Source organism: Photobacterium salinisoli, assembly GCF_003614885.1.
GTDB lineage: Bacteria > Pseudomonadota > Gammaproteobacteria > Enterobacterales > Vibrionaceae > Photobacterium > Photobacterium salinisoli.
In genome coordinates, this window is the sequence record NZ_QZMS01000013.1 from 173015 (window position 1) to 230685 (window position 57671).

58 protein-coding genes and 1 other RNA gene (2 of these 59 running past the window's edge) are annotated in these 57671 nt (G+C 52.8%); 21 read left to right on the top strand and 38 right to left on the bottom strand.

The features are described from left to right. Positions 1-368 carry the 3' portion of a DUF721 domain-containing protein gene (locus tag D6M16_RS18610; RefSeq protein ID WP_120513373.1) on the top strand. Its footprint begins 91 nt before the window's first position, so 368 of the gene's 459 nt are visible here — the last part of the coding sequence; its start codon lies off the left edge, out of view; its stop codon occupies positions 366-368. 64 nt (positions 369-432) lie between these two features. Here D6M16_RS18610 and lpxC read toward each other — a convergent pair whose 3' ends face one another. The 16 genes from lpxC to rsmI form a co-directional block, all read right to left on the bottom strand. Beyond that, complete coding sequence (gene lpxC / locus D6M16_RS18615) at positions 433-1350, bottom strand: UDP-3-O-acyl-N-acetylglucosamine deacetylase (protein ID WP_046220559.1); 918 nt, start codon at positions 1348-1350, stop codon at positions 433-435. A gap of 115 nt (positions 1351-1465) precedes the next feature. Beyond that, a complete protein-coding gene (gene ftsZ / locus D6M16_RS18620) occupies positions 1466-2650 on the bottom strand; it encodes a cell division protein FtsZ (protein WP_046220560.1) in 1185 nt (394 codons plus the stop codon). 33 nt (positions 2651-2683) lie between these two features. Beyond that, entirely contained in the window at positions 2684-3940 is a 1257-nt protein-coding gene (gene ftsA / locus D6M16_RS18625) for a cell division protein FtsA (protein WP_027253673.1), read from the bottom strand. A 26-nt stretch (positions 3941-3966) separates the two neighbouring features. After that, on the bottom strand, positions 3967-4719 hold the full coding sequence (locus tag D6M16_RS18630; protein ID WP_120513374.1) for a cell division protein FtsQ/DivIB: 753 nt from the start codon (positions 4717-4719) through the stop codon (positions 3967-3969). 299 nt (positions 4720-5018) lie between these two features. After that, positions 5019-6476: a UDP-N-acetylmuramate--L-alanine ligase gene (gene murC / locus D6M16_RS18635; protein WP_120513375.1), complete on the bottom strand. Its 1458-nt coding sequence runs from the start codon at positions 6474-6476 to the stop codon at positions 5019-5021. Between the two features lie 16 nt (positions 6477-6492). Continuing rightward, positions 6493-7554 carry an undecaprenyldiphospho-muramoylpentapeptide beta-N-acetylglucosaminyltransferase gene (gene murG / locus D6M16_RS18640; RefSeq protein ID WP_120513376.1) on the bottom strand — a complete coding sequence of 354 codons (1062 nt, stop codon included), beginning with the start codon at positions 7552-7554 and terminating at the stop codon, positions 6493-6495. Next, the gene (ftsW, locus tag D6M16_RS18645) at positions 7541-8749 is read right to left on the bottom strand and encodes a cell division protein FtsW (protein WP_120513377.1); all 1209 of its coding nucleotides are present in this window, start codon (positions 8747-8749) and stop codon (positions 7541-7543) included. Before ftsW ends, murG begins: the two co-directional genes overlap by 14 nt. Then, positions 8743-10089: a UDP-N-acetylmuramoyl-L-alanine--D-glutamate ligase gene (gene murD / locus D6M16_RS18650; protein WP_120513378.1), complete on the bottom strand. Its 1347-nt coding sequence runs from the start codon at positions 10087-10089 to the stop codon at positions 8743-8745. The genes ftsW and murD overlap by 7 nt, the downstream gene beginning before the upstream one ends. Further along, positions 10090-11172 carry a phospho-N-acetylmuramoyl-pentapeptide-transferase gene (gene mraY / locus D6M16_RS18655; protein ID WP_120513379.1) on the bottom strand — a complete coding sequence of 361 codons (1083 nt, stop codon included), beginning with the start codon at positions 11170-11172 and terminating at the stop codon, positions 10090-10092. Between the two features lie 2 nt (positions 11173-11174). Then, entirely contained in the window at positions 11175-12605 is a 1431-nt protein-coding gene (gene murF, locus D6M16_RS18660) for a UDP-N-acetylmuramoyl-tripeptide--D-alanyl-D-alanine ligase (RefSeq protein ID WP_120513380.1), read from the bottom strand. Continuing rightward, the gene (gene murE, locus D6M16_RS18665) at positions 12606-14120 is read right to left on the bottom strand and encodes a UDP-N-acetylmuramoyl-L-alanyl-D-glutamate--2,6-diaminopimelate ligase (RefSeq protein WP_120513381.1); all 1515 of its coding nucleotides are present in this window, start codon (positions 14118-14120) and stop codon (positions 12606-12608) included. After that, the gene (locus tag D6M16_RS18670; protein ID WP_120513383.1) at positions 14107-15879 is read right to left on the bottom strand and encodes a penicillin-binding transpeptidase domain-containing protein; all 1773 of its coding nucleotides are present in this window, start codon (positions 15877-15879) and stop codon (positions 14107-14109) included. The genes murE and D6M16_RS18670 overlap by 14 nt, the downstream gene beginning before the upstream one ends. Beyond that, positions 15879-16199 carry a cell division protein FtsL gene (gene ftsL, locus D6M16_RS18675; protein WP_120513384.1) on the bottom strand — a complete coding sequence of 107 codons (321 nt, stop codon included), beginning with the start codon at positions 16197-16199 and terminating at the stop codon, positions 15879-15881. The genes D6M16_RS18670 and ftsL overlap by 1 nt, the downstream gene beginning before the upstream one ends. Continuing rightward, positions 16196-17143, bottom strand: a complete 948-nt coding sequence (rsmH, locus tag D6M16_RS18680) for a 16S rRNA (cytosine(1402)-N(4))-methyltransferase RsmH (RefSeq protein WP_046220639.1) — start codon at positions 17141-17143, stop codon at positions 16196-16198. Before rsmH ends, ftsL begins: the two co-directional genes overlap by 4 nt. 396 nt (positions 17144-17539) lie before the next feature. Continuing rightward, positions 17540-17921, bottom strand: an RNA gene (gene rnpB / locus D6M16_RS18685) — RNase P RNA component class A. 99 nt (positions 17922-18020) lie between these two features. After that, on the bottom strand, positions 18021-18881 hold the full coding sequence (gene rsmI, locus D6M16_RS18690; RefSeq protein ID WP_120513386.1) for a 16S rRNA (cytidine(1402)-2'-O)-methyltransferase: 861 nt from the start codon (positions 18879-18881) through the stop codon (positions 18021-18023). Between the two features lie 61 nt (positions 18882-18942). Here rsmI and D6M16_RS18695 point away from each other — a divergent pair, with 61 nt between their 5' ends. Genes D6M16_RS18695 through D6M16_RS18710 form a run of 4 tightly spaced genes read left to right on the top strand, consistent with a single transcriptional unit; the run spans position 18943 to position 22257 of the window. Then, positions 18943-20775: a penicillin-binding protein activator gene (locus tag D6M16_RS18695; RefSeq protein WP_120513388.1), complete on the top strand. Its 1833-nt coding sequence runs from the start codon at positions 18943-18945 to the stop codon at positions 20773-20775. Further along, on the top strand, positions 20753-21127 hold the full coding sequence (locus D6M16_RS18700; RefSeq protein ID WP_120513390.1) for a YraN family protein: 375 nt from the start codon (positions 20753-20755) through the stop codon (positions 21125-21127). The genes D6M16_RS18695 and D6M16_RS18700 overlap by 23 nt, the downstream gene beginning before the upstream one ends. Positions 21128-21130: 3 nt before the next feature. Further along, a complete protein-coding gene (locus tag D6M16_RS18705) occupies positions 21131-21721 on the top strand; it encodes a phosphoheptose isomerase (RefSeq protein ID WP_027253687.1) in 591 nt (196 codons plus the stop codon). 2 nt (positions 21722-21723) lie between these two features. Then, on the top strand, positions 21724-22257 hold the full coding sequence (locus D6M16_RS18710) for a BON domain-containing protein (protein ID WP_240435656.1): 534 nt from the start codon (positions 21724-21726) through the stop codon (positions 22255-22257). 94 nt (positions 22258-22351) lie between these two features. Here the strand turns inward: D6M16_RS18710 and sspB are convergent, their stop codons facing one another. The 8 genes from sspB to zapE form a co-directional block, all read right to left on the bottom strand. Next, positions 22352-22846, bottom strand: coding sequence for a ClpXP protease specificity-enhancing factor (gene sspB / locus D6M16_RS18715; protein ID WP_120513392.1), 495 nt, complete (start codon positions 22844-22846; stop codon positions 22352-22354). After that, positions 22846-23484 carry a stringent starvation protein SspA gene (sspA, locus tag D6M16_RS18720; RefSeq protein WP_027253690.1) on the bottom strand — a complete coding sequence of 213 codons (639 nt, stop codon included), beginning with the start codon at positions 23482-23484 and terminating at the stop codon, positions 22846-22848. The genes sspB and sspA overlap by 1 nt, the downstream gene beginning before the upstream one ends. Before the next feature lie 86 nt (positions 23485-23570). Further along, positions 23571-24311: a cytochrome c1 gene (locus D6M16_RS18725; protein ID WP_120513393.1), complete on the bottom strand. Its 741-nt coding sequence runs from the start codon at positions 24309-24311 to the stop codon at positions 23571-23573. After that, positions 24308-25573 carry a cytochrome b gene (locus tag D6M16_RS18730; RefSeq protein WP_120513395.1) on the bottom strand — a complete coding sequence of 422 codons (1266 nt, stop codon included), beginning with the start codon at positions 25571-25573 and terminating at the stop codon, positions 24308-24310. Before D6M16_RS18730 ends, D6M16_RS18725 begins: the two co-directional genes overlap by 4 nt. Beyond that, positions 25573-26163, bottom strand: coding sequence for a ubiquinol-cytochrome c reductase iron-sulfur subunit (gene petA, locus D6M16_RS18735; RefSeq protein WP_120513397.1), 591 nt, complete (start codon positions 26161-26163; stop codon positions 25573-25575). The genes D6M16_RS18730 and petA overlap by 1 nt, the downstream gene beginning before the upstream one ends. A 489-nt stretch (positions 26164-26652) precedes the next feature. Continuing rightward, positions 26653-27045, bottom strand: coding sequence for a 30S ribosomal protein S9 (gene rpsI / locus D6M16_RS18740; protein ID WP_027253694.1), 393 nt, complete (start codon positions 27043-27045; stop codon positions 26653-26655). Between the two features lie 15 nt (positions 27046-27060). Beyond that, on the bottom strand, positions 27061-27489 hold the full coding sequence (rplM, locus tag D6M16_RS18745; protein ID WP_027253695.1) for a 50S ribosomal protein L13: 429 nt from the start codon (positions 27487-27489) through the stop codon (positions 27061-27063). A 219-nt stretch (positions 27490-27708) separates the two neighbouring features. Beyond that, the gene (gene zapE / locus D6M16_RS18750; protein WP_120513398.1) at positions 27709-28812 is read right to left on the bottom strand and encodes a cell division protein ZapE; all 1104 of its coding nucleotides are present in this window, start codon (positions 28810-28812) and stop codon (positions 27709-27711) included. Between the two features lie 209 nt (positions 28813-29021). On the opposite strand from zapE, the gene zapG reads away from it, so the two are divergent. The 3 genes from zapG (at position 29022) to degS (ending at position 32139) form a co-directional block, all read left to right on the top strand. Beyond that, on the top strand, positions 29022-29459 hold the full coding sequence (zapG, locus tag D6M16_RS18755) for a Z-ring associated protein ZapG (RefSeq protein ID WP_120513400.1): 438 nt from the start codon (positions 29022-29024) through the stop codon (positions 29457-29459). An 83-nt stretch (positions 29460-29542) separates the two neighbouring features. Continuing rightward, positions 29543-30913: a Do family serine endopeptidase gene (locus D6M16_RS18760; RefSeq protein WP_120513401.1), complete on the top strand. Its 1371-nt coding sequence runs from the start codon at positions 29543-29545 to the stop codon at positions 30911-30913. Positions 30914-31074: 161 nt separating this feature from the next. Beyond that, on the top strand, positions 31075-32139 hold the full coding sequence (gene degS, locus D6M16_RS18765; RefSeq protein ID WP_046220582.1) for an outer membrane-stress sensor serine endopeptidase DegS: 1065 nt from the start codon (positions 31075-31077) through the stop codon (positions 32137-32139). A 90-nt stretch (positions 32140-32229) separates the two neighbouring features. Here the strand turns inward: degS and murA are convergent, their stop codons facing one another. The 7 genes from murA to mlaF are packed head-to-tail and all read right to left on the bottom strand — an operon-like array spanning position 32230 to position 36874. After that, positions 32230-33486 (bottom strand): UDP-N-acetylglucosamine 1-carboxyvinyltransferase, encoded by a 1257-nt coding sequence (murA, locus tag D6M16_RS18770; protein ID WP_046220583.1) that lies wholly within the window; start codon positions 33484-33486, stop codon positions 32230-32232. A gap of 10 nt (positions 33487-33496) precedes the next feature. Beyond that, entirely contained in the window at positions 33497-33751 is a 255-nt protein-coding gene (gene ibaG, locus D6M16_RS18775; RefSeq protein WP_027253701.1) for a BolA family iron metabolism protein IbaG, read from the bottom strand. Positions 33752-33777: 26 nt separating this feature from the next. Then, entirely contained in the window at positions 33778-34089 is a 312-nt protein-coding gene (locus D6M16_RS18780; RefSeq protein WP_120513403.1) for an STAS domain-containing protein, read from the bottom strand. Between the two features lie 2 nt (positions 34090-34091). After that, positions 34092-34727, bottom strand: a complete 636-nt coding sequence (mlaC, locus tag D6M16_RS18785; protein ID WP_120513405.1) for a phospholipid-binding protein MlaC — start codon at positions 34725-34727, stop codon at positions 34092-34094. Between the two features lie 11 nt (positions 34728-34738). Beyond that, positions 34739-35218, bottom strand: coding sequence for an outer membrane lipid asymmetry maintenance protein MlaD (mlaD, locus tag D6M16_RS18790; protein WP_120513407.1), 480 nt, complete (start codon positions 35216-35218; stop codon positions 34739-34741). 2 nt (positions 35219-35220) lie between these two features. Continuing rightward, on the bottom strand, positions 35221-36003 hold the full coding sequence (mlaE, locus tag D6M16_RS18795; protein WP_120513409.1) for a lipid asymmetry maintenance ABC transporter permease subunit MlaE: 783 nt from the start codon (positions 36001-36003) through the stop codon (positions 35221-35223). A 58-nt stretch (positions 36004-36061) separates the two neighbouring features. Then, positions 36062-36874: a phospholipid ABC transporter ATP-binding protein MlaF gene (gene mlaF, locus D6M16_RS18800; protein ID WP_120513411.1), complete on the bottom strand. Its 813-nt coding sequence runs from the start codon at positions 36872-36874 to the stop codon at positions 36062-36064. Positions 36875-37293: 419 nt separating this feature from the next. On the opposite strand from mlaF, the gene D6M16_RS18805 reads away from it, so the two are divergent. The 12 genes from D6M16_RS18805 to mgtE all read left to right on the top strand — a co-directional run bounded on the left by D6M16_RS18805 (position 37294) and on the right by mgtE (position 46769). Then, the gene (locus D6M16_RS18805) at positions 37294-38262 is read left to right on the top strand and encodes a calcium/sodium antiporter (protein ID WP_120513412.1); all 969 of its coding nucleotides are present in this window, start codon (positions 37294-37296) and stop codon (positions 38260-38262) included. 14 nt (positions 38263-38276) lie between these two features. Further along, entirely contained in the window at positions 38277-39248 is a 972-nt protein-coding gene (kdsD, locus tag D6M16_RS18810; protein WP_120513414.1) for an arabinose-5-phosphate isomerase KdsD, read from the top strand. Then, positions 39248-39808: a 3-deoxy-manno-octulosonate-8-phosphatase KdsC gene (gene kdsC / locus D6M16_RS18815; RefSeq protein ID WP_120513416.1), complete on the top strand. Its 561-nt coding sequence runs from the start codon at positions 39248-39250 to the stop codon at positions 39806-39808. Before kdsD ends, kdsC begins: the two co-directional genes overlap by 1 nt. Continuing rightward, a complete protein-coding gene (gene lptC, locus D6M16_RS18820) occupies positions 39805-40368 on the top strand; it encodes an LPS export ABC transporter periplasmic protein LptC (RefSeq protein WP_120513418.1) in 564 nt (187 codons plus the stop codon). Before kdsC ends, lptC begins: the two co-directional genes overlap by 4 nt. Continuing rightward, positions 40349-40849 carry a lipopolysaccharide transport periplasmic protein LptA gene (gene lptA, locus D6M16_RS18825; protein ID WP_120513420.1) on the top strand — a complete coding sequence of 167 codons (501 nt, stop codon included), beginning with the start codon at positions 40349-40351 and terminating at the stop codon, positions 40847-40849. Before lptC ends, lptA begins: the two co-directional genes overlap by 20 nt. A gap of 12 nt (positions 40850-40861) precedes the next feature. Further along, positions 40862-41587, top strand: coding sequence for an LPS export ABC transporter ATP-binding protein (gene lptB, locus D6M16_RS18830; RefSeq protein ID WP_120513422.1), 726 nt, complete (start codon positions 40862-40864; stop codon positions 41585-41587). 163 nt (positions 41588-41750) lie between these two features. Then, positions 41751-43193: an RNA polymerase factor sigma-54 gene (locus D6M16_RS18835; RefSeq protein ID WP_420812266.1), complete on the top strand. Its 1443-nt coding sequence runs from the start codon at positions 41751-41753 to the stop codon at positions 43191-43193. Positions 43194-43221: 28 nt separating this feature from the next. Further along, positions 43222-43509, top strand: coding sequence for a ribosome hibernation promoting factor (gene hpf, locus D6M16_RS18840; protein WP_046220596.1), 288 nt, complete (start codon positions 43222-43224; stop codon positions 43507-43509). A gap of 1 nt (position 43510) precedes the next feature. After that, entirely contained in the window at positions 43511-43963 is a 453-nt protein-coding gene (ptsN, locus tag D6M16_RS18845) for a PTS IIA-like nitrogen regulatory protein PtsN (RefSeq protein WP_120513426.1), read from the top strand. Between the two features lie 22 nt (positions 43964-43985). After that, the gene (rapZ, locus tag D6M16_RS18850) at positions 43986-44849 is read left to right on the top strand and encodes an RNase adapter RapZ (RefSeq protein WP_120513427.1); all 864 of its coding nucleotides are present in this window, start codon (positions 43986-43988) and stop codon (positions 44847-44849) included. A gap of 2 nt (positions 44850-44851) precedes the next feature. Next, the gene (locus D6M16_RS18855; protein WP_120513428.1) at positions 44852-45127 is read left to right on the top strand and encodes an HPr family phosphocarrier protein; all 276 of its coding nucleotides are present in this window, start codon (positions 44852-44854) and stop codon (positions 45125-45127) included. 283 nt (positions 45128-45410) lie between these two features. Beyond that, positions 45411-46769: a magnesium transporter gene (gene mgtE, locus D6M16_RS18860; RefSeq protein WP_120513430.1), complete on the top strand. Its 1359-nt coding sequence runs from the start codon at positions 45411-45413 to the stop codon at positions 46767-46769. 62 nt (positions 46770-46831) lie between these two features. Here mgtE and pmbA read toward each other — a convergent pair whose 3' ends face one another. Beyond that, positions 46832-48175 carry a metalloprotease PmbA gene (gene pmbA / locus D6M16_RS18865; RefSeq protein ID WP_120513432.1) on the bottom strand — a complete coding sequence of 448 codons (1344 nt, stop codon included), beginning with the start codon at positions 48173-48175 and terminating at the stop codon, positions 46832-46834. A 117-nt stretch (positions 48176-48292) separates the two neighbouring features. Here pmbA and yjgA point away from each other — a divergent pair, with 117 nt between their 5' ends. After that, positions 48293-48817 (top strand): ribosome biogenesis factor YjgA, encoded by a 525-nt coding sequence (gene yjgA / locus D6M16_RS18870; protein WP_027253720.1) that lies wholly within the window; start codon positions 48293-48295, stop codon positions 48815-48817. A gap of 71 nt (positions 48818-48888) precedes the next feature. Here yjgA and tldD read toward each other — a convergent pair whose 3' ends face one another. The 6 genes from tldD to mreD form a co-directional block, all read right to left on the bottom strand. Then, positions 48889-50334: a metalloprotease TldD gene (gene tldD, locus D6M16_RS18875; protein ID WP_120513434.1), complete on the bottom strand. Its 1446-nt coding sequence runs from the start codon at positions 50332-50334 to the stop codon at positions 48889-48891. A 4-nt stretch (positions 50335-50338) separates the two neighbouring features. Next, positions 50339-51169: a carbon-nitrogen hydrolase family protein gene (locus D6M16_RS18880; RefSeq protein WP_120513436.1), complete on the bottom strand. Its 831-nt coding sequence runs from the start codon at positions 51167-51169 to the stop codon at positions 50339-50341. An 81-nt stretch (positions 51170-51250) separates the two neighbouring features. Next, positions 51251-55159 (bottom strand): YhdP family protein, encoded by a 3909-nt coding sequence (locus tag D6M16_RS18885; protein WP_240435657.1) that lies wholly within the window; start codon positions 55157-55159, stop codon positions 51251-51253. 25 nt (positions 55160-55184) lie between these two features. Beyond that, a complete protein-coding gene (gene rng / locus D6M16_RS18890; protein ID WP_120513439.1) occupies positions 55185-56654 on the bottom strand; it encodes a ribonuclease G in 1470 nt (489 codons plus the stop codon). A 16-nt stretch (positions 56655-56670) separates the two neighbouring features. Beyond that, on the bottom strand, positions 56671-57237 hold the full coding sequence (locus D6M16_RS18895; protein ID WP_120513440.1) for a Maf family protein: 567 nt from the start codon (positions 57235-57237) through the stop codon (positions 56671-56673). An 87-nt stretch (positions 57238-57324) separates the two neighbouring features. Continuing rightward, positions 57325-57671, bottom strand: partial view of a rod shape-determining protein MreD gene (gene mreD, locus D6M16_RS18900; RefSeq protein WP_120513441.1) — the 3' portion only. Its footprint extends 142 nt past the window's final position; only the last 347 of its 489 coding nucleotides appear in the window; the start codon falls outside the window, past its right edge; it ends in the stop codon at positions 57325-57327.

A 57671-nucleotide genomic window follows, 5' to 3' on the forward strand; every position in this document is an offset into this window, starting at 1 on the left:
AGCTCAATATGCAGGTGCAGCAACATCTCAATTGCGCGCAACTCTGCCGTGTCAGCAACTACCGGCAAGGCATTTTAGTCATTGAAGTCGCATCAGCTGCTTGGTCAATGCGGCTGAATTATGAGCGGAACCAGCTGATGCAAAGGCTCCGTGAACATATGCTGCCTCAGCTTCAGGATATCAGGGTCAGTGTCAATCCGGCTCTGGCGGCAACGACAGTGAAAACCAACAGCACCTCTGTGCTCAAACGTAAGCCTATCTCACAAAAAGCAGCGCAGTCTTTGCTGGAAACGGCTGAGGATGCACCAGCCAAAATCAAAGCCCGTCTGGAGCGACTGGCCGCTCTTGCACAACAAAACAATAAGTAACCTGCACGACAGGCGAAAAAAAACGCCAGACAGGGTCTGACGTTTTTTCTTTAACTGCTTAGCTTCACGCCAGTACCATGCCTGGTTGGGCAAAGGTTACCGGCACTTCTGCTTCGTCCTGGAATGTCGACCATTCAAAGGCTTCCTGATCAGCCAGTACTGCACGTAGCAGCTTGTTGTTCAGGGCATGACCGGACTTATAAGCCACCATTTCACCAATAATGTTGTGGCCACACATATACAGATCGCCGATAGCGTCGAGTACTTTGTGCGTCACCAACTCATTGTCAAAACGCAGACCTTCATCGTTCAGAATGCGATAATCATCAAGCACGATAGCATTATCAAAGCTACCACCCAGACACAGGTTCTGAGATTGCAGGTATTCAATATCACGCATGAAGCCGAAAGTACGGGCACGGCTGATATCTTTTACAAACGACTGACTGGAGAAATCCAGTACCAGACGCTGCTGCTCAGAATCAATCGCCGGGTGATTAAATTCAATCGCGAAATCCAGACGGAAACCGTTATACGGTCGCAGTTCCGCCCATTTATCGCCATCTTCAACGCGAACAGTTTTTTTCAAACGCAGAAAGCGCTTAGGCGCATTCAGCGTTTCGATGCCGGCAGATTGCAACAGATAAATAAAGGGGCTGGCGCTACCGTCCATAATAGGAATTTCCGGTGCATCCACTTCCACAATAACGTTATCAATACCCATACCCGCAAGGGCAGCATTCAGGTGCTCGACAGTTGAGATGCGTACGCCCTGATCATTCACCAGTGCGGTGCACAACATAGTATCTCGCACAGAATCTGCATTAGCCGGGAAATCCACCGGCGGATTTAGATCCGTACGACGATAGATTACACCAGTATTTGCGGCTGCAGGCCGCAGAATAAGCGTCACTTTACGTCCGGAATGCAAACCCACTCCAATCGTTTTAACGATGCTTTTTAGTGTACGTTGTCTGATCATCTGCTTACTCGTCTCAACTGACTGATGACAATTTATCGGCCACCAATCTGCAAACTTGAGGGCGGCCAGACGCTCATATTACCATCAAACGTGACCTAACCCAAATTTTTTAAACTTAGTCTGCCTGCTTGCGCAAAAATGCTGGGATATCCAGATAGTCATGATCGGCTTGCTGCTTAGGCTTGGCAGCCGTAGCGGCAGATCCTGACTGAACACCTTTCTCAGCAACAGCAGGTTGTGCTGGTGTTTTAGCTGCGATCGGCTCTTCCTTTTCCTGAATCACAGGCTTTTCCTGTGCTGCAGGCTTGGCTGAGCTCGTCACCAGAGTGATATCCGGACGAGATTCTTTACCAATACCGGTTGCCACAACAGTCACACGCAGCTCGTCAGTCATATCCGGATCCAGAGACGTACCGATAACAACGGTTGCGTTATCAGAAGCAAAGGCCTTCACTGTATTACCGACAGTTTCAAACTCGTCCAGACGCATATCCAGGCCGGCAGTAATGTTCACCAGAACACCACGAGCACCCGCCAGGTCAATGTCTTCCAGCAACGGGCTGGAAATCGCCATTTCTGCTGCTTCCTCTGCACGGTCTTCGCCCGTCGCCACGCCGCTACCCATCATGGCATGACCCATTTCGGACATCACAGTACGTACGTCTGCAAAGTCGACATTGATCATACCCGGGCGGGTAATCAGTTCAGCAATACCCTGAACAGCGTTTTTCAGTACGTCGTTCGCTTTTGCAAAAGCGTCTAACAACGTAATGCCACGCCCCAGCACTTTCAGCAGCTTCTCGTTTGGAATCGTAATTAACGAATCTACGTGTTTGGACAGTTCTTCAATGCCCTGTTCCGCAAACGCCAAACGTTTTTTGCCCTCAAAGCTGAATGGCTTAGTGACAACAGCAACCGTTAGAATACCCAGTTCTTTCGCTACTTCAGCAATGATAGGCGCCGCACCTGTACCTGTGCCGCCCCCCATGCCCGCAGCGATGAAGACCATATCAGAACCTTCTAATGCTTCCCTGATCGCTTCACGATCTTCCAGGGCTGAATCACGACCAACCTGAGGGTTAGCGCCTGCGCCCAAACCTTTGGTGATATCACCACCAATCTGGATCACTGTGCCGACGTTACTCTTCCGCAAAGCCTGCGCATCAGTGTTAACACTGATAAAGTGTACGCCTTCGATCGATTCACGAACCATGTGATCGACAGCGTTACCACCACCACCGCCAACGCCAATGACCTTAATTACCGCTTCATCAGACAATTCCATCATCGGTTCAAACATGTGTTCTCTCCGTTCTTCCTGTTCGCATCAGGTTTAAAATTCTTTTCTTAGCCAACCACTAATTTTAGTGAACAGACCGGCAACGGACCGTTTCGGTTCAAGTTCACCATCTTCAAATGTCTGACTGTCCTTTCCGTAATGCAGTAAGCCTACTGCTGTCGCGTAATGCGGGGCCTGGACATAGTCCGTTAGACCACTCAATGCCAGCGGTCGGCCCAAACGTACCTGATTACGGAATACCCGCTCGGCACATTCGACCAGCCCTTCCATCTGTGAGGCTCCACCGGTTAACACTATCCCAGCGGCCAGCTGGTGTTTAACACCCGTATTACGCAGTTGTTCTTGTATTTCCACCAACTTTTGATTTACCAGACCCAGCAACTCGCTGTATCTAGGTTCAATGACTTCAGCTAATGTCTGGCTTTGCAGGCTGCGCGATGGCCGACCTCCCACACTCGGTACGTCGACTTTGGCATCTTTACTGACCAGCTCGCTCAGTGCACAGCCATACTTCACTTTGATCTCCTCAGCATCACCTGGCGGTGTGCCAAAGGCATAAGCGATATCGCTGGTGACCACATTGCCTGCGTAAGGAATCACTTCCGCATGCCGCAATGCACCACCAGTCCAGACAGCCATGTCCATGGTGCCGCCACCAATGTCTATCACGCACACACCCAGTTCACGCTCATCTGCCGTCAGTACAGCATAACTGGCAGCCAGCCCGGAGAAGATCAGTTGATCTACTTTCAGGCCGCAACGCTCTACGGCTTTCACTATGTTACGTGCCATATCATTATGGCAGGTGATCATATGAACGCTGGCCTCCATCCGGACGCCTGACAACCCCACAGGGTTCTTGATACCTTCCTGGTAGTCAATGGCGAACTCTTGCGGAATCACATGCAAAGTGCGATGTTCATCGCTGATTTTCACCGATTTGGCAGTATGAATGACGTTATCTACGTCATCCTGAGTCACTTCTTTATCAGAAATTGGCACCATGCCTTTTTCAGTCTGACAACGAATATGTTTACCAGACAGCGACAGATAAACAGAGGCAATTTGGCAGTCGGCCATTAATTCTGCCTGGTCAACCGCCCTTTGCACAGATTTGACGACAGATTCCAGATCATTGACGCCGCCTTTGTCCATGCCTTTAGACGGGCTGCTGCCCACACCAATGACATTCACCTGGCCGTCCGGTAATGCTTCGCCGACCAAAGCGCATACTTTGGAAGTACCGATATCAAGGCCAACGATGAGTTTTTTATCTGTAGCCTTCGTCATTAGCGCACGCTCTTTTCCTGAACCACTTATTCATTATTCTGTTGCCATCCAACAGCAACACCTGTGTCGTAGCGGAGGTCAACATAATCAATCGCTTTACCCTGCTGCTCCAGCTCCGGGTATAACCACAAAAACCGCTTGATACGCTCAATTCTGGCTTCCCGACCCAACTCCAGCCGAATTCCATTGCTGAGCCAGATTCGCCATGACCGCCGCTCATTCAACGACAGCCTAACAATTTCTAAACCGCCGCGCTGCAACTCGGGTTGCATTTGACGCCACGTTTTGAGCATTTCCTCACTGCTGCCATCCGGCCCTTCCAGCGTTACCATAGACTCGCCTGATACATCGGAAGACGGGGCCTGAAACACCTGCCCCTGCATGTTAACCAGATACTTGTCATTCCAGACGGCAGCGGGTTGATGCTCAACCAAATACACTTTTACGGTATCAGGCCATTGCTTTCGTACCGATGCCTGGGCAACCCAGGGTAAAGACTCCAGGGCATGCTGGAGCTCATCCACATCCTGAAGCATAAAACTGCCCAGTGAGCCCATTTCAAGAATGCCCTCTCTGACCTGATCTGTGGTCAGATGATGCAGCTCACCCTGAATAATCAATTGGGACAACGGCAATCGGTTTGCATCTGTCATCCAGTGCACTACCGCAACAAACAACCAAGCCATGGCGGTTATGACCAGCACCAGAAAGCTGAATCCCCGCCACTGGGACAAAGCACCGCCAATCAAATTACTCTGTTTTAAGGCTGTTTCTGTCATGGTTTAACACTTTATTTCCTGAATCATGTCAGTCTGCCGTTATTTTATGAGCCAGACAAGCCAAGCTATGACTTACCGACCACAAAATTTCACCAGAATCAGGATATAACAACAAAGCTGGCCGATTATACCGACCAACTCGATGCTCTCCAACCATTGTTCGCAATTTCCTGTGCTTAGACATCAAAGTGCATGCAAAAGCAGGATTATTCTGACTTTCTCTTCAAGCTTAGCGAAGAAGTGCAAGAAAGTGACACAAAATAATCCAGATTTTAGCCTTTACATGCCATAACGGCACATTATTTCTTCATTTCATTCACGTTGAGCGCCATCGCGGCCAACTGACGGGCAATTTTACCAACGTCACCAGCACCTTGCGTCAGAACAAGGTCATTCTCTTGAATAACATTGGCTAACGCTCCCGGTAATGCCGCTGTGTTGGGCACAAAGATCGGATCGAGCTTACCTCGTCCGCGAATGGTACGACAAAGAGAGCGGCCGTCAGCCCCGGGGATCGCGACCTCACCTGCGCTGTACACATCCAGCATCAGCAACACATCCACCTGTTCCAGCACATTGGCAAAATCATCGTACAGGTCGCGGGTGCGGGTATAACGGTGGGGCTGGAATACCATCACCAGACGTTTACCCGGCCAGCCCGCACGAGCGGCTTTAATGGTGACATCCACTTCGCTCGGGTGATGGCCATAGTCATCCACCAGCATCACATTGCCGTTTCCGCTGTCAAATTCACCCAGGTGATCAAACCGGCGGCCGGTGCCTTCAAATTCAACCAGCGCGCGCAGGATAGCGTCATCCTCTACGCCTTCTTCCGTCGCCACAGCAACAGCTGCAGCGGCGTTAAGGGCATTGTGCTGACCCGGAATATTGAGTGTGACCGTCAGTTCAGGCTTGCCTTTGCGCAGAATCGAAAAGTGTCCTTGCTGACCCTGCTGACGATAATTCACCAACCGAACATCGGCATCTTCAGCAAAACCGTAGGTAATAACCTGGCGGCCCACACGTGGCAGCAATTCCCGTACCACAGGATCATCAATACACATCACGGCCAGCCCGTAAAACGGCAGGTTATGCAGGAAATCAATAAAGGTTTGCTTCAGGTTTTCAAAGTTACCACCATAGGTTTCCATATGGTCTGCTTCGATGTTAGTGACCACACACACCATGGGCTGCAGGTGGATAAAAGAAGCATCACTCTCATCGGCTTCGGCAATCAGATAGCGGCTGGAGCCCAGACGTGCATTGGTACCGGCGCTCTTCACCAGGCCGCCATTGACAAACGTCGGATCCAGTCCGGCTTCGGAGTAAATCTGAGTAGTCAGTGCAGTTGTGGTTGTCTTGCCGTGCGTGCCGGCGATCGCAATACCATGGCGATAGCGCATCAGCTCAGCCAGCATTTCCGCACGGCGGACCACGGGAATACGCAATTCACGGGCTGCTTTCAGCTCAGGGTTTTCCGCCGATATCGCGGTTGAGGCCACCACCACGCTGGCCCCTTCCACATTGGTGCTCGCGTGCCCAAAAAACAGCTCAGCACCACGTTCAGCAAGACGCTCAGTCACTGAGTTTGGGGTAATGTCCGAGCCACTGATGCGGTAGCCTTCATTCAGTAAGACTTCGGCGATGCCACTCATTCCGGCGCCGCCGATACCAACAAAGTGAATACGCTCAACGCGGCGCATCTCTGGCACCATGGTTCTGATTTTGGCTATTTGCTGGTTATCCAGTTTACTCATCACTCTGTTCTCTTCTTTACTTAGCCTGCGCCTTAATCACATCTGCCACCCGGGCATCCGCATCAAGAATCGCAGCCTGTCTCGCCGCCTCGGCCATGCTCAGCAAAGCCGGGCGATCTAAGGTTGTAATTAGCTGCGCCAGACGATCAGCGGTCAGATCCGGCTGTTCTATCATGTGTGCGCCGCCGCACTCCACCAGATGGTCCGCATTCAAAGCCTGCTGGCGGTCTTTATGCATAAAAGGCACGAATATCGCGCCGACGCCAGCCGCCGACAACTCCGACACGGTCAGCGCCCCAGACCGGCACACCACCAGATCAGCCCAGTCATAAGCTGCCGCCACATCATCAATAAATTCAGTGACTTGATATTTCTGCACGCCACACTGGCTGTATGTCTGCTCAGTACTGGCCTGATTTCCCTTACCGGCCTGATGCCAGATCTCGACATCCCTGCCTATCTGTGCGGCAGCGGCCGGCACAGTCTGGTTCAGTATCCGTGCTCCCTGGCTGCCACCCATTACCAGGATCCGCACCGGCCCTTCTCGCTCAGCCAACCGTTGCGCTGGCGCCGCCAGTTCAGTCACATCACGGCGAACCGGATTGCCAACCACAGGTTTGCCCGGAAAGGCGCCCGGAAAAGCTTGCAGCACACTGGCCGCAATACGCGATAACCAGCGGTTTGTCAGGCCAGCTACCGCGTTTTGCTCGTGCAGGATCACAGGAATACCGCTGATCCAGGCAGCCACGCCACCCGGACCACTGACATAACCGCCCATACCAAGCACCGCATCCGGTTGCCAGGCCTGGATATAGCGACGGGCCTGTAATATCGCGCCCACAATCTGAAAAGGCGCCGCCAGCAGTTTTTTTATCCCCTGGCCGCGTAACCCTTTCACTTTAATAAAATCAATTTCAATCCCATGCTTGGGCACCAGGTCGGCTTCCATACGGTCTGCCGTCCCCAGCCAGCGAATTTCCCAGCCTTGCTGCTGCAACTGACGGGCCACGGCTAATGCCGGAAATACATGGCCGCCCGTGCCGCCGGCCATCACCAGCAAACGCTTATTTTTCTTCATTGTCATTTTCATCACTTGATTGCGCGGATCCGAAACGTGCCTGATGCCGCTGTTCATGATCGATGCGCAGCAAAATGGCCACGGCCGTCGACATAATGAACAAGCTTGAGCCGCCGTAACTGATCAAAGGCAGAGTTAGCCCTTTTGTCGGCACTATTCCGGCCGCAGCACCGACATTGACCAACGTCTGGAAAGCAAACCAGAACCCGATGCCAAATGCCAGAAAACCGCCGAACAACTGCCCGGACTCCAGGCTTTTCTTTCCGATGAACAACGCCTTGAACACCAGAGCAAAGATAAGCAAAAGCACCAGGGTTACCCCCAGCAGACCCAGCTCTTCAGCCAGCACGGCGAACACGAAATCAGTATGAGCTTCGGGTAAATATTCCAGCTTCTGAATGGAATTGCCCAGGCCTTGTCCCATCCAGTCACCCCGACCGAATGCCATCAAAGACTGTGTCAGCTGATAACCACTGCCAAAGGGATCTTCCCAGGGATCCATAAATGCGGTGATCCGGCGCATACGGTAAGGCTCGAACACAATCAGCATCACTATGCCCAGCATCGCCATCGAGAGCATGGCAAGAAACTGCCACAGCTTGGCTCCGGCAATAAACAGCATGCCCACCGTGGTGACAAACATCACCACGAAGGAGCCCAGATCCGGCTGTTGCAGCAGCAACACAGCCATCAGCGCCAGTACGGCCAGCGGCTTGATAAAGCCGTAGAAACTTTGTCTGACCTGATGATACTGGCGTACCAGATACCCGGACAGAAACACAAAGAGCGAAAGTTTAGCCACTTCCGCCGGCTGCAGATTAAAGATCCCCAGCGGGATCCAACGTACCGCCCCGTTAACCGAGCGGCCGATCACCAGTACAATCACCAGCAATGCCAGCGATACCAGCAGCATAGGCACACTCAGCTGTCGCCAGCGCTCCAGCGGTACCTGGACCATGAAAGCGGCAATGACCAGCGCACAGAGCAGAAAAAAGGCATGACGCAGCGCAAAATAAAACGGCATATCTGTCAGGCGTGTAGCCACAGGTACAGAGGCAGAGCTGACCACAACCAGTCCGGTCACCATGAGTAACAGACTGATCCACACCAGTTGTCTGTCATACTGACAAGGCGGAGCAGGCCGGCTGAACCACTGGCTGATTTCAAACAGGGTCTCTTTCACCCCTCTCAGCATGCCTGCGCTCCCTGCACCTGATCTTTCAGACTGTGGGCCAGTTCAGCAAAGGCGTCGCCACGTGCCATAAAATTAGGATACTGGTCCAGACTGGCACAGGCCGGTGACAGTAAGACCATGTCTCCGGATGTAGCTTCCGACGCTGCCAGTGCCATCGCCTGATCTAAGGTTTCTACCACAACAGGGGCATTTGACAAGGTCAGGAAACGGTGGCCGTCACGGCCAAAGCAGTACAGCTGAACGTTGAGGGTTTCCAGCACAGGTTTGAGCGGCGTAAAATCCGCCCCCTTGCTGTCGCCGCCCACCAGCAAATGCAGTTTGCCCGGAATGGAAAGACCATTCAGCGCGGCTAACGTGCTGGCAAGGTTGGTGGCTTTCGAGTCATTGACCCAGTCAACACCATGCGCCTGGACCACACGCTGACAGCGATGCGGCAGGCCGGTATAACGGCGCAGTGTCCGGCAGGCGGCGTCACGGTCAATGCCCGCCGCGTCTGCCAGTGCCAGCGCCGCCAGGCTGTTGGCCACATTATGGCGCCCGACCAGAGCGATGTCCCGGCTTGGCATAACAGGCATACCGTTAACCGCCAGGTACTCTTCACCCTGATGCTCAATCAGCCCGTAGTCCTGATCATCAAAGCCAAAACTGGTTTGCTTACCGGTCCAGGCTGGATCCGGCAGTGTCGCCACATCGTCACGGTTACTGATAGCCAGCCGGGCATGTCGGTAAATACGCTGCTTGGCCTGACCGTAGTCGGCAAGGCTGTTGTACCTGTCCATATGATCTTCGGACAGATTCAGATAGGCCGCTGCCACCAGCTCAAGGGAGGCGGTGGTTTCAAGCTGAAAACTCGACAGCTCCAGCACGTACAACTCGTTGCCCTGATCCAGCATATCCAGAGCAGCCAGGCCGATGTTGCCGCCTACTCCCGCTTTGATGCCCGCCTCAGCGGCCATTTCGCCGACCAGACTGGTGACTGTACTTTTACCGTTCGAACCGGTAATTGCTACCACGGGCTTATCGGCCGCCTGAGCAAACAATTCAATATCACCAATCACAGGAATGCCGGCCGCGAGGGCGGTTTGCAGCTCAGGCGTACTCAGAGCGACACCCGGATTCGCGACGATCAGATCTGCCGCCAGCAGCCAGTCCATCCGCCACTGACCGGCACTCAGGCCGACGCCGTCTGGCAGCTGATCCTGCCCCGGGGGATGAGCCCGGGTATCAATCACCTGAATTGCCGGCGGTGATGCCTGTCTTAGCAGGTAGTTCACTACCGACAGCCCGGTCACACCCAGACCAACGACGACAACCTTCTCTGCCTGTGCCAAGTGATTCATTTAACGCACCTTGAGGGTAGCCAGCGCAAACAGCACCAGCATCAGAGTGATGATCCAAAAGCGCACTATCACACGTGGCTCTGGCCAGCCTTTCAGCTCATAGTGATGATGAATGGGCGCCATGCGGAAGATCCGCTGACCTCGCAGCTTGTACGAGCCCACCTGCAGGATCACAGACACAGTCTCCATGACAAAGACACCGCCCATGATCACCAGCAGCAACTCCTGACGCACCAAGACCGCAATCGTACCCAGAGCGCCACCCAGTGCCAGCGAGCCGACATCGCCCATAAAGACCTGCGCCGGGTAAGTGTTAAACCACAAAAAGCCCAGTCCAGCGCCGACAATGGCCGCGCACACCACCACCAGCTCACTGGCGTTACTGATGTAAGGAATGTTCAGATAGTTGGCAAAGTTTACATTACCGGTTGCCCAGGCAATAAACGCCATACCGGCTGCCACCATCACGGTTGGCATAATGGCCAGACCGTCAAGACCGTCAGTCAGGTTCACCGCGTTACTGGTGCCGACAATGACAAAATACGTGAGCACTATGTACAGCGCGCCAAGCTGAGGCATGACATCTTTAAAGAAAGGCACCACCAGCTGGGTCGCCGCCGTGTCTTTTCCGTAGGCATACAGGGCAAAGGCAACAACCAGGGCAATAACCGACTGCCAGAAATATTTCCAGCGCGCGATCAAACCATCGGTATTCTTGCGGACCACTTTGCGGTAATCATCAATAAAGCCGACGATACCGTAGCCCAGCATCACCGTCAGTACAGCCCAGACATAGGGATTGCTGATATCAGACCACAGCAAGACTGTGATGGTAATCGCTGCCAGAATCATCACCCCGCCCATGGTCGGCGTACCACGTTTACTGAAATGAGACTCGGGGCCGTCATGGCGCACCACCTGACCTATCTGCATCATCTGCAAACGGGCGATCAGGCGAGGCCCCATCCACAATGAAATAAACAAAGCTGTCAGCACGCTGATGATGGCGCGAAACGTCAGGTATTCAAACAGACGGAAAAAAGGAAAAGTCGACTCTAGTAAGTCCGCTAACCAAAATATCATTCTTATAAGTCCTGCAGAGCGGCAATAATGTCTTCCATACGGGCGCTGCGTGCCCCTTTTGCCAACACTGTTATTTCTTGTTGTTGTTGAGAATCCTGACCGGATTCATGATGAAATTGCTGCACCTGTGCGATCAGCGCGGCAATCAATGCCGGGTTATCCCTGAAGTGCTGTCCCTGATTCACTTCACTTACCACAGCACTGGCTTTGCCTACTGTCAGGACACGATCCAACTGTTTTTGCTGGGCGTAATCGGCAATCTCGCGATGCATCCGCTCACTTTCCTGCCCCATTTCGGCCATATCGCCAAATACCAGCCAACGTTGTCCTTCAAAATCCGCCAGCAAATCGATCGCTGCTTTCACCGAGGCCACACTGGCATTGTAGGTATCGTCGATCAGACGCAGTCCCTGCCTGGGCTCGAGCACCAAAGCTCGTCCTTTAACGGCTGTCATCTGCTCTAAACCCACCGCGACTTGCTGCAGGGTAGCCCCCATTGCAATTGCCAGCGCCGCCGCAGCCAGCGCATTGGCAACATTATGACGGCCAGCCAGCGGCAAAGTGAGGGAAATCTCACCCACAGGTGTGTGCATTGTAAAACAAGGGCAGCCGTGGCCGTTAACGCTAATCTTGCTGGCTGAGAACCCTGCGACAGAATTGCTGTCAGAATTATCAGCAGTCCACTGCCCCTTTTCCGACGCAGTAAAGCCCACCAGCTGCTTGTCGGCCAGTGCCGGCTGCCAGCGCTCCAGAGCATGAGAGTCGAGATTGAAAACAGCCGTGCCACCGGCAATCAGCCCTTCGAAAATTTCGCCTTTGGCTCTTGCGACGCCCTCCAGCGAGCCGAAACCTTCTAAATGCGCCGCCGCCAGATTATTGACCAGTGCCGCATCGGGCTGCACCAGGGCAGAAGTATAAGCGATTTCTTTTTCGTGGTTTGCCCCCAGCTCAATCACGGCAAACTCATGTGCCGGTGTCAACCGCAACAGCGTCAGGGGAACACCGATATCATTATTAAAGTTGCCGGCGGTGGCCAGCACACTGCCGCATTGGGAGAGAATCGCGGCCACCATTTCCTTGACCGTGGTTTTGCCACAGCTTCCGGTCAGTGCCACCGTCTTGAGACCATGTTCCCGCGTCATCTTTGCTTTCAGCCAGCTTCCCAGCTGCCCCAGAGCCTGACGGGTATCGGTAACCAGCAGTTGTGGTAACGCCACATCCAGCTCGCGGCTTACCAGCAAGGCGGATGCCCCTTTAGTCTTTGCATCTGCGGCAAAGTCATGGGCATCAAAGCGCTCGCCTTGGAGCGCAATAAATAAGGTACCCGGCACTATTGTCCGGGTATCCGTTGAAACTGCATCGATACTGACATCCTGGCCAATCAAGCGGGCGTTCAGCGCCGCTGCCAGTTCGCTCAGTGTCACCTGAATCATTTAGTGTGTCTCCAACAAGGCCTGTACGGTTTCACGATCTGAATAGTGAATGGTTTTCCCCGCCAGTACCTGATAATCCTCATGACCTTTACCGGCCACCAGTACAATGTCTTGTGCCTTCGCCTGGCTGAATGCGCGCCGGCAGGCTTCGGCCCGGTCATGAATGACCTGGGCACGTTCTGGCTGCGCCAGTCCGGCAAGCATATCATTCACTATCTCCCGGGGTGATTCACTGCGCGGATTATCGTCCGTCAGGATCACATAATCGGCTAACTGCTCGGCCACGGCAGCCATGATAGGCCGCTTACCGCGATCACGCTCACCACCGCAGCCAACCAGACACCAGAGCTTGCCTTCACAGTGCAGGCGTAACGCTGCCAGTGCTTTCTCCAGCGCATCAGGGGTGTGAGCATAATCAACCACCATCATAGGTTTGTCAGCGGCCTGAAAAACTTCCATCCGGCCTATCACTGCCTGCAGTCGGGGAGTCGTAGCCAGCAAAGCATCCAGGGGATAACCCAGCGCCAGTAACGTCGCCAGCGACAACAGCAGATTAGAGACATTGAAAGCACCCACCAGCGGAGCAGTAAAGTCGCCTTGCCCCCAACTGGAATCAAAAGACACCGTCACCCCCTGGGTGGAATAACTGACAGCCGTCAGCCACAACGCCTTGCCGCTGTGCCCGGACAGATGCGACAGTTCGGTCGCGACTGCGACTGCATCATGCAACTCGTTCAGCCAGCGTCGGCCAACATCATCATCGGCATTAATGACAGCAATACCGGCGTGATGTTCCGTGAACAAACTTTGCTTCGCTACGGCATAGCTTGCCATATCGCCATGGTAATCAAGATGATCCCGGCTAAGGTTGGTGAAAATGCTGGCCGCAAAGTGCAGGGCTTTTACCCGCCCCTGTACCAGACCGTGCGAGGACACTTCCATGGCCGCAAAATCTGCGCCCTGCCTGACCAGTTCAGCCAGGTTTTGCTGAATATCAATGGCGCTGCCTGTGGTGTTAACGGCCGGCGTCAGCTTGGACAACAAGCCATTGCCTGTGGTGCCCATCACCCCGGCTGTACGGCCGAGCAAACCGGCCCACTGTGCCAGCAACTGGCTAACCGTCGTTTTGCCGTTGGTGCCTGTGACAGCCACCAGTTGCAGTTGCTGATCTGGCTGGCCGTAAGCTGTACCGGCCAGGGCCGACAGCTTGATCGGCAAATCACGCACCGCAATCACAGGAATACCACTCTGGTAACGTATCTCGCCATCAGGCTGGTTATCTTCAGCCTGAGCCAGCACAGCCGACGCACCGGCTTGTATCGCGGTATCAATATACTGGCGACCATCGACCGCATGGCCCTTAATGGCAACAAAGATACTGCCCGCCACCACAGCGCGGCTGTCGAGGGTCAGATCTTTGATCTGCACGGCAGAGACGGAAGGGGTTAATACCTCAGGCGCAAACCACGAGGCTAATAGCTCCCCTAAAGACATTGAAACATCAGGTTCCGGCATCAGATTGGCCTCTGTTATGGACGATATTCAACTGATCGCCTTTTCCGGCATCAGGTTTAACGTTGAGAATTTGCAGGGCACTGCCCATCACTTCTGCAAAAATCGGCGCGGCGACCTGTCCGCCATAATAAGCGTCGCCCTGAGGTTCATTGATCACTACCACCATAGCCAGGCGGGGATCACTGATAGGTGCCAGACCTGCAGTCATCGCGACATATTCATCACCATAGCCACCGGCCGCGGCTTTCTTGGCGGTACCGGTTTTAGCGCCCACCCGGTAGCCGGGAACGGCCGCGTGCTTGGCACTGCCGTCAGCATGGGTCACACCTTCGAGCATATTGAGCACTTTGCGGGTATTTTCTGCCGACACCACCTGCCGCCCCGGCACCACAGCTTCGGTTTTCAATATCGACAGCGGCCGGTTGATACCTAAACCGCCCAAGGTAGCGTAAGCACGTACTAACTGAATGGGGGTGACGGAAATACCGTAACCGAAGGCCAGTGTGGCCCGTTCAAAATCAGACCAGCGGCGGCGATCCGGGAACAATCCCTGCGCTTCGCCAATCAGGTTAATACCCGAGGCTTCACCCAGCCCCACACCGCTGTACATGCCGAGCACCGCGTCCACAGGCATGGACAAAGACAGTTTGCTGACACCTATATTACTGGACTTTTTCAGGATTCTCGCCAAATCGGCCTTGCCGACCTGTGACACATCCCGCACCCGGCTGCCGCCTACCTGCATGATGCCGTTGCCGGTATCGATGACGGTGTTCTCATCTGCAACGCCGTTTTCCAGCGCAGCCAGCACCACAAAAGGTTTGATGGTGGAGCCTGGTTCCATCGCATCTGTGATGGCGCGGTTACGCATGCGGAAACTTTGCAGCTGATCGCGGTTATTGGGGTTATACGACGGCGCGTTAACCATGGCCAGTATCTCGCCGGTCCGCACATCGACCATCACAATGGTCGCCGAGGTGGCGTTATAATCTACCACCGCCTGCTTCACGGCCCGGTAAGCCACCGCCTGCAATCGCTGGTCAATACTCAGCGCCAGCGGTTTACCCGGCTCACGCTGCTTGAGCGAAATGTTTTCAACCACACGGCCGTACCTGTCTTTACGCACAGTGCGCCTGCCCGGTTCACCGGTTAGCCAGCCGTCATAGGTTCGTTCGACACCTTCCAGTCCGCGGCCATCTATGCCCGTAACGCCAATCAGGTGAGCGCTCACTTCACCCGCCGGATAAAAACGACGGGATTCATCTTTCAGACCAATGCCGGGCAATTTCAGCTTACCGACATAGGCCGCCATCGCCGGACTGACCTGACGCTGGAGGTAAATGAAGCGACGGGATTTATTCTCTTCCAGCCGGGTAAGCATGTCCTTGCGATCCAGCCCCAGCACATCCGCCAGCGCATGCCAGCGAGCCGGTTCTGAGAGGCCGCCATGCTTATAAATATCGACTGGATCAGCCCAGACGGCCTGGACCGGTACACTGACGGCCAGCTGTTCGTCATTGCGATCGGAAATGATCCCCCGCGCCGACGGCATCGCTTTTACACGTAACGAGCGCAGATCCCCTTCCTGGATCAGCTTGCCGGGTTCCAGCACCTGAATATAGGCTGCTCTGGCTATCAGCCCCACCAGCGCCAGGCCAACGAAACAACAGATCAGGGCGAAACGCCAGGGAATAAACGCAGGTGTAGATGCCGAAGGGCGCGGCGTCTGCGGTTCAGGGGAGGAGGCGGCTTTTTTCATTACTGGACAACAATTTCATTCGCTGCATTAGGACGCTTCATATCAAGCTCCTTCTCAGCCTGGGTTTCAATTCGACTATGCTCAGCCAGCGAGTTTTCTTCCAGCAACTGATTGCGCCATTCGATATCCAGATCGTCACGCTCGATGAGCAGCAGCTCCTGTTGCGCGACCAGTTGTCGGGATTGGTGGGTGATATACACCACCCCCAATGCAGAGATAAGCACCAGTACCAGCAGCACCAAAGGCACACGGCCGACGGATAACAGATCACGACCGATCTGACGGATCAGGCTGTCTGCGGCGGCTGGCTGGGTACTCATAGGCGTTCGGCCAGACGCAACACAGAACTGCGCGCTCTCGGGTTATGCTGAGTCTCCGCGGCAGTTGGCTTAATGGCTTTCCCCACGGCTTTCAAATCGGCACTGCCCAGCGCTTTGATCTGATCTTCGGTCAGCGGCAACCCGGCAGGTACGTCAGGTCCTTTGCTCTGCTTACGAATAAAACGCTTCACCATGCGATCTTCAAGAGAGTGAAAGCTGATCACAGACAAACGGCCTCCAGGGGCCAGCACTTCCAGTGCGCCGTGTAAGGCCGTGTCTATCTCTTCAAGCTCACTGTTGATATAAATACGTATCGCCTGAAAACTGCGGGTGGCCGGATGCTTGTGCTTGTCTCTGAACGGTGAAACGTCAGCAATCAGTTTCGCCAGCTGAGTGGTCCGCTCAAGCGGCGCATTGTCTGGATTGCTGCGGTATTCCACTATGCCGCGGGCAATACGCTTGGCAAAACGTTCTTCGCCAAACTCTTTCAGTACCCAGGCAATATCGTCTGCCTCAGCGCTGGCCAGCCACTCTGACGCAGAAATACCGGATGTCGGATCCATACGCATATCCAGCGGGCCGTCGCGCATAAAGCTAAATCCACGCTCAGCATCATCCAGCTGAGGCGAAGAGACACCTAAATCCAGCAGCACACCGTCGATTTTGCCGGTCAGGCCCAGTTCTGCCATGTAGCCGGCCATGCCGGAAAACGGGCCGTGGATAATCGAAAAACGCGGGTCGTTAATCTTGGCGGCTTCTGCAATCGCCTGAGGATCGCGGTCAATGCCGTACAAACGGCCATGTTCGCCAAGGTGGGAAAGGATCAGGCGGCTGTGGCCACCGCGGCCAAAGGTACCGTCGATATAAATACCGTCTGGTTTGATGGCTAAACCATCAACAGACTCATGGAGCAGCACGGAAACGTGAGCAAATTGTTCGGACATAATAATTGCTTCAGCTGAATAATAAGCGAACTGAAGACACCGGCCGGATGCCTCCACCAGAGATTACTGGGTCGTTGGTTTTCCGCTGCTCTGCCTGTTGCGCTACAGGCAGCAGTGGCAACACACCGAAATCGTCAGATTTCGCTGCATGTGCACCTCTTTCATTTATACCTGCCCTTGTCGGGCAAGCAACAGGGAAAATGCAATTTTTGCCACAAAATCGTCATTTTTTCCCACAAAAAACCAACACGAAGTGTACGAAGGCAGCAAAAAAGTTGTCAAGCCAGAGGCGGCGATTCTGACAAACAATTGATGCAGACGTATTTTCCTGGTTCCCAGGCCCTGAAACGATAAAAGGTGATGCCCGCATATGTTGCGAACACCACCTTTCCAAAATAAGTGAGTTAACCGATAAGCCGGGTTCTGTCCCGCTTGCGCGGTGGTAACCATTCCTCTAGGCCTGAAATCGCTCGCAGGCTCAAGCAACCTACCCGTTCCCAGCGCGGACCACGCCATTGGGAACCTATTTGGTCTTGCTCCGGGTGGAGTTTACCGTGCCACGAACTGTTGCCAGTCGCGCGGTGCGCTCTTACCGCACCCTTTCACCCTTACCTGTTCTCGCAAGCGAGTCATCGGCGGTTTACTCTCTGCTGCACTGGTCGTAGGCTCGCGCCCCCCAGACGTTATCTGGCACCCTGTCCTGTGGAGCCCGGACTTTCCTCCCCCTCGTCAGTCTCCCAAAGGACATCAACGAAGCAGCGGTTACCTGGTCAACTCAGGCGGCGGATTGTATAAAACTCCCGCCCGAGTTACCAGAGAAAGTTAGACTTCTTACTTTCTCTGGCGAGAAAACGGCCTGCGCAGATCGGCTCGGCGCTTATTCCAGATGCTCCAGGCCCCATTTATAGAGCGCATTTTTCTTAACACCGTGAATCTCTGCCGCCATGGCCGCCGCCTTTTTCAACGGCAATTCAGCCACCAGAATCTTTAATGTTCGCAGTGCTTCTGCAGGCAAGGCGTCTTTATCGACCCGGTGGCCAGCCACCAGAAGCACCATCTCCCCCCGAATACGGTTACTGTCTTCTCCCAGCCAGGGGATCAGCTCACCTAACGGCGCACCATGAATGGTTTCAAAGGTTTTGGTCAGCTCGCGAGCCAGCACTACGTGCCGCTCCGGGCCCAGCACGGCCTGCATGTCCGTCAGCGAATCAAGAATACGGTGCGGGGATTCATAAAAAATCAGGGTGCGGGGATCTTCAATCAATTCCCGGAACGTGTCCTGGCGCCCTTTGCTTTTGGCCGGCAGAAAGCCTTCAAAACTGAATCGATCCGACGGCAGACCCGAGGCACTCAGTGCGGTGATCACCGCACATGCGCCCGGCAGAGGCACAACTTTAACACCCGCCTGACGACAGCGGGTAACCAGATGGTATCCTGGATCACTGATGAGAGGTGTACCGGCATCAGAGACCAGTGCGATACTGCTGCCCTGGCGCAATTTTTCAATCAGCACATCCGCTTTCTGCTGTTCATTATGATCGTGCAGTGCAAAGGTGCGGGTAGAGATGGCAAAGTGGGACAGCAGGCGTGAGGTATGGCGTGTGTCCTCAGCAGCAATTAAATCCACATTGGCCAGAACATCCAGCGCACGGTGTGTAATGTCTGCTAAATTGCCGATCGGGGTCGGAACGATGTACAAAGTTGCGACATCCACCGAGCACGAATTGGTCTCACTCATTTGTCTATGATCTCATCTGCAATTAATATAGAGAGTAATTTGTCACAGTTGAATGAATTCAATGCTTAATTTTACCCATAAGCGCAAAAGTGTAACACGTATTCTGGCCCCTGTAGCCCTTGCCGTGATTCTGGCAGGCTGTTCCGCGCCAGGCACTCAGCAAACGTCTTACTCTGCGGATATCACGGCGCCTGCCTCTGACTCCGCGGCCAACTACCTGCTCAAAGCAGAGTCGTCTGAAGGTGCAGCTAGCATTGACTGGCATATACTGGCTCTTAAAGCACTGATCAAAGAGGGCCGCTGGCCGCAGGCAGATCAGCAAGCCAATAAGCTGGCCAGCATGAACCTGTCTCCGGTGCAAATGGCTGAATGGCAGTTAGCGCGGGCAACCCTGCGCTACCAGCAAGGCCAGCCCAAAACCGCGCTGGAGACACTGAACTTCCTGCCCTGGTGGACCCTGGCCGACAGTCAGTACCGCCGCTACCATTTGCTGCGTGCCGAGCTGTTGACACAGACAGAACAACACTTTGCCGCCGCCAGAGAGCGCACTTCCCTGTCACAGTATCTGAACAGCAGTGAGAAAGAGGTTAACTGGCAGAATCTGTGGCAAAACCTGTCTCAGTATAATAACCATCAACTCAAAGCAGCCAGCATCAGTGCGGATGAAACCGTACTGCAAGGCTGGGTGGAACTGAGCATGATTAAAAATGCCTCTGCTCAGCGCCCGGTCAGGCTGAAGGCCGAGGTTGAACAGTGGCTGCAAAGCCATCCGGAACATCCGGCCAACAGCTACCTGCCCAAAGAACTGCAGGCTATCATGAGCCTGGAAGTGGTAGAGCTGGAGAAAGTCGCCCTCTTGCTGCCTTTATCTGGCAAATTCGAAAGCCAGGGCAAAGCCGTTCGCGATGGCTTCCTCAATGCCATGCTGGAAGATACTGAGCGTAACCCAGATACCGAGCTGTCGATTTATGACACAGAATCCGAACCTATGTTCAGTATTGTCAACAAGCTTCAGCAAGATGGCATTCAGCTGGTGATTGGCCCGCTTCAGAAAGAAAAAATCACCGAATTCCAGTCCACAGAAGGCGGCAATGTCACTGAGCTGGCGCTCAATGAGCCGCAGAACCTGGATCTGAGCCAGCCCAACACCTGCTATTTCTCATTATCGCCCGAACAGGAAGCCGAGCAGGCCGCGCAACATTTATACGCCAAAGGTCACCGCAGTCCCATGGTCATGGCACCGGCCAATGACTTTGGCCGGCGGGTCAGCCAGGCCTTCATGACCAAATGGGAAACACTGACCGGCAACAAAGCTGAACGCCAGACTTTTGGCTCCAGCCGTGAAATCCAGAACCAGATGGCCGCCGTCTTTGGCTTAACCGACAGCCGGGCCCGAAGCCAGCAAATGGAGCAGGTGCTGGGTATGTCACTGGAAACCCAGGCACGCAGCCGCCGCGACACAGATGCTGTCTATCTGATTGCCAATCGCAACGAAGTCACTCTGCTCAAACCCTTCATTGAAGTGGCGATCAATCCGGATGTCACGCCGCCAAAACTGTATGCCAGTTCACGGACTAACCCGGACAATAATGCCAATGTCAGTGAGCTGTCCGGGATTGAATTTAGCGACATCCCTCTGCTCGCCGCACCGGATCAACCCTTCATGGAACAGTTTGAACAGTTGTGGCCGGGACAAAAGAACAGTGCTATCCGGCTCCATGCTTTTGGGATGGATGCATACCGGATGATCACCGAACTGCCGCAGATGAAAGTGGTGGAGCATTACAGCACTCAAGGTAAAACCGGCCAGCTCAGTATTGACGATCATTGTGTTGTTCAGCGCCAGTTAGACTGGGCAGTATTCACACCCAATGGTATTGCACCTGTTCAATAAGCGCCGTCAGGGGTACCATTACGAGTCGCTGGCCGAGCAGTATCTGCAACGCCAGGGACTCTCTGCCATTGCCCGCAATGTGCACTGCCGCGGTGGTGAGCTGGATCTCATCATGAAAGACGGTGATTGCTGGGTATTTGTCGAGGTAAAGTACCGTGCCCATAACCGTTTCGGTTCTGCGGCCGAGGCCGTCAATTGGCGCAAGCTGCAACGCCTCAAGCGTGCCGCACTATACTGGCTGCATGCCAAAGGCATTTCCACCGAACACAGCCTGCTGCGTTTCGATGTTGTCACCATAGAAGGGACGGACCACGCAATCTCGTGGCTGACCAACACTTTAGTTGAAGAGTAAAACATGCTAGAGAGCATTAAAGAAAACTTTACCGAAAGCATCCAGACACAAATTGCAGCGGCTGAAGCACTGCCCGACGCCATTTCCCGCTCTGCCCAGGTGATGGTGCAAAGCCTGCTGAACGGCAACAAAATCCTGTGTTGTGGTAACGGTGGCTCCGCCTCTAATGCCCAGCATTTCGCATCCTGCCTGATTAACCGCTTTGAAACCGAACGCCCCAGCCTGCCGGCACTTGCGCTCACTGCTGACACCACCACGCTGACGGCGGTGGCGAACGACTATCATCAGGATGAAATTTTCTCCAAGCAGATTCGTGCCCTGGGTCAGCCGGGTGACATACTGCTGGTGTTCTCTACCAGCGGAAACAGCAAAAACATCATCAAAGCCATGGAAGCCGCCCTGACCCGCGACATGAACATCATAGCGATGACGGGTAAAGACGGCGGTGTCATGGCTGGGCTGCTGGGTGTACAGGATGTCGAGATCAGAATTCCGTCTCAGCGTACCGCCCGCATTCAGGAAGGCCACCTGCTGACGGTGCACTGTCTTTGCGATTTGATTGACCAGATTCTTTTCCCGCAACACGAAGGGTGATCATGCAACGCTTGCTTCTCGTTTTGATTCTGCCTCTGCTGCTCCAGGGGTGCGGTGCCCTACTGCAAACCGATCCCCGCAGCGGGCAACAGCAATGGCAGGATCAACATATTGCTATGCAAATTGGTGGCTTAGTCAATAAGCCGCCTTATCAGGGAAAAATCAGGGTCAATGCGATATCGACAGAAGGCCGGGTTTTACTGGTTGGTCAGGCGGTGGATCAAGCCACTGCCGGGCAATTGACTGACGCGGTACAAGAGTTGGATAGCGTTAAAGAGGTCTATAATCAGCTTCAGATCGGCCCGCTCCCTACCCTGTCAGATGTCGGCCTGGACAGTTGGTTAACCACTAAAGTGAAAGCACAACTGATAGCCAGTAAGAAGTTGCGGGATTCCGCGGTACAAGTGGCGACGGAAAACCAACGGGTTTACCTGCTCGGCTTTGTAACCAGAGAGCAAGGCAATATTGCCGCGGATATTGCACGCAATGTGAAAGGGGTCAAGCACGTGATCAAAGCGTTTGAATACACAGACTAAGTAGCCACGTCATCAGTATCAAACCAATATCATATAAAGAAAAACGCAGTGCTTCGATAGAAACACTGCGTTTTTTTATGTCCGTCAACGTGGATTACTTAACCACTGTGAGGCTGGGTCGACCGCGTGGACGAGGTGGTTCTTCCTCTGAGGCAAGCTCTTCAGGCGCATCAGTCAGACTGACCGGTGATAAATGCTCTTCATCGCCGGCAGCATCTGCTGCGTCAAACATGCCCTCTTGATCGCTGATTGCCGTTTCATAGCCGGGTTCTGGTTCAAACATAGTGCCTGCTCCATTTTCCCGTGCATAAAGTGCCAATACAGCCGCAAGAGGCACTGCCACAGCATGCGGACGGCCACCAAAACGGGCATTGAAGCGCACAGCATCATTGCCCAGTTCCAGGTTACCGACAGCACGCGGCGCAAGGTTCAGCACAATTTGTCCATTACTGACAAATTCCTGCGGAACCTGCACATCAGGCAATGTCGCATCAACAACCAGATGCGGAGTCAGATCATTATCCACAAGCCAGTCATAGAAAGCCCGCACCAGATAAGGTCGGCGCGGGGTCATCTCGGCCATCTCCATCACTGACCAGCCAGACGCATTTCGCGCTCGGCTTCTGTCAGTGATGCAAGGAATGAATCACGTTCGAAAACGCGCGTCATGTATGCCTTCACTTCTTTCGAACCAGCACCGTTAAGCTCAATACCCATGGAAGGTAAACGCCACAGTAATGGAGCCAGGTAGCAGTCGACCAAGCTGAACTCTTCGCTCATGAAGTAAGGAAACTCAGCGAATACCGGTGACAGCGCCAGCAGCTCTTCACGCAGTTGCTTACGCGCTTTATCCGCTTCATCAGCTGTGCCTTTCTGCACTTTTTCCGCTAATGAATACCAGTTACGCTCAATGCGATACATCATCAGGCGGCTGTTACCACGAGCAACCGGATACACAGGCATCAGAGGCGGGTGAGGAAAACGCTCATCCAGGTATTCCATAATAATGCCGGCCTGATACAGAGCCAGTTCACGATCCACCAGAGTTGGAACAGAATTATATGGATTCAGGTCTAGCAGATCCTCAGGTAGGTTGTCTGGTTCAACCAGCTCAATCTCAACACTTACACCTTTTTCTGCAAGTACAATACGCACCTGATGGCTATACATATCCGAAGCATCAGAATACAGCGTCATCACAGAGCGTTTATTGGCAGCTACAGCCATCAACCCCTCCAGTATACTCATATACACAAAAAGCAACGGGGGCTCTTGCCCCCATTGCGAGTTTCTTAACGCACTAGATTACCCGATCAATGGACATCGCGCCAATATTCTTTCTTCAGCAGCAAGGCCAGAATAAAGAAGATAACGATAAAGCCCATCACCCACAGACCCAGACGCTGGCGTTCCAGCTTCATAGGCTCTGCCGAGTATTCAAGGAAGTTAACCAAATCACGAACCACAGCATCGTATTCGCCAGGACTCAGCTCACCGTTGCCGTCTGATTCCAGCCCGACAAATTCCTGCACTTCTTCGCCGTCAATAGTACGGGTTTCGAACACTTTACGTGGTGTGCCCTGCAGCTCTTCCAACACGTGTGGCATACCCACACTTGGGAACACAACGTTGTTCACGCCAAACGGACGGCTTGGATCGGCGTAGAAAGAACGCAGATAAGTGTACAGCCAGTCGGTACCACGAACACGGGCCACCAGTGTCAGATCCGGTGCTGGAGCGCCAAAAGACGCAGCCGCATAATCTTCAGAAATGGAGTTGGTCATCAAATCACCAATTTTGGCATTTTTGTCAAAGACCAGGTTTTCCATCATCAGATCCGTCGGGATATCCAGATCCTCAGCAACGCGCTGGTAGCGCTGATACTGAGTGGCGTGACACCCAAAGCAGTAGTTCATGAACGTGCGTGCACCACGCTGCAATGATTCCTTATCCGACAAATCATTGTTTGCCGCATCAAGATGAACATTTCCGCCACCCGCTGCCATTGCCAGAGACGGCAACAGAGCCAGCAGCATAACCATCAGCTTTTTCATTTGAAAGTGACCCTCTCTGGTAGCGGTTTCGTCGCCTCATTCTTGCTGTAGACATACAGCAGCACGAAGAACATGAAGTAACCGAGACTGAAGATCTGCGCCATCAAGGTGTATACCGCAGTGGCAGGAAGCGCACCCAGAATACCCAATGCAATGAAGCAGACAGTGAACTGAGCGATGTTTGCCAGGTGCAGCTTGCTGCGATAACGGTAAGAACGCACTTTGCAGCGATCCAACCAAGGCAGCAAAAACAGCATTACAATTGACAGGCCCATCGCAATTACACCCAACAGTTTGTCAGGAACCGCACGCAAAATCGCATAGAAAGGCGTGAAGTACCATACAGGTGCAATGTGTTCCGGTGTCTTCAGCGGGTTAGCCGCTTCAAAGTTAGGTGGCTCAAGGAAATAGCCGCCCATCTCAGGATTAAAGAAAATCACATAACTGAACAAGAAAGCGAAGATAGCCACACCAACGAGATCTTTCACCGTACCGTAAGGATGGAACGGCACTGAATCAATGATGTCGTACTTCTTGGTGTAGTACTCGTGGAACTTGAATCGAGACTGATAGTTGTCACCCTTCGCGCCTTTTGGCAGCTTGGTTTCAATACCGTCCGGGTTGTTCGAACCCACTTCGTGCAGCGCCAGAATGTGCAGCACAATCAGCAGCAACAGAACGATTGGCAGCGCAATAACGTGCAGGGCAAAGAAACGGTTCAGTGTGGCACCGGAGATCACGTAGTCACCACGGATCCACAGTGTCAGGTCATCACCGATGACAGGAATAGCACCAAACAGAGAAATGATGACCTGAGCACCCCAGTAAGACATCTGTCCCCAAGGCAGCAGATAGCCCATAAAGGCTTCAGCCATCAGTACCAGGAAAATCAGCATGCCGAACAGCCACAGCAATTCACGCGGCTTCTTATAGGAACCGTAAATCAGGCCACGGAACATATGCAGGTAAACCACAACAAAGAACGCCGAAGCGCCCGTAGAGTGCATATAACGCAGCAGCCAGCCGTAATCCACATCACGCATGATGTATTCAACAGAGGCAAAGGCACCATCACCTGATGGTACATAGTTCATGGTCAGCCAGATCCCGGTCAGGATTTGGTTTACCAGAACAAGCATGGCCAGTGAGCCAAACAGATACCAGAAGTTAAAGTTCTTCGGCATCGGGTATTCAGACATATGCTTTTTATAAGCATTCATCACTGGCAGACGTTTTTCAATCCAACCCAGCAAGCCTTCCATTATGCCGTCTCCTCGTCTTGACCCACTAAAATCGTGTTGTCGTTCAGGAACATATGAGGCGGTATCACCAGGTTAAGCGGTGCTGGCACCCCTTGGAAAACCCGACCAGCCATATCAAACTTAGAGCCGTGGCAAGGACAGAAAAAGCCGGCTGGCACGCCACTGACCTGCTCATTGAAACTGTCTGGCAGGTAAGTAGGAGAACAGCCAAGGTGGGTACAGATCCCGACGGCAAGAAAGATTTCAGGTTTAACTGAACGGTATTGGTTTTGTGCGTAAGCAGGCTGCTGAGGTTCAGTGGCCTGCGGATCACGCAGTCGATCATCGTGTGTCGGCAGCTCATCCAAAATAGCCTGGCTACGGCGCACGACCCATACAGGTTTGCCTCGCCATTCTACGCGGATCATCTGACCTTCTTCTAATTTACTGATATCAACTTCAACTGGAGCGCCCGCAGCCTTGGCTTTGGCGCTAGGATTCCAGGATTTGATAAAGGGTACGGCGACAGCGACTGCACCTAAGCCTCCAACAACCGAGGTCGTCGCAGTCAGGAAGCGGCGTCGGCCGTTACTTACTGGCGCTTTGCTCATCCAACATTCTCCCATGTGCTCCCGCTCAGGATTATTCTTTCCATCTGCGTCCCTGGAGCTTACGGCTAACTTTCTACGGAAAGACTCAACAGCTTATTGATTAAGAATTTTCATGCTGCTATTTATCGCGGCAAATGATAAAGAAAACCCCACTTTAAGACAAGGTAAACACCGCAAATGTGAGAGATTTGTGGGGATAATTTCCTTGGTCGTCAAGATGAAAAAATGCAAACTATGGTGCCAATTATTCCACTTTTTTTGACAAAACCCCTGAATGTGTCGACAAAACAGCATTAAGGTCCTAACAAGGGTTGCCGTTCAGAATAAATCACGCTAAAGCGTGACTTGTGCCTCCCGCAGTACTGAAACGTGGAAGCGCTCCGACGACCAGCCAGCAGTGAACCGGCTTAGCGAATAAACGCAAAAAGCCCAGCACAATGGCTGGGCTTTGATGTACACAGTAACCAGAGAAATCTCTGGTGCGTTGAATTAACGCTTAGAGAACTGTGGACGACGACGTGCTTTACGCAGACCAACTTTCTTACGTTCAACGCGACGTGCGTCACGAGTAACGTAGCCAGCGGCACGCAGAGCAGGACGTAAAGTCTCATCGTACTCCATAAGAGCGCGAGTGATACCGTGACGGATCGCACCAGACTGACCAGTGATACCACCACCTTTAACAGTGATGTACAGATCCAGTTTCTCAGTCATATCAACCAGCTCAAGAGGTTGACGAACAACCATGCGAGCTGTTTCGCGGCCGAAGTACTCTTCGATGCTGCGCTTGTTGATTACGATGTTGCCAGTACCCGGTTTTACGAAAACGCGAGCAGCTGAGCTTTTGCGGCGGCCAGTGCCGTAGTATTGATTCTCTGCCATTGTCATGTTCCCCAATTAGATGTCTAGAACTTGTGGCTGCTGTGCAGCGTGGTTGTGCTCGCTACCTGCGTAAACTTTCAGTTTACGGTACATAGCACGGCCTAGAGGACCTTTAGGAAGCATGCCTTTAACAGCAATTTCGATGATCGCTTCTGGCTTTTTCTCCAGCAGCTTGTCGAAGCTGATAGTTTTCAGACCGCCGATGTAGCCAGTGTGACGGTGATACATCTTATCAGTACGCTTAGCGCCAGTAACTGCTACTTTCTCAGCATTGATAACAACGATGTAGTCACCGGTGTCAACGTGAGGAGTGTACTCAGGCTTGTGCTTACCACGCAGACGAGATGCGATTTCAGTTGCCAGACGACCCAGTGTTTTACCTTCAGCGTCAACAACATACCAGTCACGTTTTACAGTTTCTGGTTTAGCAACGAAAGTTTTCATGCTAATTCTTACCCAATTTTAAATAGTTTCACTTTCCAAGAACGCAAAGCGCTCTCTCTGTATATAGAGCCCAGTCATCACCCCTTCGAGTGGTTGGCACTCCCGGCATAACGCCGTCACAGGTACGGTGGGTCGCGAGAGTATACGGAAGCATGGGGAAAAAATCACCTTTTTTTCCAAAAAAGTTCAGCACTTTTTCCCGGAAAAAGAGCACTGCCGTTAAGCCAGATGCGGCCTGGCCAGATATTCATGACTCTGCATTTCAATCAGACGCGAGCAGCACCGCTTAAACTCAAAGCTCAGGCGCCCGGATTGATACAGCTTGTCCATCTCAGCTTCAGCCGAAATGATCAGCTTGACATGCCGCTCGTAAAACTCATCGACCATGGCAATGAAACGGCGGGCAGCATCATCATCTTTTTCGGTCAGCACTGGCACACCGGACAACAGAACGCTGTGATAGGTATGCGCAATATCCATATAGTCTGACTGACTGCGCGCCCCGCGGCACAAGGCATCAAAGGTAAAATGCACCACCCCTTCCGCTTCATGGCACGTAGCAATCGGCCTGTCATTGATCAGTATGGTCTGGCCCTCGTGCCGGGGAGCCGCAGACAACTGCATGAAATAACGCTGCATATTCTCTTCTGCGCGGGCATCGAGCGGCCAGTGGTAAATTTCGGCCTGCTCCAGTGTCCGCAGACGGTAGTCAACACCCGAGTCGACATTCACCACCTCACAGTGTTCCTGAATTAACGCAATCGCCGGCAGAAAGCGCGCACGCTGCAGGCCATTTCGGTACAGTTCATCCGGCGGGATATTCGAGGTGGCCACCAGGGTGATCCCGCGGCGGAACAATGCTTCGAACAAGGTACCCAGTATCATGGCATCCGTAATATCTGACACAAAAAACTCATCAAAACAGATGATGTCTGTTTCCTGCTTAAACGTGTCCGCCACTCTTTCCAGCGGATCGCTCTGGCTGCCAAGCGACTGCATTTCCTTATGAACGCGATGCATAAAACGGTGAAAATGCATCCGCATTTTTCGTTCAGTCGGCAAGCACTCGAAAAAGGTGTCAACCAAATAGGTTTTGCCACGTCCGACGCCCCCCCAGAAGTACAGCCCTTTCACCGGTTTGAGCGGTTCAGCGGTCTGGCGCTTAAACAGCCTGCCCATCAAAGAAGGTTTTGATGGCTCGGGTTGCGGGGCCTGCATGCGATGATAAAGATCATTGAGGTGAGAAACCGCCATTGCCTGGGCAGCGTCAGGCAAAAAGCCAGTTTTTTTCAGATCTTCTTGATAGCGTTGTTCTGGAGTCATCCTCATCCTGCTCAGTCACCAACAGCGGTGCGCCCGGTGACAAAATAACCGGATTCACAGCTTCTAATATGTCCATCTTTGGTCGTAGATAGTACCACGACACTTCATGTGCATGTATAGTAACTAGATAACCACCCAATAAGCACATTACGCTTTTGAGATAACAAAACAGGTCAACCTGTTGTACTCACAGTCACAAGGAGTTTTTCATGGCTTGGATCTACGCGATTTTGATTTTCGCAGCCGGCGCACTGGTCGGTGCCTTTGCCGCTCGTTTGGGGAACAAAAACCTGAAACAACAGAAAGAATTGCAAAAAGAGCTCGATAAAACCAAATACCAACTGGAGCAGTACCGCCAGGAACTGGTTGATCATTTCGCGCGCAGCTCTGACCTGCTGGACAACCTGGCAAAAGATTACAGTAAATTGTATGAGCACATGGCAAAAACCTCCGCTGAGCTGATGCCAAATTTACCGGAACAGGATAACCCCTTCTCTCAGCGCATCAGCACGCTCACTCCTATCGCTGATGAGCCAGAAGCCGTAGCAGAAGAGCTGGACACGCATCAGCCTCGGGATTATGCCAATGGCGCATCCGGCCTGTTACGTGCTGAGCAGAAACAGGCAGAAACTGCAAAAGCCAGTTAAGAATTGTTACAATTTTGACATTTATTGGAACTTTGCTCCGGTTTACAAGTCACAATTAGCACTTGTTAAACCGGAGTTGAGTAATGATGAAAAAACCTTTACTTGTAATGACTGCGCTGGCGTTGAGTATTAGCGCGGTGATGTCCCCAATCACTGCTTCCGCTGCGCTTCCTTTGGCTGTTAATGATCAGCAACTTCCCAGCCTCGCCCCCATGCTGGAGCAAGTGACCCCTGCTGTGGTCAGCATCGCAGTAGAAGGCAAGCATGTTGCCAAGCAAAGAATTCCCGAGGCGTTCCGCTATTTCTTTGGTCCTGACTTCCCCAATGAGCAGGTTCAGGAGCGCCCGTTCCGCGGACTGGGTTCCGGGGTCATTATTGATGCAGATAAAGGCTATGTAGTTACCAATCACCACGTCATTGACGGTGCGGATAAAATTCTGGTTCAGTTGCATGACGGCCGGGAAGTCAAAGCCGAGCTGATAGGCAGTGACAGCATGTCAGACATTGCCTTGTTGCGTCTGGATAACACCAAAAATCTGAAAGCCATTAAGATTGCCGACTCGGATCAATTACGTGTCGGTGATTTCACCGTTGCCATTGGCAACCCGTTCGGGCTGGGTCAGACAGTCACCTCAGGTATTGTCTCGGCGCTGGGCCGCAGCGGACTGAATATCGAGAATTTCGAAAACTTTATTCAGACCGATGCCGCCATTAACAGCGGTAACTCGGGCGGTGCGTTAGTCAACCTCAATGGTGAACTCATCGGTATCAATACCGCGATCCTGGGCCCCAACGGCGGTAACGTCGGTATTGGTTTTGCCATTCCGGCCAATATGGTGAAAAACCTGACCAGCCAGATCCTGGAATTTGGCAAAGTGAAACGTGGCGTGCTGGGAGTTCAGGGCGGTGAGCTGACATCAGAACTGGCCGAAGCCTTTGGATACGAAACCAATCACGGTGCATTCGTCAATCAGGTCATGCCTGGTTCCGCAGCTGAGAAAGCCGGCCTGAAAGCGGGCGACATCATAGTGTCAGTCAACGACAAAGAAATTCGTACCTTCAGTGAGTTACGCGCTAAAATTGCCACTCTCGGCGCTGGCAAAAACGTCGATTTAGGCGTACTGCGTGACGGAAAAGAGAAAGAGTTCAGCGTCACTTTGCAAGAAGCCGAGATGAGCAACCTCAAGGCCGATCACCTGCATGAAAGCCTGGCCGGCGCCGAATTCAGTAACACCACGGCGGACGACAATACCAAAGGGGTGAAAGTCACCAAGATAGATCCACAGTCACTGGCGGCCCGCTACGGACTGAAAGAAGGCGACATCATTATTGGTCTTAACCGCCAGCCAATCGGCAATCTGGGGCAACTGCGCAAAGCCCTTGATAGCAAGCCTTCCGTGCTGGCACTGGAAATCAAACGAGGCAATAACGAGCTTTACCTCATTATCCGCTGACACAATCCGGTCCGGGCAACTGCCCGGACTGTTTTTCCTGCGGCATTTCTGCCATCTCCTTCCTGCTTCGACTTGTTGATAACTGGATGTAAATGCTATTCTCAATCGGTTTTTAACCTTTTGCTTTAATGGTAAAGCTTGAGTCAATCAGGGGAGCATCAATGCTGGCATTTTTAGGTCGATCCGCCTTAATGGGCGTGCTGACGGCTGGAGTATTGCTACTTGCTTTCCCCAGTCTGCGCAGCCAGATGTTTTCTCCGGATGCTGCTCTTAATGGCCAGCCCGATGTCCCGCAGCAAATTTCCTTCAGTTATGCTGTCCGCCGCGCCTCCCCTGCTGTCGTGAATATTTATAACCGCCGCTACAATGCTGAAGATCGCCTGCAATTAAGTACGCAGGGCCTGGGCTCGGGCGTTATCATGAGCGATAAAGGCTATATAGTGACCAACTACCACGTAGTTGCCGAAGCGGATCAGGTGATAGTGGCACTGCAGGATAGCCGCATTTTTACTGCCCAGCTGATAGGTAAAGACAGGCGCACCGATATCGCGGTACTGAAAATCCAGGCCGAGAACCTGCCTGTCATACCACTGAACCCGGATTATCCTCCCGCCGTGGGTGATGTGGTTCTGGCTATCGGCAACCCCTATAATCTGGGACAGACCACTACCTACGGTATCATCTCTGCCACCGGGCGCTCCGGCATGAGTTTCTATGGCCGACAGGATTTTCTGCAGACCGATGCGGCAATCAACGAAGGCAATTCAGGTGGCGCGCTGGTCAATACCCGTGGTGAGCTGGTCGGTATCAACACTGCTTCTTTTCAGCAGGCAACCGACATTGAAACCTACGGTATTTCCTTTGCTATTCCCTATCAGCTCACCCAAAAGATCATGAATAAACTCATCGCAGATGGTCGGGTGATCCGCGGTTATATCGGTATTGACGGCCGTGAAATCAATCCGGTTATGGCTCGTCTGTATGATGCGGAGCAGGTCCGAGGGATCATAGTGATGGGTATGGATCCTGAAGGGCCGGCATCCAAAGCGGGCTTCAAGGTGCAGGATATACTGGTTGAGATTGACGGCAAGCCAGTGACAGATATGCGCAATGTGCTCGATATAGTCACTGAACTGCGCCCTGGCACCTATGTCGATATGACGGTGCTGCGCAACGGTAAACCTAAGAAGTTAACTGTCCTGATTGGCGATGAGCCAGACAGATAATAAAAGAGCTGAAAAAACAGTGGGATTGCATCAGCGAACAATGTCCAGACACTGAAAACAGTGACTGGACATTCAGATTACTTTGGCAGCTTATTCGCTGAAGCGCTCAATCTTCATTCCCAGACCACGCAGCTTCTCTTCGATATGCTCGTAGCCACGGTCAATATGATAAATCCGATCAACAATCGTCTCACCTTTGGCGATGTTACCGGCGATCACCAGGCTGGCTGAGGCACGCAGATCGGTTGCCATCACCTGAGCGCCGCTCAATCCGTCAGTATCACCACAAATCACAGTGTTACCTTCGATTTCAGCATGCGCACCCATACGAATGAGCTCAGGAATGTGCATGAAGCGGTTTTCAAAGATCGTTTCAGTAATGATGCCGGTACCTTTGGCAACCAGATTCAGCAACGAAAACTGTGCCTGCATATCGGTCGGGAAACCAGGGTGCGGCGCAGTCCGGATATTGACGGCGGTCAGCTCGCGACCTGTCATGTCCAGACTGATCCAATCGTCACCGGTCTCAATCAAGGCACCGGATTCTTCCAGTTTTGCCAATGCGGCTTCAAGTAGCGAAGGACGGGTGTTACGACACACCACTTTTCCGCCAGAAATCGCTGCAGCGACCAGGAAGGTACCGGTTTCAATGCGATCCGGCAGCACTTCATGATAACCACCGCCCAGACGCTCAACACCTTCGATAACGATCGTATCTGTACCGGCACCCGAGATTTTCGCGCCCAGGGTGTTAAGGAAATCGGCCGTATCGACAATCTCCGGCTCACGGGCGGCATTTTCAATCACGGTTGTGCCTTGTGCCAGCGTCGCCGCCGACATAATGGTCACAGTCGCGCCAACGCTGACCTTATCCATCACTATGTGGGCACCTGTCAGACGGCCAGCCACTTCGGCTTTTACATAGCCTTCTTCCAGAGTGATAGTCGCTCCCAGTTGTTCCAGGCCATGAATGTGCAAATCAACCGGACGGGCACCGATAGCACAGCCACCCGGCAGCGATACCTGGCCCTTACCGAAGCGGGCAACCAAAGGCCCGAGTGCCCAAATCGAGGCACGCATGGTTTTCACCAGATCGTAAGGGGCACAATATTCATTGATATTACTGGCATCGACATACACAGAGCCATTACGCTCCACTTTTGCGCCTAAACGGCTCAGCAGTTCCATGGTGGTGTCAATATCACGCAACTTTGGAACATTGCCGACTTCTACCGGCTCTTCGGCCAGCAGTGAGGCAAACAAAATTGGCAGGGCAGCATTTTTTGCGCCCGAAATCGCGACTTCACCGCGGAGTGGGCCATTGCCCTGAATTCGAAACTTCTGCATTGGTTATCTCTTACAAAGACATCAGCTTCTTGTCACGCGCCCACTCTTCAGGAGTGTAGGCTTTGATTGACAAGGCATGAATGGCGTTACTGGCAATATGCGACATCAAAGGCGCATAGACTGCCTGCTGTTTTTTCACACGGCTCATGCCGTCAAACATTGCACCGACAGCAATCACCTGATAGTGGCTGCCTTCGCCATTCACTATGACTTCATCCAGCTCCAACGCATTTTCAAGAATTTGTTTAATTTCAGATATTTCCACAAGCTATCCTCTACTTGAGCTGTTGATCATTCCATACAGGCAGCCAGCACAGTGTCGACATGACTAAGGCGGAGCAGGGTTAACAATTGTTGCGGTACACCTTGCAGCGCAAGATGACGTCCTGCCTGAGTAAGTTCCCGGTGCAAATGCAGCAGCATAACCATACCCGCAGAGTCTACCCGAGTCAGGTCAGACAGTTCGATCGTGACCTTAGCATCTTGTGGCATCCATTCACGTCTTTGCTGCCAAAAGGCTGGCACTGTGTCACGTTCCAGCGCCCCTGACAAGCGGTAATGGCCATTTTCCTGCACCTGCCAATGGACGGCGGGATTCCCCATGGTTATTTTTCCTCAGGTTTGATTGGCTTAGCTGCCAGAGCACGCAAATCCTGCGTGACCTTGTCGACACCCTGCGTGCGCAGTTGCCCGCTCCATTCACTCTGTTTGGTTGAAATCATGCTGACCCCTTCGGCCACCATGTCATAACCTTGCCACTCATTCGTCTGCTTATTCTTACGCAGTTTGAAATCCAGACGAATAGGCGGACGTTGCGGATCCAGAATATCGACACGGATTGACACAATAGAGCTGCTGGCCGGCACCGACTTCACCGGTTCCATCCGAATATCCTGATTCGTGTACTGCGTCAGCACCTGCGCATAAGAGGCGACCAGATAATCGGTAAATGCATTTACAAAGTTATTGCGCTGCTCTTTGGTTGTCTGCTTCAATTGCGGCCCAAGCACTTTATAGGCGGCATAACGGGTGTTGATATAAGGCAGCAGTTCCTGACGAACCACAGTGCGTAAATAGTCCGGATTACGCTGAATCTGGGACTGCTCGGATTTCAAGCGGGCAAATGTCTGCTGCGACACGGCCTGCATCATTTTATAAGGGTCGGTTTTATCTACAGTAGCGGCGCTGGTAAAGATCGGTATACACGCTATCGTAAGACATAAAATCTTCAGAAATTTCATTGTACTCTTCCTTATTTTTCGCCGTCGTTGCCTATGCTGTACAGCACCTGGCCAATCATATCTTCCAGCACCAGTGCCGATTTGGTGTCTTCAATGAAGTCACCGTCATCCAGCATCACAATCCCTTCGTCCACGAAACCCGGAGACAGTCCGAGATATTGCTCGCCCAGTAAGCCTGAAGTAAGGATGGCAGCGGAACTGGTTTCTGGAAAGTAGCCATATTGCTTCTCAATGGCGAGTGTCACTACGGGGACATAAGACTCCGTATCCAGGGTGATATTACTCACCGTGCCAATGGTCACCCCACCCACTTTTACCGGTGAACGAACTTTCAGTCCGCCAATATTATCAAACCGTGCTTTTAAGTCGTAAGATTCAGAATTACCGAAGCTTTTAACATCCGCCACTTTAAATACCAGCACCAACAGCGCCACAATGCCTGCTAATACAAAACTGCCGACCCAAAGTTCTAATTGCCTGTTCTGTTGCATGATTAATTCCCAAACATGAGTGCTGTCAGCACAAAATCTAAACCTAATACCGCCAGTGACGAGTTCACGACTGTCCGGGTAGTTGCCCGGCTGATACCTTCTGATGTCGGTACGGCATCAAAACCATTAAAAACGGCAATCCAGGTGACGGTGACGGCAAAACACAGCGACTTAATCAGGCTGTTGCCTATGTCATAGCCCAGCTCTACTGATGACTGCATCACTGACCAGAAGCTGCCATAATCAATGCCTTTCCAGTTCACACCCACCAGCTGGCCGCCCCAGATGCCAACTGCAATAAAAAGCATTGTCAGTAGCGGCATGGAAATAACGCCCGCCCAGAAACGCGGTGCGACCACACGGCGAAGCGGATCTATAGCCATCATTTCCATGCTGGAAATCTGTTCGGTGGCTTTCATCAAGCCAATTTCAGCGGTCAGGGCCGAGCCAGCCCGGCCGGCAAACAGTAAAGCGGTGACCACAGGCCCCAGCTCCCGCAACAGTGACAGTGCCACCATCTGGCCCAGGCTGGTTTCTGCACCAAAATCCACCAGCACAATAAATCCCTGCAGGCTCAGTACCATACCGATAAATAAGCCCGATACCATAATGATAGCGACTGAGAGCACCCCAACCGAATAAAGCTGTTTCAACAGCAATGGGAACATTTTGGCGGGTTGCGGTTTACTCACCAGTGCGCCGGATAACAGCAGGGTTGCCCGTCCCATGGTACGGCAACTGGACAGCGTACTCTGGCCCAGCTGCACGATAAAATCCGTTAACATAATATGGAATTACCTTTCTTCATTCGCGATGACTCACCAACTCAGTGCAAGTTAGCGGTTACGACAAAAACTGGCTGAAAAGATCCTGCTCCAGTGCCTGTGCAGGGAAGTTAAAAGGAACAGGGCCATCCGCTTTACCATCCAAAAACTGACGAACCCGCTCATCAGGATTGGCGTTCAGTTCATCCGGGGTGCCGCTGCCAATAATTTTGCCACCGGACAGCAAATACACATGATCGGCAATACTCATCACTTCAGGCACATCGTGTGACACGATAACCGAGGTGATGCTCAGGGCCTCATTAAGGTTATGGATCAGCTTAACCAGTACTCCCATGGTAATAGGATCCTGCCCGACAAAAGGCTCGTCATACATGATAAGGTCTGGATCGAGTGCTATCGCCCGCGCCAGCGCGGCGCGGCGTGCCATACCACCGGACAGCTCGTTAGGCATTAAATTCGCCGCTCCCCGTAACCCAACAGCTTCGAGTTTAAGCAACACCAAAGTATGCAGTAACTCTTCTGGCAGATCGGTGTGTTCGCGCAAGGGAAACGCCACATTGTCAAAAACCGTCATGTCGGTAAACAGCGCTCCGGACTGAAAGAGCATACTCATCCGCTTACGCGCCCGGTACAAGTCGTTGCGCGACAAGGCTGGGATATTTTTATCGTCAAACCAAATCTCCCCCTGATCCGGCATAATCTGGCCACCGATCAGACGAAGCAGGGTCGTTTTACCTATGCCAGACGGGCCCATGATGGCAGTGATCTTACCTTTCGGCACCTCCAGTGACACATCATCGAAGATGTTGCGTTCACCCCGGGAAAACGTCAGGTTGTTAATTCGAATTAACGCTTCGGTTGCTGTCATAACCTTCCTAAATACCCTTGCAGCAGTGATTCATCCGGAATGCACGTCGATGCAAGCATAATTGAATGTAATTAATTAGTTATATTGCATGTGGTTGATCATAGGTAGATTCCCTGACCAACTCAAGGTAATACCTGTCAGCTCGTTGTGATTTTTCGTTCTTGGCCATAGCCCGGATCACACAGACCCGTTCAGGTTATGAATCTTGTTTTTTATAACATAAAAGTCCTGAATGAAACCAATCCCGCAGTGTATTCAGTGCCATAAACACACGCACTTTACATCAGTGGCCTATTTCCCATATAAAGATCACAGCACACAAAGTAAATACTCTCGGCTTTTCCTTCCATTTTCGTCAGTGAAACGTCAAAATTACCCCCTTAAAAACCAGCTCATTGAAAAATCTATAAGGGTTAATAATGCTTGAAGCCATCTTGTTACTCGGTATCGGACTTGCGTTACTGGTATGGAGTGCGGATCGACTTGTTTTTGGAGCAGCAGCCTTAGCAAGGAATTTAGGGGTTGCCCCGCTCATTATTGGTATGACTATATTGGCGATGGGCTCTTCCGCGCCGGAAATGATGGTCTCTGCCACTGCCGCGCTGGCAGGAAAAACAGACACCGCCGTCGGTAACGTGCTGGGTTCAAACATTGCAAATATTGCGTTAATCCTGGGTTTAACAGCTATTCTCAAGCCGTTATCTATCAGTTCCGGCATTATTCGCCGTGAACTCCCACTGATGATGGTGGTCACACTGATTGCCGGTGTATTGCTGTGGGACAGTTATTTAGGCTTCTTTGAAGGCGTCCTACTGGTCGTTTTGTTTGTTATTTTTATTCTGGCGATGCTGACAATCAGCCGCCGCGGGAATAATGGTGCTCAAGACATACTGCTGGAAGAGCAGGAATCTGAAATTCCCCAGGGCGTCAGCAATATGGCGGCGTCAGTATGGATTGTCATTGGATTGGTATTGTTGCCTTATGCGGCCAACATGCTGGTTGATTCTGCGGTGACTATTGCCAAATACTTCGGCATGAGCGATCTGGTTATCGGCCTGACGATTATTGCCGTCGGTACCAGCCTGCCAGAACTGGCGGCGTCGATCTCCAGCATCCATAAAGGCGAAGACGACATGGCAGTTGGTAACATTATAGGTTCCAATGTCTTCAACATTCTGGCTGTGATGGGCCTGCCGGGCCTGCTCAACCCCTCAGTGATCAGTCCGCTGGCGATGGGACGAGACTTCTACATCATGCTGGGCCTGTCTGTCCTGCTGGTGCTGATGGCACTGGGTAAACGCCGTCGTATCAACCGCCTGGAAGGCTTGATTCTGATTTTATGCTTTGTCGCCTATCAGAGCTATCTGCTTTATAATATGGCGGCTTAACCGAGAGCGAAACTATGCCTGATTCCTTTGACTACGGCCAGATTGGCCGGCGTGTGATTGACATTGAAGCGGAAGCCCTTAAAGGACTGTCGCAATACATCAATGGCAGTTTCAGTGAAGCCTGTCAGCTCATCAGCCGCTGTCAGGGAAAAGTGATCGTCATGGGGATGGGTAAATCCGGCCATATCGGCTGCAAGATTGCCGCCACCCTTGCCAGCACCGGCACTCCGGCATTTTTTGTCCACCCTGGCGAAGCCAGTCACGGCGATCTGGGCATGCTGGATAAACGTGATATCGTGCTGGCCATTTCCAATTCCGGTGAAGCCGGTGAAATTCTGACGCTATTGCCGGTTATTAAACGCCAGGGCATTGCTTTAATCAGCATGACAGGCAAGCCCGAATCAACCATGGCACGGCTGGCACAGGTGCATTTGCAAATCACAGTCAACCAGGAAGCCTGCCCGCTCAACCTTGCCCCCACCTCCAGCACCACGGCCACTCTGGCCATGGGGGATGCACTGGCCATTGCGCTGATGGAAGCGCGTGGTTTTACTGCGGATGATTTTGCTCTCTCTCACCCTGGCGGTGCGCTGGGCCGTAAGCTGCTGCTGCGCATTGCCGATGTAATGCACAGCGGAGAGCGCCTGCCTGTTATTCATCAAGATGCCAGCATCAAAGATGCCCTGCTCGAAGTCTCCCGTCAGGGGCTAGGGATGACGGCCATCGTTGACGATAATCAAAGGTTAAGCGGCATCTTTACCGATGGTGACCTTCGCCGCTTGCTCGATAAACGTATTGATATCCATCAGACACGTATTGGTGAAGTCATGTCTGCCAATCCGGCGACCATTTCCTCCCAGGTACTGGCCGCAGAAGGGCTTAAACTGATGGAAGAAAGAAAAATTAACGGCCTGCTGGTTGTCGATGACAAACAGCTGGTAGGTGCTCTGAATATGCATGATCTGCTCAGAGCCGGAGTAATGTAATGACAACAGAAATGCAATCCACCCTGTACGGCCCGGTCCCGCAGCACCTTTTTCAGCAGGCCAAAAACATACGTCTGCTGATCTGCGATGTTGATGGCGTGTTTTCCGATGGCCGCATTTACATGGGCAACAATGGCGAAGAACTGAAAACTTTCCATACCCGGGACGGCTATGGCATCAAATCTCTGATGGCCGCCGGCGTAGACGTCGCCATCATCACAGGTCGCCGCTCGCAGATTGTTGAAAACCGCATGTCAGCACTGGGTATCCAGCATATCTATCAGGGCCAGGACAACAAACTGGCAGCCTATCAGGATATCGTTGATAAACTGGGTATTGCGGCGGAGCACACAGCCTATATCGGTGATGATCTCATTGACTGGCCCGTGATGGCTGAAGTGGGACTGTCCGTCTGCGTCGCCGACGGTCACCCGCTGCTGTCACAGCGTGCCGACCTGACCACCCGCATCAAAGGCGGCTATGGTGCGGTACGGGAAGTCTGCGATCTGATTCTTGAGGCGCGCGGCGAATTGGATCAGCATAAGGGCCTGAGTATATGACGTTAAACCGGCTATTTTGTGTGGTGCTGGTCATACTCTGTGCATGGACCGGTTACTACCTGCTGCAAAAGCACTGGCAGCAGGAAACGCTGACCGCGCCAGATAACGAAAAGCCGATCTTTACCGGAACCGGGGTGAAAAATACCTCGTACAACGAGGCGGGCATTCGCAGCTACCGCATCGAATCAGATACGCTGGAGTATTACAACCTCAGTGGTAATACCGAATTCCAGCAACCTGTGATCTGGGTATACAAAGAGGGTACAGAAAGTGAATGGCGCATCAGTGCAAATCACGCCACACTAGATAAAGAACACATACTGCAGATGTCTGGTAATGTGCGGATCTTCAATCTGTTACCTGACTCTGCCATTAATGCGATAAAAACAGATACACTGCGATTAGATTTAATCAGCAAAGATTTCGACACCCCCGATCCGGTCACTATTACCGGCAGTGCCTTTCAAAATGAAGGTATTGGGATGAAAGGGAACATGGAACGCAGTGTGGCGACCCTGATGAATAATGTGAAAGGTAGATATGAAGCTTTGCAAAATTAGCGCCCTGCTGTGCCTGGTAGTCAGCGCCTCTGGCTGGGCATTGAGCAATGATACCGAGCAGCCGATATATATCAACTCGGACAGCCAGGAGCTGGACATCCAGAAAAACGTGGTGACCTTCACGGGCAACGTCTCGCTGCGTCAGGGCAGTATTGATATCCGTGCCGACAAAATCGTCGTCACTCGCCAGACTCAAAATGGCGATCAGCAAACGATCGATGCCTATGGATCACCGGCCACGTTTTATCAGAAGATGGATGACGGCAAACCAATCAACGGCTCTGCCATGCAAATGCGCTATGAGACAGCAACAGAATTCCTCAAGATGACTGACAAAGCTGTGCTGATCCAGGAAGGCAGTGAAATTAAGGGTAAAACCATCAGTTACAAGATTGATGAGCAGAAGCTGGTTGCGACCAGTGGTGATCAACAGCGTGTGACCACCATACTGCAGCCAAACCAGATCAAACAAAAACAATAAATAAGAGAACGAATGTCAAAGTTAACCGCAACCCATCTGGCGAAAAGCTACAACGGCCGCAAAGTCGTTTCCGATGTCAGCCTGGAAGTGGAATCTGGCAAGATTGTCGGTCTGCTCGGCCCGAACGGTGCCGGCAAAACCACGTCGTTTTATATGATTGTTGGTCTGGTCGCCCGCGATGAAGGCCAGATTACCATCGACGGCCATGATATCAGCCTGCAACCTATGCATAACCGTGCCCGTATGGGGATAGGTTATCTGCCTCAGGAAGCGTCTATCTTCCGTAAGCTGAGTGTGCATGACAATCTGATGGCGGTTTTGCAAACCCGCTCCGATCTGACCAAAGCCGAGCGTCAGGACAAGCTTGAGGAACTGCTGGATGAGTTCCATATCCAGCATATTCGCAACAGTCAGGGCATGGCATTGTCGGGAGGCGAGCGACGCCGGGTAGAGATAGCCCGCGCACTGGCGGCAAACCCTAAATTTATTTTGTTGGATGAACCTTTTGCCGGGGTCGATCCCATCTCGGTGATCGACATTAAGAAGATCATCGAACACCTCAGAGATCGCGGTCTGGGCGTGTTAATCACAGACCACAACGTGCGGGAAACCCTTGACGTTTGCGAACACGCTTACATCGTCAGCCAGGGACAGCTGATTGCTCACGGTACGCCGTCTGATGTCCTCAACGACGAACACGTGAAACGCGTTTATCTGGGAGACCAGTTCCGTCTATAGTTATAGATAAAAGGACACAACCGAGGTAAGCTGCCAAGGCTGGTCGAAGGTTTTGATTCGACTGGCCTAAAGACCCCAAAACAAGCGATTCATACAATAATCACAAGGTGTCTGTACACGCATGAAAACTTCGCTCCAGCTCAAGCTTGGCCAACAATTGGCAATGACGCCGCAACTGCAACAGGCCATTCGTCTGCTGCAACTTTCTACCCTGGATCTGCAACAGGAAATCCAGGAGGCCTTAGATGCCAACCCCCTGCTGGAGCTTGACGAAAGCCACCCGGATGGCGACAACCCGTCGTCTGATGCTGATGATATCCACGCCGACGGCAAAAACGATGCCGCAGAGCAATACGAGGATATCAGCAGCGATTCCTTTGATACTTCCGATGTCATCGAACAGCGGGAAATGCCTGCTGAACTGCCCGTCGATACCACCTGGGATGATGTCTACAGTGCCGGTACCGGCAGTGCCGGGATTGCGCCGGACGACGACATGCCGGTTTATCAGGGGGAGACAACAGAAACCCTGCAGGATTACCTGATGTGGCAGCTGGAGCTGACGCCGTTCAGCGACACCGACCGCACCATAGCTTTCGCCATCATTGATGCCGTTGACGAGAAAGGCTATCTCACCTGCACCTGCGACGATATTCTGGAAAGCATGGGCGATGAAAATGTCGAGCTCGATGAAGTCGAAGCCGTCCTCAAGCGCGTCCAGCAATTTGATCCGCTGGGCGTGGCGTCACGGGATCTGCGCGAGTGCCTGCTGCTTCAGCTGGCTACATACCCGGAAGATACTCCCTGGCTGAACGAAGCGAAAATGGTGCTGATTGAACACCTGGATTTGCTGGGTAACCGCGACTATCGTCAGCTGATGCGTGACACTAAGCTCAAAGAAGATGAGCTGAAAAACGTCATGGCACTGATTCACACGCTGGAGCCTCGTCCGGGCAACCGGGTGGTCGCCTCGGAAACCGAGTACGTCATTCCTGATGTGTCTGTGTTCAAGGATAAAGGCAAATGGGTGGTGACGATTAACCCGGACAGCGTCCCGCGCCTTCGCGTCAACGAACAATACGCGGCAATGAGCAAACAAACGCGCAACAGTGCCGACAGTCAGTTTATCCGCAGTCATCTTCAGGATGCCAAGTGGCTGATCAAGAGCCTGGAAAGCCGCAATGATACCCTGCTGAAAGTGGCCCGCTGTATTGTTGAACATCAGCAAGATTTTTTTGAATACGGTGAGGAAGCCATGAAACCTATGGTCCTCAACGACATTGCCCTGGCCGTTGAAATGCACGAATCAACGATCTCCCGGGTCACCACCCAGAAATTTATGCATACCCCACGCGGTATTTTTGAGTTGAAGTACTTCTTCTCAAGCCATGTCAGTACGGATAACGGCGGAGAATGCTCCTCCACGGCTATTCGCGCGCTGGTGAAGAAATTGGTTGCGGCCGAAAATCAGGCCAAACCCTTGAGTGATAGCAAAATTGCGACATTACTGGCGGATCAAGGCATCATGGTGGCTAGGCGTACAATAGCCAAGTATCGTGAATCGCTGGGTATTCCGCCTTCAAGCCAAAGAAAACGCCTGCTCTGATTGCCGGCGATTAAGGAGGAAGATGTCTATGCAAATTAATCTCACTGGTCACCACATTGAAGTTACCCCAGCACTGCGTGAGTATGTGACAACAAAGTTCGATAAGCTGGAACGCTTTTTCGACAAAATTAATAACGTGCATGTTGTGTTGAATGTAGAAAAAATGCAGCAAATTGCCGAGGCGACATTGCACATTAACGCGGGAGAGATCCACGCGAAAGCAGATTCTGAAAATATGTATGCGGCAATTGATCAATTAACTGATAAACTGGTCCGTCAACTGAACAAACATAAAGACAAACTCAATAGTCATTAACATGCAACTGAGTCGAGTATTAAGCCTGGACTGCACCAAGAGTGCAGTCCACTGCTCCAGTAAAAAACGTGCGCTGGAAATCATCAGCGAAATTGCTGGCCAACATTTAAACCAGAACCCTCAACCCCTGTTCGAGTGTATGCTCAACCGTGAAAAAATGGGGAGTACGGGTATAGGTAATGGTATTGCCATTCCCCATGGCCGTGTCACCGACAGCGAACAAGCGATTGCGGTGCTGATCCAGTGTCAGCAGCCTATCCAGTTCGATGCGATTGACAATCAACCCGTCGATCTGCTTTTTGCGCTTCTGGTGCCCGATGCCCAGTGCAAGGAACACCTGAAGACACTGTCCAGCATGGCGGAAAAGCTCAGCGATAAAGCGGTTCTCAAGCAACTCAGGGCTGCAAAAAGCGATGAAGAGCTTTACCAGATCATGACCTCAGAGCCGTCTTAGCAGCTATCAGGAAGGGTTTGTCATGAAATTGATGATAGTCAGCGGCCGCTCAGGCTCAGGTAAATCAGTGGCTCTCAGGGTACTGGAAGATCTCGGCTATTACTGCGTAGATAATCTGCCGGTACATCTGCTCTCCGATCTTATCCAAACCCTGGATCCTCATACCCAGAAAGTGGCGGTCAGCGTTGATGTCCGCAACATGCCGGCCGATCATGACATTACCAGCTCAGTGCTGGAAGACGTCCGCCAGCAGGCTGACGTCAACCTGCTGTTTCTCGATGCCGATGACAACACCCTGGTCAAACGCTACAGCGAAACCCGGCGATTGCATCCGCTCTCAAGGCAGAATATGAGCCTGGAAGAAGCGATTCAGGCCGAAAGCGCCTGGCTGGCAAATCTGAAAGAAGCCGCCGATCTGGTGCTGGACACCACTTCACTGTCTATCCATGATCTCAGCGAAACCGTGCGTGCGCGTGTGCTGGGGCGTCAGGCCCGTGAACTGGTGATGGTGTTCGAGTCTTTTGGCTTCAAGCATGGCTTACCGACTGATGCGGATTATGTGTTTGATGTCCGTTTCTTACCCAACCCTCACTGGGTACCTGAACTTAAGCCACAAACCGGCCTCGACAGCGAAGTGCAGGACTATCTGGCCAGTCACCATGAAGTCAGTCAGCTGATCTACCAGATCCGACATTTTCTGGAAAGCTGGCTCCCTCTGCTTGAGAAAAACAACCGCAGTTACGTCACTGTTGCCATCGGTTGTACCGGCGGTCAGCACCGTTCTGTGTACGTTGCCCAGCAACTGGCTGATTATTTCCGCCAGCGGGGACAACAGGTTCAGGTTCGTCATCGTACTCTGGAAAAACAAGGTCAGCTGAAGCATTGAGCATGAATACTGTCAGTCGGGAATTATTCATTAAAAACCGCCTTGGTCTGCATGCCAGGGCGGCAATTAAACTGGTCGAGCTGGCACAGAGTTTTGATGCCATTATCACTGTCACCAACGAAGACAAATCCGCAACTGCCGACAGTGTGATGGGGTTATTGATGCTGGAGTCTGCACAAGGCCAGAAGATCATCGTCAGCGCTGAAGGGGGCGACGCCAGCGTCGCACTGGAAGCGGTCGCCTCGCTGATCGAAAACGGTTTTGACGAAGATAACTGATCCCCCGCTCCCGGCGGTCAATCGCCAGTCTCCTGAAAAGATCTGACCCTATCTTGCGTCTATCCGTCCCGAACAACAACAAAATACCCGGCAACCGACAACAAATCACCGCTTTAGACCCTCCCCCTTTTTTTCTTACAGCCAAGTGAAATCTTAGCAAGATCTCAGATCCAGTGAGACAAAGACGACGCTATTACGTTAATATTCAGGTTATTGCGCCATTTCCCGGCTGCCGCTGTCGCAACAGAGCTGGGTGTATTCACGAAGCAAGGTAGTTCTCTCTATGGCGGACGTTTTCGAGCAAGATCAAACCCACCAGACACTGCAACAGGTTAACCAGGCCCTGGATCGAGGGATGTTCGTTCACGTCCGGCGAATGTTGCAGGATATGGAGCCTGAGGATATTGCCCACCTGCTTGAAGCCTGTCCGCCCAAAGAACGTCAGGTCCTGTGGCAACTGACGGATCCTGAAGAGCAGGGTGAGATCCTTGACGAGCTGTCTGAAGATGTAAAAGACGGTATCGTGGCCATGATGGCGCCGGAAAAACTGGCAGCCGTCACTGAAGGCATGGAAAGCGATGACGTGGCTTACGTGCTGCGCAGTTTGCCTGATAACCGTTTCCGTGAAGTACTGGCGCAAATGGATGCCGCTGATCGCCATCGCGTCGAGCTGGCAATGGCTTATCCGGAGGAAAGCGCTGGCGGTATCATGAGTACCGACTTCGTGACCATCCGCGGCGATGTCACTGCCGATGTGGTTCTGCGCTATCTGCGCATGCGCGGAGAGCTTCCTGAAGCCACAGATACACTCTATGTGGTAGACGAACACAATGTGCTGATTGGGCACCTCTCGCTGGCAACCCTGATTACCACGCAACCTGACGTACAGATTTGCGATGTGATGGACGATCCGGATGAAGCCATCAATGTCGAGATGGACGACAGTGAAGTAGCCAACCTGTTTGAACGCCGTAACTGGCTCTCGGCACCTGTGGTCGATGCCAGCAACCAACTGGTCGGCCGTATCACCATCGATGATGTGGTTGATATCATCCGGGAAGATGCCGAACACTCCATGATGAGTATGGCCGGTATGGACGACGATGAAGATACCTTTGCGCCTGTCATGAAATCCGCCCGCCGACGCAGCATCTGGCTGGGAGTGAATGTGTTAGCTGCGTTAGCCGCCGCCTCTGTTTCCAACATGTTTGAAGACACCCTGGATAAAATGGCCGCCATTGCCGTTCTGATGACGATAGTGCCCTCGATGGGCGGGGTTGCCGGAAACCAGACTGTCGCCCTGGTGATCCGCGGTCTGGCCGTCGGTCATATCGGCGATTCCAACACCCGCTGGCTGCTCAGTAAAGAAGCCCGGGTAGGTTTAATCAACGGTCTCTTGTGGGCCGGAATCATTGGTGGTGTGGTGGTCTTGTGGAAAGGCAACCTAATGCTCGGTGCCATTATTGCCGGTGCTATGCTGACCAACCTGCTGATCGCTGGTATCGCGGGGGTCGGAGTGCCTATTATTCTGAAAAAACTCAATGTTGACCCGGCGCTCGCGGGCGGCATGGCATTAACAACCATTACCGATATTATCGGCCTGTCGGTATTTCTCGGCTTGGCGACAGTGTTTCTCACCTGATGGTTCAGAGACAAAAAAGGTCCGGCACCGGGCCAGACCTTTTTCTCACTCAGAGCACACCATTACTCACCGGCAATTTTCATTGATTCCAGCAAAATGGAGCCGGTCTGAATCTGGCTGCGGGTTTCAGTGTCTGTCCCGATAGCCACAATATTGGCCATCATGTCTTTCAGATTCCCAGCAATCGTCACTTCACTGACCGGGTATTGGATCACGCCATTTTCAACCCAGAAACCGGCGGCACCGCGCGAATAATCGCCGGTCACGATATTCACGCCCTGTCCCATCAGCTCTGTCACCAGGAACCCGGTACCCAGCTTACGCAGCATGGCATTGAAATCTTCACCTGTGCTGGACACCTGCCAGTTGTGGATACCACCTGCATGCCCGGTCGGCTGACGCCCCAGCTTGCGGGCGGCATAACTGGTCATCAGATAGGTTTTCAGTACCCCATCCTGAATGATTTCCCTGTCATGGGTGGCCAGGCCTTCACTGTCAAACGGTGTACTTGCCAGGCCACGCAGCAGGTGCGGGCGCTCACTGATGTTGAGCCAGGACGGAAAGATCTGCTCATCAAGCATATCCAGCAGGAACGTTGACTTACGGTATAAATTCGACCCGCTGATCCCCATCACCAGATGCCCGAACAAGCCGGTGGCAACATCGGAGGCAAACATGACAGGAGCCTGACGAGTGGACAATTTCTGCGGATCAATCCGGCTGACCGTGCGTTCTGCCGCCAACTGGCCAACTTTCTCCGGCGTCCACAAATCGCTGGTACGACGTGCCAGGGTATAGCTGTAGTCGCGCTCCATGTCGCCATTCTTACCCTCGGCAATCACACAGCAACTGATACTGTGGCGACTGCTCGGGTAGCTGGCCAGCATGCCGTGCGTATTGCCATACACCCGGATACCGTAGTGGCTGTCGTAGCTGGCACCGTCACTCTGCTTAATGCGGCTGTCAGCGTCCAGCGCAGCCTGCTCGGCAGCAATCGCGATAGAAGCGGCATGATCTGGTTCAGGTTCATCCGGGTAGAAAAGATCCAGATCCGGGATATTTTTGGCCATCAGCTCAGCCGGCCCCGGACCACCGAAGGGATCTTCCGAGGTATGGCGCGCAATTTCCAGTGCCGCTGCCACGGTTTGTGCAATCGCCGCTTCACTCAAGTCTGAGGTTGACGCACTGCCTTTACGCTGGCCGCGGTAGACGGTAATCCCCATCGCGCCATCGCTGTTAAATTCGACATTCTCGACCTCACACAAGTGGGTAGAGACACTGATCCCTGTGGATTTGTTAATCGCCACTTCGGCAGCATCAGCCTGCTGGCCGGCAAGCTCAAGGGCACGGGCGACCGCCTGTTCCAGCTCGCTACGCTGCTGGGCGACTTGTTGTTTCACATCCATAGTCATACTTTATTTACACGGTTTCCCCTAAGGATAACACTCAAGACAATTAAAATGCGCCCAAATTCAACTTGAAACTGATAAAATAGAGACATTGAAGTCTGTCATGAGCCTGATATGAGCCGTAAAAATAAAAAAGCCCCATGGGAAGAGGAAGAAGAAATCATCTGGGTGAGTAAATCCGAGATGAAACGTGACATGGAAGCCCTGCAAAAGCTGGGCGAAGAGCTGGTCAAGCTCAAGCCCGGTGCATTAGCGAAAATCCCGCTGAGTGACGAGCTTCGCATGGCAATCAAAGACGCCCAGCGATTTAAGCAGGAGGCCTATCGCCGCCAGCTGCAGTTTATCGGTAAACAGATGCGTAACATTGACATCGAACCGATTCAGGCGGCACTGGACAAGCTGAATAACAAGCATGCTCAGGTAACGGCTCAGCTGCACAAGCTGGAATCTTTGCGTGATCGCATGATTGATGACGGCGATAGCGTGATCAATGAAGTGATGGAAGCCCATCCGGATGCTGACCGCCAGCAACTGCGTCAACTGGTTCGTATGGCCGTGAAAGAAAAAGCCGCCAACAAGCCGGCCAAAGCCTACCGCGAAATCTTTCAGGTACTGAAAGCACTCTACATCAAAGACTGATTCCGTGCACTAGAGACAAAAATGCCAGCAAATGCTGGCATTTTTATTGGCGTCAGTCCGCTCGGATGTGCTTACTGAGTTCCGCCGACTGTCATCGATGCCAGCTTCAGGGTTGGCTGACCGACACCGACAGGTATGCTTTGTCCGGCTTTGCCGCAGACGCCCACCCCACGGTCAAGTTCCAGATCGTTACCCACCATAGAGACTTTCTGCATCGCTTCAATGCCGCTGCCAATTAAGGTTGCACCTTTAATCGGACGGGTAATTTTACCCTTTTCAATCAGGTAAGCTTCTGACGCTGAGAATACAAATTTACCGGAAGTGATGTCGACCTGTCCGCCACCAAAATTCGGGGCGTAAATGCCGTTTTCCACACTGGCGATGATCTCTTCCGGCGTATGTTCGCCCGGCAGCATGTAGGTATTGGTCATGCGTGGCATTGGCAGGTGCGCATAAGACTCACGACGGCCATTCCCGGTTGGCGCCACGCCCATCAGGCGGGCATTGAGCTTATCTTGCATATAGCCTTTGAGCTTGCCCCCTTCCACCAGCACATTGTACTGGCCCTGGGTGCCTTCATCATCAATGCTCAGTGAACCGCGTCGATCTGCCAGAGTGCCGTCATCCACTATGGTACACAGGCTTGAGGTCACCTGCTGCCCCATCTGGCCCGAGAACATGGAAGAGCCCTTGCGGTTGAAATCACCTTCCAGACCGTGTCCGACAGCCTCATGCAGCAATACACCCGGCCAGCCCGCTCCAAGCACGACCGGCATAGTGCCGGCAGGTGCCGGATCGGCATCTATGTTGACCAGCGCCTGGCGCAGGGCTTCATCGGCATATTGCAAAGCGACCGACTTGCCGTCATTTTCAGTCATAAAATACTGATAACCGAAGCGGCCACCGCCGCCTGCACTGCCGCTTTCGCGCTTGCCGTTCTTCTCGATCAGCACGCTGACAGAAAAACGCACCAGAGGACGAATATCAGCCGCATAGGTGCCGTCTATGGCAGCGACAAGCACCTGCTCATAGACACCATTAATACTGACCGAGACTTCTTTCACCAAAGGCTCTTTGGCACGGATATAGGCATCCACTTGCTGAAGCAGGGCTATTTTTTCCTGGCGCTCCAGGCTCTCCAGCGGATTGCCCCCGGCATACGCAGGCTTAACCGGCGATGAAGCAAAAGCCTGCACCTTGCCAGAGCCGCCACTGCGGGCAATACCGCGTGCCGCTTTGGCACTCTGAGTCAGTGACAGCTTGCTGATCTGATCTGAGTAGGCAAAGCCGGTTTTTTCACCGGATACCGCACGAACACCCACACCGCGGTCGATATTAAAGGAGCCGTCTTTGATGATACTGTCTTCCAGCACCAGTGATTCGTGCCAGCTGGACTGAAAATAAATATCGCCATAATCCACGTTCCGGGCGACCATAAGCCCCAGTATCTGGCTGAGATCATCACGCTCAAGCCCGGACTGGGCCAGCATGGTCTGTTCTACGGTTTCCAGCATCATTGCCTTACTCTTCTGTGTTGCACTGCTGCACCTGAAAACGGCTATGTTGCAGCAATGGCATATTCATTCGTATCTGTGCGCTCAGACCCAGATCGATATCTGCGGTGATCACACCTGTGCCCTGCTCCTGGCAGGCGACGACTTGTCCCCAGGGATCGATAATCATTGAGTGGCCCCAGGTTTCCCGCCCCTGGTTATGCTCCCCCCACTGCGCGGCTGCGACAATCCAGCACTGGGTTTCAATAGCGCGTGCACGCAGCAGGATATCCCAGTGCGCTTTGCCGGTGACTTTAGTAAACGCTGCCGGCACGACTATGATATCGGCACCCTGCGCCCGCAATGCACTGTACAGTTGCGGGAAGCGGACATCATAACAGATCGACAGTCCAATGTTGCCGAAAGGTGTTGCCACCACCTTAACTGCCTCTCCTGGCCGGAAGGTGTCTGACTCACGATAGCTGTGGTGACGATCGGCGACCTCAACATCGAACATGTGCAATTTAGCGTAATGAGCCTGCAGCTGGCCCTGATCGTCAAACAGCAAGGCCGTGGTCGACATGCTGCCGTCTTCACGCCGGATCGGCATAGATCCGATCAGCAACCAGATCCCCAGTTGACGGGACAGTGCGGCGAGCTGGCGTTGCAGCCCTCCCTCTCCCAGAGGTTCAGCATGTTGTTCGTAATCAGCCCGGGTACCGAAAATCAGGCAGTTTTCAGGCGTGACGACCAGTTTCGCCCCCTGCAACTGCAGCCCCTTCAACTTCTTTTTCAGCTGTTGCAGATTCTGTTCAGGATCAGGCCCGGAATTCATCTGTACTACACCCACTCTAGCCATCACGCACTCCATTACAAATTGATTTTCTTGTTATTATTACCTCAGCTTCACCAAACAGGCAAAGCCGGAAGTTCCTCATTATTATTGTTCAACCTGCTGCTTCAGTGCTGCAGGGACCTTAAACTCACCCGTAAAGCGCGATTGTTCTGTCACTGTGGGTGACTCTATCGGACCGCTGACGACATAGTTAATCTGGGTAAAGACATCCACTACAGGCGACAAGGCCGTCGAAATCGCAAACACGACTATGGCCGTCTGCGGTGCGACAGCAAACGCTGTCAGCACAGGGATGCCGGATGTCAGATCAGGAATAAATTTCACTCTGGCATTCACTGTCTCATTAACCAGATTAGCACTTCCCTGAATGTACATATCCCCCGCCAATGCTTTCATTTCCACATCGTCCGTTTCAAAACGGCCATTTTCAATCCGTCCTGAGCCTTTGATGTAGTCAAAAGCCAGTCCGTCATCGAACACCCCGGTAAAGTCGAGCTGCATCTTGCGCATGATAGAATCCAGGCTGAATAACCCCAGAATCCGGCCTGCACCGCCCACATCCCGGATCACCCCTTTGCCGGTTTCAGTCTTGAGCTCACCGGTCAGGGTTTCACGGTGCATCGACCATGGCGCCCCTTGCCACTGAATCGAGGCATAACTGGTAAATCTGGCATCCTGGATCCCACCTGAGATCCCCAGCCGCCCCATCAGCTCCGAGCTGTCCTCACCGGCGATATCAAAGGCGACTTGAGTTTCATTCTGATACTGATTCATGGTCCAGTGACCATCCAGGCTCAGTGATGTAGTTCCGGAATCCAGTTGCAGCTCTTCCAGAATCAGCGTCTGGGCATCGCGCCGCAATCGGCCGCTTAATTCGCCCAGTCGGTATCCCTGCAGCCACAAGTCTTTGATCTTGACGTTCATCTGCGGCAGGTAGGCCATCATGTTACGATCAAAATCCGTGACCGGCGGAATCGCTCGCTGAGGAACATACCTATGCTCAGCAGACAAGGTTTCCAGCGGTTTTTTATCTTCCGGTAAATTGAGATGAAGCTGCTCCAGGTTCACCGTCAGCGGTTTATAGTCAGGCCAGAAAAGCTCGCCGCTGACTTCGCGGCTGCCGAGCACCGCATGCCACTGCGTTGGCTGCTTACGCACCGCCAGATCCAGATTGTGCCAATTGAGCCCTGCCAGCTTAAGCTGCTCGATGCTGGCATTGATCCGTGTGGGCAAGGGCAGCGCAATACCGGTTTGTGCGGCCGGTCTGTGCTGCTGCTTCGCGATGATCTGTTGTACCAGGCTGTCCCAGGCATCAGCATCAATGCTGTTGGCCTGAATACGAATCCCGTGGCCTTTAGCCGGCAGTTTACGGCGCTCGGCGAGGCCGACTGTCAGTTCGCTGCGAACAATCCGCGGTTGTGATTGCAAGGCTATCTCAGCCCGGTACTGGGCATCCGGCACAGTGAGGCTGGCTTCAAGCCGGGAAGTGTTGCCGGAAGCCGTCAGTACCGCACTGGTGGGGCTTTGTGGCGTAAAGGCCAGCGGATAAGGCAGCTCACTGCGGATAGCAGCTAACGGCGCCTGAATAAAGACCTGATATTTCAGCCCGGTATCATGCAGCACTACCCCGACATTACCGTGCCACCTGGCACTGCCGTGCAGCCTGGCCAGCAGTGGATCCTGCAAACGCTGCTGCAGCGAGGCAACCTGCCAGAACCCGACCAGATCCACATTAACCCGGTAACCGGCTTCGGCGTTCTCACCGTCAAAGCTGACGGTCAGAGGCTGGCCGAGCCAGTAGCCGGTTACGCCGTCCGCCGTTATCTGATCATTATCAAAATGAATGGTGCCTTTCACCTGGGTCAGAGGCAGCGACAGGCTTTCTATTGTCACCCGGTTACTGTCAAGGCGGGCCTCACCCTGCGCTTTCACCTCACCGCCACTAAAGGGAATATCCAGTTGTAGTTTGGCAGCAACAGGCCCATCAACATTCACCGCCGACAGCGCCGCCCCGACCGAGTCCACCAGTGGCGTTGCCATCATATAGTCGCGAACCTGATCGCCTTCTGCACTGACATCAATGGCCAGCTTCAGGTGACCTTCCGGGTGCAGCCAGGCATCTCCGACGACCCGCTCAGCAACAGCTTCTTTGGTTTTGGCATGGCTGGCATTGATCTGCATGCGATCATTGCGAAACCCCAGATTCAAATCAATGTCGGTCAGCTCTGGCCAGGCGGTATCGAAACTGAAACGCCCATTCTTAAGCGGCACGCTGATTTCAAAATTACCGTCATGGCGGGCATAAGGGAATGCAGGCAAATCGCCAAACCACAGTAACTGAGCATGATCAGACTGCCCGCCGCGGATGGCGGAAGACAGGTAATCCGTCAGTTCCTGCCCCATTGCCGGGCGGGGTAAATAGCGCCAGGCCGCGCCGGCATCTTTGACTTTGGTTTCGCCGTAAAAAGACAGCCAGGAAGGAGCCGCTTTCGGGAAATCAATCCGGAACTGGCCGTTCGCACTCAGATGCGGTGTACTCACCGACAGCGCATCGCTCCACAAACGCCATCCCTGTCCGTCCATTTTCCAGTAACCGCGGATATCGGCCTGCTCTATCTCCATCGGAGCCTGGAAGACCTTGTCGTAGTCCAGTGTCTGCTTGCCGACATTGAGCGTTATCTCACCCTGCTGCCCGTCACCGGCAACCTTGGCGTCCAGAGACGCAAAGGCGGGCAGGTACATCCACTGTTTGTTGGACACCCCATCCAATTCAAACGAAAAGCGCGGAAGCGCCAGTCCCTGTCCGGCCAGCCGGAGATCGCGCACCAAACCGGCAGGCTGCAGTGATTCAATGGCTTGCCGGCCTGCGTTGTCTTCGGGCAGCAAACTGGCTAACGGCGCCAGTCTGGCCAGATCAACACGGCCGACAGCCAGTTGCCAGAGTCCCGGGGATAAGGTGTTTTGCGGTGTTACCGGCTCAGAGATCGCCTGAACATTTTCCTGCGGCGCCAGCCAGTTGGCGGAAAAATCAAGGCGAGGCCAGGCTTGCTGATCGGTCGCCAGTACCAGTTTATGGCTGTCAAGACGCCAGCTGCGGCTTTCACCTTGCTGCTCCGGGGTAAGAGACAACATACCGCGAAGCAATGCCAGTTCGTGTTTGCGGCCGTTTTCCTGCCAGCGTATGTAAGAATCCAGAAAACGGAGTTTACTGTTACTGAGCTGGCCATTATCAAGCGTCAGCCAGGCTTCTGCATTCAGCTGGCTGCCGGTGATTTTTTCCCCGCCCAGTACCGCCTGATTGAGCCAGGGCGTCATCGACAGGTTCTTCGCCCGCGCATAAACCGTACCGGATAAATGTGGCAATCCTTGTGCGGCTGACAGGTTAGCGATCACTTTGAGCTGATTCAGGTTTGTGCCGGGAATACTGACAATCCCCTCGGCAAGGTGCATGTCGCCCTGACGATCCCATTTCAGCTCTTCCACTGCCACCGGCTGACGGTGACCGGCAGGAGAACTGACCATCAGGGTCGCATCATGAAGGGAGAATGTCCCCAGCTGAACAAAGAGCAACTGTTCCAGCCGGTTAACATCCAGCGGCTTATCCGCCTCAGCAGAACTGCCGCTGGCCGGAAACTGGGTGAGATCCAGCGTGAGTCCGGTCAGTTTTATATCACGGAAAACCGGTTTGAGGTTAAGCACAGAGCGCCACAAGTCGACGTCAAAGTCGACCTCGCCAACCTGCACCATATCCTTACTGCTCTGGCCGATACTGACGCCGTGCAGCGCCATAACCGGGCCAAGATTATGCCAGCGCCCCTCAACCAGCTCGACGCTGATCTGCATATTGGCTTGCGCCGAGAGCCATTGCGTAATCGAAGCGCGGTAATCGTTCAGTTGCGGCAGCAGCAATCGCAACGTGGTGATTAACACTGCGCCGATGACCAGCAGAGTGAGCAGCGTCCATTTCAGGACGCGGGTCAGATTTATCAGCACAGATAACACGCCATTGCCTCAGGGTTTACATCATTACGACGTCAAACTGTTCTTGGTTATATAAAGGTTCGATTTTGACCTCAACCTGTTTACCGATGAAGACTTCCAGTTCTGCCAGTGCATGGTATTCCTCGCCGGCCAGTGTCTCCGCCACAGCAGGAGAGACATAAGCGACAAAACGATCAGCATCATAGGCCCGGTTGACACGGGTAATTTCACGCAGAATTTCATAGCAGACGCTGTCGACTGTTTTCACTGTCCCGCGCCCTTCACAGGTTGGGCAGGTCCCGCACAGTACATGTTCAATGCTTTCGCGGGTTCGCTTACGGGTCATCTCCACCAGCCCGAGCTGAGTAAAACCGTTGATATTGGTTTTCACCCTGTCGTGAGACAGCGCCTGCTCCAGAGCCGTCAACACCCGGCGCCTGTGCTCTTCAGAGGCCATATCGATAAAGTCGATGATAATAATGCCGCCAAGGTTGCGCAGGCGTAACTGACGTGCAATCGCTTTGGTAGCTTCAATATTGGTATTGAAGATAGTCTCTTCCAGGTTACGGCGACCGACAAACGCGCCGGTATTAATATCGACCGTTGTCATGGCTTCGGTCTGATCAATAATCAGATAACCGCCGGATTTCAGCTCCACTTTGCGATCCAGCGAACGCTGAATTTCATTTTCCGTATCATACAGATCGAAAATCGGCTGATCGCCTGTGTAGCGAACCAGCTTATTGCTCAGTTCTGGCACGAACTCGTCGGTAAATTCTTTTAAATTTTCGAAAGCCAGGCGGGAGTCGACGTAAATAGAATCCAGTTCGGTGCCGACAAAATCGCGCAGGATGCGCTGCGCCAACCCAAGCTCACCGTACAGCATCGACTTGCTCTTATATTTTCCACGACGTTCCAGCACTTTTCGCCACAAATGCTTAAGAAATGCGGCATCCTGCGCCACTTCTGCTGATGATGCCCCTTCCGCAGCAGTGCGGATAATAAATCCGCCCAGCTCATCACAGTGCTTGGTCACCAGATTTTTCAGGCGTTCACGCTCGCGCTCGCTTTCAATCCGCTGCGATACGCCGACATGGCTGGCACCGGGCATGAAAACCAGATAACGGGATGGCAGGGTGACATCTGTCGTCAGGCGGGCTCCTTTGGTTCCCAGCGGATCTTTCACCACCTGCACCACCAGATCCTGGCCCTGGCGCACCAGTTCAGAAATATCTCTTACCTGAAACTGCTGTTTCTCATTTTCAGCCACACACTCGGTATGGGGAACAATATCGGACGCATGAAGGAAGGCCGCTTTATCCAGCCCAATATCAACAAAAGCTGCCTGCATGCCAGGCAGTACACGGCTCACTTTCCCTTTGTAAATATTGCCAACAATGCCACGCTTGGATTCACGCTCAATATGGATTTCCTGGAGGTTGCCCCCTTCAATCATCGCCACACGGGTTTCACTGGGTGTCACATTGATAAGCAGCTCGGTACTCATGGATGCCTCTGTTAATTTAATTGGCTATAAATTCTCGGATCAGCGCATCGGTTTCCAGCAGCGGCAAGCCGACAACTGCATGGTAACTCCCTTCGATACGGGCAATGAATTTGCCGCCAATCCCCTGAATGGCATAACTGCCGGCTTTGTCTTTGGGTTCACCGCTTTGCCAGTAGTCCTGAATATCCTGGTCGGTCAGAGACCGGAACCAGACATCCGTCACAACCAGCTCTGTACGCTGACGATCTTGCGTGGCGACAGTGACAGCCGTCATGACCTGATGGCTTCGTCCGGATAATAACATGAGCATCTCGCGGCTGTGCGCGAAATCCCTCGGCTTTTCAAGAATCTGTCCGTCCACTACCACTATAGTGTCTGAACCGAGTACCGGCGTCTGACCGTCCGTTGCTGCCACCCCGGCCAGGGCTTTGTCCAGCGACAGACGCTGAACATACGCCTCCGGGGTTTCTCCTGCCTGATGCCGTTCTTCGACGTCGAGCGACAGGATATCGAAAGTGTAACCGAGTTGAGAGAGCAATTCTTTGCGACGGGGTGAACCGGATGCCAGATACAGTGTTGTCATCTTGATCTTACCTAGAAAGACGATAGCACCAGCGCTTATCGTGCGAGCCGTATCACACCGTGCTATCCGGAGGGGACTGACGTCCCCCTAACGTATTGAGAACTTACGGCGAATGCGCCGCAAAAACAGGAACAACCACGGCCAGAGGAGGAAGTTGAGTAACACGGCCCACAACCGGGTGGGATCAAATTCAATTTCGACCACCAGGTATTCTGCCCAGAACTCCACCAGCTTGCCTGCCAGTGACAGTAAGGCAACTATCATGGCCTGCTGCCATAACGATAAGTTGCGCATGACCTGAAAATTCAGCGCCACGATATAGCAGAGTACCGACATGGTCAGGCCACGAATACCCAGAGTGGAGCCCAGCAGCAGATCCCAGATCAGCCCCAGTACCAATGCCGTGCCGACATTCACCCGGTGTGGCAAGGCCA

Excerpts from the sequence above, each read along its gene's own strand:
- ftsL (WP_120513384.1), bottom strand. The coding sequence starts at position 16,199 with ATGAGTACCCAGCCAGCCGCCGCAGACAGCCTGATCCGTCAGATCGGT.
- D6M16_RS18780 (WP_120513403.1), bottom strand. The coding sequence starts at position 34,089 with ATGGGGAATCCCGCCGTCCATTGGCAGGTGCAGGAAAATGGCCATTAC.
- murF (WP_120513380.1), bottom strand. The coding sequence starts at position 12,605 with ATGATTCAGGTGACACTGAGCGAACTGGCAGCGGCGCTGAACGCCCGC.
- mlaC (WP_120513405.1), bottom strand. The coding sequence starts at position 34,727 with ATGAAATTTCTGAAGATTTTATGTCTTACGATAGCGTGTATACCGATC.
- zapG (WP_120513400.1), top strand. The coding sequence starts at position 29,022 with ATGGCTTGGATCTACGCGATTTTGATTTTCGCAGCCGGCGCACTGGTC.
- murD (WP_120513378.1), bottom strand. The coding sequence starts at position 10,089 with ATGAATCACTTGGCACAGGCAGAGAAGGTTGTCGTCGTTGGTCTGGGT.
- D6M16_RS18855 (WP_120513428.1), top strand. The coding sequence starts at position 44,852 with ATGAATACTGTCAGTCGGGAATTATTCATTAAAAACCGCCTTGGTCTG.
- lptB (WP_120513422.1), top strand. The coding sequence starts at position 40,862 with ATGTCAAAGTTAACCGCAACCCATCTGGCGAAAAGCTACAACGGCCGC.
- zapE (WP_120513398.1), bottom strand. The coding sequence starts at position 28,812 with ATGACTCCAGAACAACGCTATCAAGAAGATCTGAAAAAAACTGGCTTT.
- rsmI (WP_120513386.1), bottom strand. The coding sequence starts at position 18,881 with ATGAGTGAGACCAATTCGTGCTCGGTGGATGTCGCAACTTTGTACATC.
- lptA (WP_120513420.1), top strand. The coding sequence starts at position 40,349 with ATGAAGCTTTGCAAAATTAGCGCCCTGCTGTGCCTGGTAGTCAGCGCC.
- murC (WP_120513375.1), bottom strand. The coding sequence starts at position 6,476 with ATGAGTAAACTGGATAACCAGCAAATAGCCAAAATCAGAACCATGGTG.
- D6M16_RS18895 (WP_120513440.1), bottom strand. The coding sequence starts at position 57,237 with ATGACAACACTGTATCTGGCATCCGGTTCACCCCGTCGCAAAGAATTG.
- petA (WP_120513397.1), bottom strand. The coding sequence starts at position 26,163 with ATGAGCAAAGCGCCAGTAAGTAACGGCCGACGCCGCTTCCTGACTGCG.
- D6M16_RS18705 (WP_027253687.1), top strand. The coding sequence starts at position 21,131 with ATGCTAGAGAGCATTAAAGAAAACTTTACCGAAAGCATCCAGACACAA.
- mlaE (WP_120513409.1), bottom strand. The coding sequence starts at position 36,003 with ATGTTAACGGATTTTATCGTGCAGCTGGGCCAGAGTACGCTGTCCAGT.
- kdsD (WP_120513414.1), top strand. The coding sequence starts at position 38,277 with ATGCCTGATTCCTTTGACTACGGCCAGATTGGCCGGCGTGTGATTGAC.
- murE (WP_120513381.1), bottom strand. The coding sequence starts at position 14,120 with ATGCCGGAACCTGATGTTTCAATGTCTTTAGGGGAGCTATTAGCCTCG.
- D6M16_RS18710 (WP_240435656.1), top strand. The coding sequence starts at position 21,724 with ATGCAACGCTTGCTTCTCGTTTTGATTCTGCCTCTGCTGCTCCAGGGG.
- sspB (WP_120513392.1), bottom strand. The coding sequence starts at position 22,846 with ATGGAGATGGCCGAGATGACCCCGCGCCGACCTTATCTGGTGCGGGCT.
- D6M16_RS18730 (WP_120513395.1), bottom strand. The coding sequence starts at position 25,573 with ATGGAAGGCTTGCTGGGTTGGATTGAAAAACGTCTGCCAGTGATGAAT.
- D6M16_RS18805 (WP_120513412.1), top strand. The coding sequence starts at position 37,294 with ATGCTTGAAGCCATCTTGTTACTCGGTATCGGACTTGCGTTACTGGTA.
- mlaF (WP_120513411.1), bottom strand. The coding sequence starts at position 36,874 with ATGACAGCAACCGAAGCGTTAATTCGAATTAACAACCTGACGTTTTCC.
- murG (WP_120513376.1), bottom strand. The coding sequence starts at position 7,554 with ATGAAGAAAAATAAGCGTTTGCTGGTGATGGCCGGCGGCACGGGCGGC.
- rapZ (WP_120513427.1), top strand. The coding sequence starts at position 43,986 with ATGAAATTGATGATAGTCAGCGGCCGCTCAGGCTCAGGTAAATCAGTG.
- pmbA (WP_120513432.1), bottom strand. The coding sequence starts at position 48,175 with ATGGATGTGAAACAACAAGTCGCCCAGCAGCGTAGCGAGCTGGAACAG.
- mraY (WP_120513379.1), bottom strand. The coding sequence starts at position 11,172 with ATGATATTTTGGTTAGCGGACTTACTAGAGTCGACTTTTCCTTTTTTC.
- D6M16_RS18630 (WP_120513374.1), bottom strand. The coding sequence starts at position 4,719 with ATGACAGAAACAGCCTTAAAACAGAGTAATTTGATTGGCGGTGCTTTG.
- rsmH (WP_046220639.1), bottom strand. The coding sequence starts at position 17,143 with ATGTCCGAACAATTTGCTCACGTTTCCGTGCTGCTCCATGAGTCTGTT.
- rpsI (WP_027253694.1), bottom strand. The coding sequence starts at position 27,045 with ATGGCAGAGAATCAATACTACGGCACTGGCCGCCGCAAAAGCTCAGCT.
- lpxC (WP_046220559.1), bottom strand. The coding sequence starts at position 1,350 with ATGATCAGACAACGTACACTAAAAAGCATCGTTAAAACGATTGGAGTG.
- ftsA (WP_027253673.1), bottom strand. The coding sequence starts at position 3,940 with ATGACGAAGGCTACAGATAAAAAACTCATCGTTGGCCTTGATATCGGT.
- D6M16_RS18835 (WP_420812266.1), top strand. The coding sequence starts at position 41,751 with ATGACGCCGCAACTGCAACAGGCCATTCGTCTGCTGCAACTTTCTACC.
- ftsZ (WP_046220560.1), bottom strand. The coding sequence starts at position 2,650 with ATGTTTGAACCGATGATGGAATTGTCTGATGAAGCGGTAATTAAGGTC.
- lptC (WP_120513418.1), top strand. The coding sequence starts at position 39,805 with ATGACGTTAAACCGGCTATTTTGTGTGGTGCTGGTCATACTCTGTGCA.
- D6M16_RS18725 (WP_120513393.1), bottom strand. The coding sequence starts at position 24,311 with ATGAAAAAGCTGATGGTTATGCTGCTGGCTCTGTTGCCGTCTCTGGCA.
- yjgA (WP_027253720.1), top strand. The coding sequence starts at position 48,293 with ATGAGCCGTAAAAATAAAAAAGCCCCATGGGAAGAGGAAGAAGAAATC.
- tldD (WP_120513434.1), bottom strand. The coding sequence starts at position 50,334 with ATGATGCTGGAAACCGTAGAACAGACCATGCTGGCCCAGTCCGGGCTT.
- sspA (WP_027253690.1), bottom strand. The coding sequence starts at position 23,484 with ATGGCTGTAGCTGCCAATAAACGCTCTGTGATGACGCTGTATTCTGAT.
- mgtE (WP_120513430.1), top strand. The coding sequence starts at position 45,411 with ATGGCGGACGTTTTCGAGCAAGATCAAACCCACCAGACACTGCAACAG.
- ptsN (WP_120513426.1), top strand. The coding sequence starts at position 43,511 with ATGCAACTGAGTCGAGTATTAAGCCTGGACTGCACCAAGAGTGCAGTC.
- D6M16_RS18880 (WP_120513436.1), bottom strand. The coding sequence starts at position 51,169 with ATGGCTAGAGTGGGTGTAGTACAGATGAATTCCGGGCCTGATCCTGAA.
- ftsW (WP_120513377.1), bottom strand. The coding sequence starts at position 8,749 with ATGCTGAGAGGGGTGAAAGAGACCCTGTTTGAAATCAGCCAGTGGTTC.
- rplM (WP_027253695.1), bottom strand. The coding sequence starts at position 27,489 with ATGAAAACTTTCGTTGCTAAACCAGAAACTGTAAAACGTGACTGGTAT.
- hpf (WP_046220596.1), top strand. The coding sequence starts at position 43,222 with ATGCAAATTAATCTCACTGGTCACCACATTGAAGTTACCCCAGCACTG.
- degS (WP_046220582.1), top strand. The coding sequence starts at position 31,075 with ATGCTGGCATTTTTAGGTCGATCCGCCTTAATGGGCGTGCTGACGGCT.
- D6M16_RS18700 (WP_120513390.1), top strand. The coding sequence starts at position 20,753 with ATGGTATTGCACCTGTTCAATAAGCGCCGTCAGGGGTACCATTACGAG.
- D6M16_RS18695 (WP_120513388.1), top strand. The coding sequence starts at position 18,943 with ATGCTTAATTTTACCCATAAGCGCAAAAGTGTAACACGTATTCTGGCC.
- D6M16_RS18760 (WP_120513401.1), top strand. The coding sequence starts at position 29,543 with ATGATGAAAAAACCTTTACTTGTAATGACTGCGCTGGCGTTGAGTATT.
- mlaD (WP_120513407.1), bottom strand. The coding sequence starts at position 35,218 with ATGCAACAGAACAGGCAATTAGAACTTTGGGTCGGCAGTTTTGTATTA.
- D6M16_RS18670 (WP_120513383.1), bottom strand. The coding sequence starts at position 15,879 with ATGAAAAAAGCCGCCTCCTCCCCTGAACCGCAGACGCCGCGCCCTTCG.
- rng (WP_120513439.1), bottom strand. The coding sequence starts at position 56,654 with ATGAGTACCGAGCTGCTTATCAATGTGACACCCAGTGAAACCCGTGTG.
- kdsC (WP_120513416.1), top strand. The coding sequence starts at position 39,248 with ATGACAACAGAAATGCAATCCACCCTGTACGGCCCGGTCCCGCAGCAC.
- murA (WP_046220583.1), bottom strand. The coding sequence starts at position 33,486 with ATGCAGAAGTTTCGAATTCAGGGCAATGGCCCACTCCGCGGTGAAGTC.